The organism is Nonomuraea sp. NPDC050663, assembly GCF_044456985.1.
Classification (GTDB): Bacteria; Actinomycetota; Actinomycetes; order Streptosporangiales; family Streptosporangiaceae; genus Nonomuraea.
Window position 1 is genome coordinate 168,406 of the sequence record NZ_JBITGL010000004.1, and the last position, 55,011, is coordinate 223,416.

Sequence of the window (55,011 nt, forward strand, 5' to 3'; positions counted from 1 at the left end):
CGGGGGGGGGGGGGGGGCGCGGTGGGGGGGGGGGGGGGGGGGGGCGGGGGCGGGGGGCCCCCCCCCCCCCCCCCACGACTGCTACGCCGTATCCGTCGAGAAGGAGGGAGGCTCCTTCTACATCGCGGTCGATCACGGTCAGATACAGGCCAAGCTTCTCGGCCAGTTCTGCCATCGAGGCCACCGGCTCCCGCCCCATGCCAACCTGCTGGCGAATGTGACGGGCGAGATCGCGCGCCTGATGCTCATCACCGATGACAGCTGCGGGCTGCGGGTGCGGCGGCGTGAGCAGATCGCGTTCGATGAGCCAGTTGGTGTCGCGGGCGTGCGTTTCGAGGTCGGCGTCGAGCAGGAACCGCTCTCGAGTCGCAGCGTCGGCATCGTCAGCCAATGATTGCCGCCGTGAAGTGACCGCCGACGGCGAACGAGCGACGAAGTGTCCAAGAGGTAGGTGCAACACGTCAGCGATCCGCATCAGTTCCAATGCGGAGATCTGCCTCTGCCCTGCTTCGATCCGAACCAGGGCTGTGCGGTCCAATCCCACCCGAGTCGAGAAGTCAGTCTGCGTGAGCCCATGGGCCAGCCGAGCCTCGCGCACGCGTTCGCCCAGCTCGCTCCAGCTCTCCACACTACTCACTGTGCGATTTTCGCACACTGCCGTCCGGCGTGCCACCTCAGCCACCGAAACGAGGCGGACCTCTCGGAATATCACGTTCGCCACCCTCCACCATGGGGTGCCCGGGCGCAGCCCGGGCCGAAACCAGAGCGCCCGAGCGCGAAGCGCGAGGACCATAGACTCGGGTGGGATCCAGGCGGGTGACCCCGGAAGCGCGTCACGGGTGGGTGGGGGTGCCGGGGGGCGGAGCCCCCCGTGCGGGGTCTGGGGCGGAGCCCCGGTGTCACAGCCCCGACCGTGCCTGGCGCGGAGCGCCCGGCTTACCGGAAGGGGCCGCGCTGTGGGGGACGCCGACCGTGATCTCGTTGCCGAGCTTGTAGCCCCCCGTCAGCTCCAGGTCGTCGCCGCTCCAGAACCGCCCCGGGTCGTACCAGTTGGCCTTGCGCCCGCCCTCCAGCAGCCCCATCGCCTCGTATGTCACCGCCACCACCTCCGCGCAGTACGCGCTCTCGAGCACCCTCTCCCTCGGGGGGCGGCGGAGCTGGGGGATGCGGCCGCGGGCCCAGCGGGTGGCGAGGCGGGCGGTGGAGGGGAAGGGGGTGCCGTCGAGCCGGGCGACGGTGCGCAGGGCGGCGTCCTCCATCTCGGCCGTGGCGAGTGGCTCGAGTTGCCGCAGCCACGCGCGCTGGCCGTACCTGTTGCCCCATACGAGCACCGCCGAGCGCAGGTCGTGCAGTTGCACGCCGCGGTGGTGGGTGCCCGACCACAGGTCGAGCAGCGACTTGCCGAGTTCCGCGTGCCACATCATGGGCGGCATGTCCTCGACGACGATGGCCATGCCGACGTGGTTGACCGGGCTGTTGGTCATCGTCTGGATGGCGCGGTCGGGCACGGAGCGGCCACGGAAGATCCAAAGATCGCCGGTGCGGGTCTCGTTGACGGCTTCGTCGAGTGTCAGCACACCGCTAGCCTAAGCAGATGCGAGGTCGTTGGTGGAAGATACTCGGGCTGGCGGGGGTCGCGGGCGTGGCGGCGACCGGGGTGGTGATCGCGCGTGCGGAGCGGCGGCGCCGGGCCTACACCCCTGAGGAGATCCGGCTCAAGCTGCGCGAACGCGCCGCCGAGGAGGCGCGGGAGTCAGGCGGAGGGTCGTAGGTCGTAGACGAAGACCACGTCCGGGTAGGCGGGGTTGTCGTGGTAGCCCTGCACTCCTGCCGCGTAGGAGCGGTTGTAGGTGACCACCCATGGCACGACGGCGACGGCTTTCACGTCGAGCAGGAGCCGGGTGAGTTCGGCGTAGGCGCGTTCGGCTGAGGCGGCGTCGACGGCGGTGAGTTCCGGCAGCGAGTCGATGAGCGCGTCGATCTGCGGGTCCTGCAGGTAGGTCAGGTTGAACACGGGCGGGTCGGCGCTGCGGAAGACGGGCCCGAAGTAGGAGTAGGCGTCGGCGTAGTCGGGCCACCAGTACATGACGAAGATGTCCTGGCCGCCCTGCTTGCCCTGTTCCCACTGTTCGAGCCACGGCATGGCGCGCGCGTCGAGGGTGACGTTGAGTTCGCGCAGGGTACGGCGGAGCGAGGTGACGAGCTGCTGCTGGTCCTCGTCGCCTTCCGCGTAGGTGAGCGAGAGCGTGAGGGGTCGCCCGTTCGGCCCGTAGCCTGCGGCGGCGAGCAGCCGGGTGGCGGCCTGGAGGTTCTGGCGCGGCGCTCGGCGTTTGACGTGGCCGGGCAGGCCTTCGGGGATGATGCCGCTGGCCGGGGTGACGGCGCCGGCGAGTTTGCGTGTCAGGCCGGAGTAGTCGATGGCCCGCTGGAGCGCCTTGCGGATCCGCACGTCGGTGAGCGGGCCGATGCGGGTGTTGAACAGCAGCGTGAGCACCTGGTAGGAGGGCATGCGCGAGGTGCGCAGGCCGCCCATGCGGGCGGCTCTGCCGTACCTGAATCTGTTGATGCGCGGCACGAACGTGACTTCGCCGGTGAGCAGCCCGGTCCACTGGTCCTGGGTGCTGGGCACGACGCGGAAGGTGACCTTGCGGTAGTGGGGACGTTCCCAGCCTCCCCAGTAGCCGTCGAAGGCGGTCAGGACGAGTTCGTCGGCGGCGCCCTTGGTCCAGGAGGAGATGGTGTAGGGCCCGGTGCCGCCGTCCTTCTTGCCCGCCGGGTCAATGCCGGCGGGGTCGTAGATGTAGGCGGCGTAGGTGGAGGCGACGACGAGGTCGAACGGCACGGCGTATTTGAGGACGAAGGTGACGGTGAGCGGGTCGTCGACGACGACGGAGGAGACGGCGCCCCAGATGTAGCCGGGTTCGCCGTTGCTCGACATGGTGCGTTCGACGGCTTCCTTGACGGCGGCGGCGTCGAGGGCTCTGCCGGTGTGGAAGCGCACGCCGGAGCGGAGCTTGAAGGACCAGGTCTTGCCGTCGGCGCTGGCCTTCCACGAGGTGGCCAGGCGGGGTGCGGCCTTCTTGGAGACGGGGTTCCAGAGGGTGAGCGTCTCGTAGATGTTCTGGAAGGCCACGATCTCGTTGGAGTAGGCGGTGGCGGGGTCCCAGTCGGTGATCACGTCGACGTTCTCGACGTACACGAAGGCCGGCGTGCGTGCGGTGGGTCGCCGCTGCGGTTCCATGGTGGGGGTGGCGCTGCACCCGGCCATGAGGAGGGCGAGCACGAGGGCGACGAGGCGGGCCTTCATGATGTGCCGCAACCTACCGCACAAGTGCCGAAAAATCGGGACTTCTGGTGATCAACTTGCTATTCTCGTGAGGTCCAAAACTGGGGGTGCCCATGGGCCGTAGCCGAACGATCAGAACGAAGATCGTCGGCTTGCTCTTGGTCCCGATCGTTTCGATGCTCGTCCTGTGGGGTGTCCTGTCAGCGGTGAGCGCGCACGAGAGCCTGGAGCTGAGGGCGTACCAGACGCTCTGGACCAACCTGCGCCTCCCGGCCTACCGGCTGGGGGCCGAGCTCCAGCGTGAGCGCCTGGCCGCCGTCCGCCTCCTGCGCACCGGCCAGCCCGCCGCCCGCCAGGCCTTCCTGCTCCAGCACAGCGCCACCGACGAGGCCCGCGAACGCTTCCGCACCCGCTCGGCCGAGTCCAAGAGCGCGCACGCGCCCGAGGTCGACGAGGTGCTCACCCAGGTCGCCCGGCTCGACGTGCTGCGCGGCGAGGTGTCGGAGAGCCTCATCGGCAGGTACGCGGCGGTCGAGTCCTACAGCGACATGGTCGACGCGCTGTTCGGGCTGCACCGCAGCGTCGCGCTGATCAACGACATCCCCATCTACGAGCAGTCGCGGCTGGTCATCAACCTCGGGTTCGCCAAGGAGCTGCTCACCCGCGAGCAGGCGATCGGGGCGGGCCCGACGAGCGAGCAGGAACGCACCGCCTTCACCCAGATCGTCGGCAACCGGCGGTTCCTCATCGACCAGTCGCTGGCCGAGCTCGACCCGGAGCTGCGCGACATCCAGGTGGGCATCATCGCCTCGCCGGAGTACCTGCGGTTGCGGGTCATGGAGGAGCAGATCATCGACGGGCGGGTGCCCGTCGACTGGCCGGTGGTCAGCAAGGAGCTGGTCGACGCGTTCGGCGAGGCCGAGATGCACGCCAGCTCGCTGCTGGCGGGCCGCGCCGAGCCGGTGGCCGACACCGTGCTGATGCGCGCCTACCTGCTGGGCGGCATCGGGGCCATGCTCGTCATGCTCTCGATCTTCATCTCGCTGCGTCAGGCGAGCCGGCTGTCCAAGGAGCTGGCCGAGCTGCGCAGGGCCGCCCTGGAGGTGGCCGAGGAGCGGCTGCCGCAGGTCGTGGCCAGGCTCCGCGAGGGCGCCGAGGTGGAGGCTCCCGCGATCACGGTGCGCAGCACGACGACGGAGATCAAGGACGTCGGTACGGCTTTCGCCACCGTGCAGAGCACGGCCGTGGAGGCCGCGGTCGGCCAGGCGCAGCTGCGTGAGGGGGTGCGCCAGGTCTTCCGCAACCTGTCGCGCCGCAGCCAGGCGCTGCTGCACCGCCAGCGCATCCAGCTGGAGAGCATGCAGCACCGCGCCACGGAGCCGGGCACGCTCGACGACCTGTTCCGCCTCGACCACCTGACGACGCGGATGCGCAGGCACGCGGAGAGCCTGATCATCCTGTCGGGCGCCACGCCGGGCCGAGGCTGGAGCAAGCCGGTGCGGCTGATCGACGTGGTGCGCGGCGCCGCCGCCGAGGTCGAGGACTACCCGAGGGTCAACGTCGAGGAGATGCCGGGGCTGTGCCTCGACGGCGCGGTCGTGGCCGACGTCATCCATCTCATCGCCGAGCTGATCGAGAACGCCAATGTCTTCTCCCCGCCGACCGCGCCGGTCACCGTCCGGGGCGAGAACGCCGCCCACGGATTCGCCGTCGTGGTCGAGGATCGCGGGCTGGGAATGGGCGAAACGGAACTCGCCCAGCACAACGCCCTGCTGGCCGCGCCGCCGGAGTTCGACGCTCTGCACGACGGCGACCAGCTGGGGCTGTTCGTGGTCGGCCGGTTGGCCGCCAGACACGATATCCGCGTGACGTTGCGCGGTTCACCATATGGAGGGACCACCGCCATCGTGCTGATCCCCGCTGCACATGTGATCATCCCTGTCCCCACCGAGGTCGAGGTGGTGGTCCATGAGTGACGAACGCTGGCTGGACGAGGACGCCGGTCCGATCGTCCCGGCCTACCTGCTGACGCGCGGCCGTACGGTACCGGCCACCGCGGCCATCGACCTCATCGCCGTGATCACGACGGTGGGCGGTTTCGCGCCGCCCGGAGGGCTCGGGCCCGAACACCACATCATCCTGCAGAAGTGCATCAGGCCGACCCGCCTGGTCGACGTGGCCGCCGAGCTCGGCCTGCCCATCGGGGTGGTGCGCGTGCTGGTGGGGGACCTGCACGCCCAGGAACTGGTCAAGGTCGAGCTGCCCACGCCCATGTCCGACCCGCACATCCTGCTCGACGTGATCAGCGGTCTCAGAGCTCTGTAGCGCGGTGGCAGGCGACCCGCCTGTCACCGATCGCCACCGGCTCCGGCCGCTCCTGGCAGGCGGGTACGGCCAGCGGGCAGCGCAGCCGGTAGGCGCATCCCGTGGCGGCGGTCACCGGCTCGGCCCCGGTGGCCACGGGCGGGCTGCCGCCCAGCTCAGGCACGGCCTCGCGCAGCGCCCTGGTGTACGGGTGCATCGGCCGCGCCAGCAGCTCCGCGGTGGGCCCCGACTCCACCACGCGGCCGGCGAACAGCACGTGGGAGGTACGGCACAACCGCGACACCACGGACAGGTTGTGGGTGATCAGCAGCCGCTCGGTCTCCAGCCCGGCCAGCAGCTCCAGGATCCTGGCCTGGACGGTGACGTCGAGGGCGCTGGTCGGCTCGTCGAGGATGAGCAGGCGCGGCTCGACGGCCAGCGCCCTGGCGATCACCACACGCTGCCGCTGCCCTCCCGAGAGCTCGTGGGGGCGGCGGTCGGCCAGGGCGGGGTCGAGCCCGACGGCCTCCATCAGCGAGGCGACCGGCCGGGCCGGGCGGGCCTCGGCGATGCTGCGGCCGACCCGCATGCGGGGGTCGAGCGACTCGGCCTGGAAGACCGGCTGCACCTCACGGCGGAAGGCGCGCAGGTCCGTCAGCGGCCGCCCGCCGTACAGGATCGCGCCCTTGACCGGCTTGAGCAGGCCCAGGAAGGCACGCGCGAGGGTCGTCTTGCCCGAGCCGCTCTCGCCGATGAGCCCGACGCCGCCCGGGGTGATCTCCAGGGTGACGTCGTGGACCACGGGCGTGCGGCCGTAGGCGAGGGTGACGTTCTCAGCCTTGAGCACCGAACACCGCCTCCAGCTCCTCTCGGGCGTAGGGGTGGGCGAGCGTGGAGACGACCCGCCCGTCCTTCATCACCACGATGCGGTCGGCGATCGTGGAGACCAGGGCCAGGTCGTGGGAGACCATCAGCACCGCCAGATCCCGCTCGGCCCGCAGGCGCTGCAGGACGGCGATCACCTCGGCCTGGACGGTCACGTCGAGGGCGCTGGTCGGCTCGTCGGCCAGGATCACCTCGGCGCCGAGCGCGATGGCCAGCGCGATGGCGAACCGCTGCGCCTGGCCGCCGGAGATCTCGTGCGGGTAGCGCCTGAGCAGCGCCGGGTCCAGGAGTACGGCACGCATGGCCTCCTCCATGGACGCCCGCACGCCGTGCAGCTTGAGCGCGCGGCGCATGAAGGCGCCCAGGCGGGTGGTGGGAGGCAGGGCGGCCTGGGGCGACTGCATGACGAGGGCGGCCTTGGAGCCCCTGAGCCGCCGCAGCTCCCCGGGACCCGCCCTGAGCACGTCGACGCCGCAGATCGTGACGTTCCCCGACGCCTCGGCCAGGCCGAGCAGCGCCATGAGGGTGGAGCTCTTGCCCGAGCCGCTCTCCCCCACGATCGCCACGCATTCGCCCGGCCGTACGGTCAGGTCGGGCACGATGGCGGCCACGTGCGTGCCGTACCTGACCTCCAGGTCGCTGACCTCGATCATCTGATCACCGTCCTGCGCGGGTCGAGGGCGTTGCGCAGGCCTTCGCCCAACACGTTGAAGGCGAAGGCGGTCAGCACGATCGCCAGGCCGGGGAAGGTGACCACCCACCAGTTCGTGGAGATGAGCGACTGGCCCTGCTCGACCATCAGGCCCCATTCCGCGATCGGGTCCTGGGCGCCCAGGCCCAGGTACGACAGGGCGGCGGCGGTCAGGATGACGCCTCCGGCGTCGAGCGAGAGCTGGACGAGGACGGGGGTGAGCGAGTTGGGCAGGACGTGCCGTACGACGATCAGCGGGGCGGGTACGCCCAGGCAGCGGGCGGCGTCGACGTACGGGCGGGTGGACACCGAGGCGGCCACCGACATGGAGAGCCGGGCGTACCAGGGCCACCAGGTCGCGGCGATGGCCACGATCACCGTGGTCACGGTGGGATCGAGCACGACCGCGAGCGCGACCGACAGCAGCAGGGCGGGGAAGGCGAGGAAGACGTCGGTGACGCGCATGATCACGTCGCGCAGCCAGCCGCCCGCGTATCCGGCGGTCATGCCCAGCGCGACGCCGACCAGGGCGGAGCTGCCCAGGACGGCGACGGCGATCAGCAGGGAGGTCTGCCCGCCGTACAGCACGCGCGAGAAGATGTCGCGCCCAGCCTGGTCGGTGCCGAACCAGTGTTCGGGGCTGGGCGGCAGGAGGCTGCTGAGCGGGTCGACGGCGTCCTCGGGATAGGGCGCCAGCCAGGGCGCGGCCAGGGACGCCAGCACGATCAGGGCGAGCAGGAACGCTCCGAGCCGCCTCATCGCGCACGCGCCCGGGGGTCGACGACGCCTTGCAGGAGGTCCACGACCAGGTTGGCCAGCACGTAGACGACGGCGACCAGCAGCGTGACCCCCGCGATGGCCGGGGTGTCGTGGGAGCGGATGGAGGCGGTGGCGTAGCGGCCGAGGCCCGGCCAGTTGAAGATCGCCTCGACCAGGAAGCCGTTGACGATCGAGTAGGCGAAGACCAGGGCGACCAGCGCGAGCACCGGGTTGAGCGCGGCGCGCAGGGAGAAGCGCGTCAGGATCGTGCTCTCGCGGAAGCCCAGCGCGCGGGCGAGCCTGGCGTGGTCCTGCGTCGACTCCTCGATGAGCGCGGCCCTGGTCAGCTGGGCGATCACGCCGGCGGGGTAGGCGGCGACCACGAGGGCGGGCAGGACGAGGTGCCACAGGGTGCTGGTGAGGATCGGCCAGTTCCCGGTGATCAGCGCGTCGACGACGGTGATGTTGGTCCAGAGGGTGAGCGGGCTGGTGGTGTCCAGGTCGCCGTCGTACTCCCCCGCCACGGGGAACCAGCCGAGGCCGGTCGCGAAGATCGTCTGGACGGCCAGGGCGAGCCAGAAGACGGGGAAGGAGACGGCGAGCATAGAGCCGACCCGCACCACGAAGTCAGGAAATTTCGTCTTGAAGCGGGCGGCGAGCACGCCCACGGGCAACCCCACCGCCACGGCGATCACCAGCGCGGACCCGACCAGTTCGAGCGAGGCGGGAAAGGCCAGCGCGAGGTCGTCGAGCACCGGCCGCCGCGAGTGCAGGCTGGTCCCCCAGTCGCCGGTCAGCAGGTCGCGCAGATAGGCGACCAGCTGGACGGCCAGCGGATCGTCCAGCCCGAACCGCTCGCGGGCGGCCGCGAGCTGCTCGGGCGTGGCCTTGGGCCCGGCGTAGGCGACCGCGGGGTCGCCCGGCACCAGCCTCATGATCACGAAGGTGAGCGTGACCACGCCGGCCACGACCAGGAGAGCCTGGCCGAGCCGGCGGATCAGGTAACCGACCATCAGGGGGAGGTCACGTCGTGGAAGAACACCACGTTCGGATAAGCCGGGTTGTCCACGTACCCCTTCACGTCCGCGCCCAGCGCCCGCTGGTAGGTCTGCACGTACGGCACGGCAGCGGCGGCCTGCTCGTCGAGGATCCTGCGCTGCAGGTCGGCATACGACTCGTGCGCCTTGACCTGGTCGACCGCGGTCAGCGCAGGCAGCCCCGCGATGAGCTTGTCGATCTCCTTGTCCTGCAGGTAGGAGAGGTTGAAGCTGGTCTCCTTCTCCGTCCTGAACATGTTGTAGAACCACGAGTAGGCGTCGGCGTAGTCGGGATACCAGTACATGACGAAGATGTCCTGGCCGCCCTTCTTGCCCTGGTCCCACTGGGCGCTCCACTGCATCGGCTTGGCCTTCACGGTCACGTTGACCTTCTTGAGCGCCGACGTCAGCAGGGTGACCAGCAGCTTCTGGTCGTCGTCGCCCTGGGCGTAGGTGAGGCTGAGCTCCAGCTCGGTGCCGTCGACGCCGAAGCCGCGCTGCTGCAGCAGCTCGTGCGCCTTGGCCATGTCGTACACCGGCTCCTTGCCCGGCGTGTGGCCCAGCAGGCCGGGCGGCACCAGGCCGCTGGCCTTGACCCCGGCGCCCTTCAGCGCCGCGACCAGGCCGTCGTAGTCGATGGCGTGCTGGAGCGCCTGCCGCACCTCCGGGTCGAGCTTCTCGGTGTTGAACAGCAGGAGCAGGTTCTGGAACGACGGCGTCGAGGAGGTCTGCACCCCCTGCGTGCCGGCCGCCTGCTGGAACAGCTGCGGGTTCAGGCGCGGCACGAAGCTGACCTCGCCGCTCTGCAGCAGCTGCCAGGCGGTGTTGACCTGCTCGGTGACCCGGAAGGCGACCTTCCTGTACTGCTCGGGCTTCCAGCCGCCCCAGTAGCCGTCGTAGGCCTTGAGGGTGAGCTCGGTCTCCTTGCCCTTGGCCCACTGGTCGATCGTGTAGGGGCCGCTGCCGCCGTCCTTGTCGCCGTCGGGCGAGACGCCGTCGGGGTCGTAGATGTAGGAGGCGTAGCCGGAGGAGGCGACCAGGTCCAGCGGGGCCGCGTACTTCAGGGAGAAGGTGAGGGTGAGCGGGTCGGGAGCGGCGATCGTCTTGACCGGCGCCCAGATGTAGGCGGCGCCGCCGTTGAGCTTGATCGTGCGCTCGATGGCCTGCTTGGCGACCTCGGCGGTCAGCGGCTTGCCGGTGTGGAACGTCACGCCCTCGCGGAGCTTGAAGGTCCACTCCTTGCCGTCGGCCGACGCGGTCCACTCCGTCGCGAGCTTCGGCTCGGCCTTCTGGGTCTGGGCGTTGTACCTGGTCAGGCTCTCGTAGATGTTCGCCATGGCGATGATCTCGTTGGAGTACGAGGTCGCCGGGTCCCAGTCGGTGACCACGTCCAGGTTGGGGGCGTAGACGAAGGTCTTGTCATTGGCCGGGGCCGTCTGGGCGCTTTCTGTCGTCTGGGACGTCGGCGCGGTGGTGTCGGCCGCGGGTTGGGGGCTCCGGTCGGCACCGCGCACCTGACCGCCCGCGCACGCGGACAGGGTTAAGGCGACGACGCCGACGAGCAGTCCCTGGTGCCAGCGCATCGGGGGTCCTTTCACCGGTTCGGTTTCAGCGGGCCTGCCGCTTTCACGTGCAGACGCACCGCGGGCTCCGACAGATAGCTGAGCGGGATCTCGTACAGGTCCACGATCTCGACCCCGCCGGGGTCGGCACCCGCCTGCACGGCTCTCGCGGCAGCTTCGGTTTTTGCCGCTTCGATGCGTTCTGCTCTGTTTTGGCCCGCAGGCAAGATCGTATCGACTCTCCCGCTCGCCAGGGCGATCGCCGCTCCGACGGCATTGGCCACTTCGGCGTGCCGCGGGCGGAGCACGCCGCTGACGCCGGGGATCGAGGCGGGCAGCAGGAACGCGCCGCCGCCGACCGCGACCAGCGGCCTGCCGGTACGGCCCAGCGTCATGCGGTCCACGGCGTCCTCGACCATGGCGTCGGAGACCTTGAGCGCCTCGGTCAGGAGGGCTTCGAGCTCCCCTGCCTCCCAGGCCCGGCCCAGTTCCCCTGCCTCCCAGGCCCGCCCCAGCTCCTGGCCGCGCCCTGCCAGGATGCCCGCGTCCGTCAGCGTCGGCACGCCGCCGCCGAAGGCCAGCGCCAGCTCCGCGATCCGGTAGCCCACCGACTCCGGCCCCACGCTCGGACCCGGGCCGATCACGCTGCCGCCGCCCAGGGCGATGGCCAGGATGTCGGGCATGCGGAAGTTGGTGAGCACGCCGCCGATCTCCGTCGCCGCGGTCGACTCGCGCGGGAACCCGCCGACGAGCACGCCCAGGTCGGTCGAGGTGCCGCCCACGTCCGCCACGATCGCGTCCTGCGCACCCGACAGGAACGCCGCGCCGCGCAGGGAGTTGGCGGGGCCCGAGCCGATCGTCGAGACCGGGAGCCTTCTGGCCTGCTCCAGCGTCATCAGCGTGCCGTCGTTCTGCGCCAGGTACGGCAGAGCCGACAGGCCCCTGGACTCCAGCGCGGAGGTCAGGGCGCCGGTCACCCGATCCGCCACGCCGTACAGGGCGGCGTTGAGCACGGTGGCGTTCTCGCGCTCCAGCAGGCCCAGGGAGCCGAGCTCGTGGCTGAGGCTGACCGGCAGGCCGTACTCACGCGTCACGAGCTCGGCCACGGCCCGCTCCTGCTCGGCGCTCGCGGGGCTGAACACGCCCGTCACCGCGACCGCGTCGGCGTCGCGGCCGTCGAGGAAGCGGCGCACCGCGCCGAGGTCGAGCGGGCTGATCGGGTAGCCGTCCACGAAGTGGCCGCCCGGCAGCACCGCCTCCCCCGCCGAGACCGTCGCCCGCAGGTCGCCCGGCCAGTCCGACAGGGGCGGCACCGAGGTGGTCGCCGGGGCGCCCAGCCGGATCACCGCCACCCTGCCCAGGCCGCGGCGCTCCAGGATGGCGTTGGTGGCGTGGGTGGTGCCGAGCATGATCCGGGTGATCGCCGCCGGGTCGACCTCACCCAGGACCGCGTCGAGGGCGGCGAGCAGGCCGCCCGTCACGTCAGGGGTCGTGGGGCGCTTGGCCTTGGCGACCAGGCGGTCGCCGTGGTCGAGCACGACCGCGTCGGTGTTGGTGCCGCCCACGTCCAGGCCGATTCTGAGGCTCATACGCCGGTCCCCACGGGTCGGTACTCCAGGTCGTAGCCGAACGCGCCAGGACCGGCGACCTCCAGGCCGCGTGCCGTACGCCAGATCGGGTCGCACGCCCACGCCAGGACGGTCACCCGCTGTCCGTATCGCAGCGCCTCGGTCTGGATCGCGGCGGCGGTCTCGGTGTCGATCACCGCGATCAGGTCGGGGACCATCGCCCTGACCTCGCCGTCCTCGACGGCCACCAGGTTCTCGTTCTGCAGCTCCAGCACCAGGCTGCGGCCCTTGTCGGCGCCGGTGCCCTCGATCGTGGCCGAGCCGCGCACGAAGCCGCCCGCTGTACGCCGCTCAATGTCGGTCAGCTTGCCGGTGATCAGCCGGACGGCGCCGAGCTCCTCCTGGAGCGCCTCCAGCGTCTGGCGGCGGCCGATCCGCAGTGCCCGGCCGACCGTGCCCTCGATGACCGCGCCGTGCGCCTGCCCGGCCGTGAGCACGTAGTCGGCCATCAGCGCGCTGGACCCGGCGGCCACGCAGACCGCGCGGGCGATGCGTTCCGACCACAGGCCGTCGACGGGGCGGATCGTGGTGACGTTCCCGACCACGTCCGACATGATCACGAGGTCGGCGGGCAGCCCCTTCACGTACATCGACACCATCTGGACCTCGGGAAAGGCCCGGCCCATCGCGTCGGCGTCGAGCAGCGGCAGGCCCAGCTGCGCGGCCCAGGCCACCGGCGCGACCCCGTTGGAGCCGCCGATCTCGCTGGACATGATCGCGGCCGGACGCCTCTGGAAGATCTTCTCGACCTCGTCGAGGATCCGGTGCGCCTCCGCCTCGCCGTGCGGCATCTCGTGGCTGACCGTGGGCGCCCCGATGCCCGACAGCGGCACGATCAGCTCGTCGTCGGCCAGGTCCTGGATTCGCACGACCCGCACCGGCCCGTGGTCGCGGATCGCCCTGGTCGCGGCCAGCGCGCCCACGCGCACATCGCCGCCGCCACCCGTCCCCAGGACGGCGCAACCACGCGCGAGCGCTGGAATATCACTCTCGTTGAGCTCCATATAGCTGCAAAACCAAGCACATCACCCACGCTTTCCGCTAGATCACATTCCCCCACGAACCGCCGTTCCGCTGCCCGGCCCGCGAGCGCTTTGCGATGCTGAAGCGACCATGTCAGATGCTATGGAGGCCTTTCGAGCGGTTGCCGCGCTCGCCACCGAGCACGCCGCCGACCTCGACGCCGCGACCCGAGTCATGGCCGCCAGCGCGTGGGTGGGCGGCGGCGCGCCCCACTTCACCGCCTCGCTCGCCACCCATCGCAGCTCGATCCAGTCCGCCTTCTCGATGGCGCTCGCCGCCCTCGCCGGCGAAGTCGTACGGCGCGGCGAACCCGCACCCGCCGCCCCCTCGATCGCCACCCAGGTCCCCATCGCCTCCGCCACCCACGGGCCCTTCCGCGGCATCGACACCCAGGCCATGCGCGGCCTCGTCACCATGCTCGACCAGGCCGCAGAACGCCTGCCCGCCGCCGGAGCCCGCGTCCGCGCCCTGCTGTCCGCCACCGGCCAGCCCGCCTCCCCCGGCTGGACCATCGCCGCCGCCGGCCAATGGTCCGGCACCCAGGCGCCCGACCTGCGCCGCCGCCTGGCCCGCATCCAGCGCGACTCACCCTGGCTGCCCTCCGACTCCGTCGCCTTCGACCTGTTCGGCGGCTACGCCACCGCCACCGACCCCGACACCCTCCTGGCCAAGGTCGCCTCCGGCGACCCCGCCGCCCTCACCCAGCTCCTGGCCCGCCGCGACCCCGGCCTCGCCGCCCGCGTCCACGCCTGGTGGCACCGCCTGCCCGCCACCGTCCAGGAACGCCTCACCCGCCTGCCCGGATTCGGCTCCCTCAACGGCCTGCCCGCCGCCATCCGCGACCAGGCCAACCGCGCCTTCCTCACCACCGAGAAGCAGCGCCTGCAAGCACAGCTGGACCAGCTCGCCCACGTGATGGAAGACCTGTCCGCCCTCGCCGTCCCCGCCTCCCTCGTCGCCCGCGACCAGATCGGCAAGCTGCTGCGCAACATCGCCATGATCGAGCGGGCACTCGCCGCCGGCGGACGCGACGGCCACCCACCCGCCCTCCTGCTCGCCCTCGACCTCCACGGCACCGGCCGCCTCGTCGTCTCCTGGGGCGACCCCGACGCCGCCGACACTGTCGTCACCTACGTGCCAGGCCTGAACACCGAACTCGCCGGCTTCGCCGGCGACATCGACCGCGCCCGCGTCCTGTGGCAGCAGTCCCAGGCCACCGCCGGCAAGCAGGCGATCGCGTCGATCGCCTGGCTCGGCTACGACGCGCCGCAACTCGAGAACCTGCTCGACGCGCCCGCCTCCGTCGCCTCCGACGCACCCGCGGAACGGGGCGCCGTGGAACTGGCCGCCTTCTCGGACGGCCTCCGGGCCGCCGGAGGCGAGGGGACACGGTACGTGGTGCTGGGGCACTCGTACGGGTCGCTCGTGTCGGGCAAGGCGGCACTGCTGCGGCCGGGGCGGCTGGCGGACGAGTTCGTGTTCGTCGGCAGCCCGGGAGTGGGGGTGGAGCACGCCCGGGAGTTGAAGGTGGGGGCGGAGCGGGTCTGGGTGGGGGAGGATCCCAACGATCCGGTGGCGATGCTAGGGCGGTTCACACGGGACCCGGGGGATGCGGGGTTCGGGGGGAGGGTGTTCTCGGCGGGGAGCCGTCATGTGGTGCAGGCTCATTCGGGGTATTGGGATGCGCACACCCCTTCCCTGCTCAACATGGCGCGCATTGTGAACGGCGAATACGACGGCCTCGTCACCCCTCTTCTCGACATCCAGCCGCAATTGCTCCTACCGCAGCTCCGGAGCTCGCAATGACGAGCCGCCTCCTGCTGCTGACCCTGCTCCTATCGGCGTGCACCCCGGGAATCCAGATGACACAAGAAGAGGCCGTCACTCGCGTCGAGCAACTCGTCAGATCCACAGCCGCCGTGCTGCGCCCCCGGCCTCGACTCGAGCTCATCCCTTACTCCGTCACTCCCAATCCGTGCGACTACGACGATGGCGAACCCTCACGCTTTACTGTCAACCGCGCTTACTGGCTTCGCGGCCTGCCGCAGAAGAGCTCAGCCGACATCTCCCGGCAAATCCGCGCCCATTGGGAGTCAAGCGGCCACACGATCACCGCACAGGGGTCCGCGGACAAGCCCAGCCTCTTCGCCAAATCCCACCCCGACAACTACACCCTCGCCCTCGTCTGGGCCGAAGGCGACGCCCTCTACCTAGCCGCCACCTCCCCCTGCCTGTAACCCAACGCCCGAAACAAGAACGCCCCCCAACTCCGATAAGGCCTCCACCCCTCCATCACCCCCCGATAAACCCCCACTCCCGCATCCTCCCCAATCCCATAAGCCCCCCGAAGCACCCCGAACAACCGCGGCTCCTCCCCCACGAACGCGTCCGGCGCCCCCGCCCCCCGAGTCAAAATCAACCCCGCGGAAAACCCGCCCACCCCCGGCAGCCTCCGCAATTCCGCAAGCGCCTCCTCCGGCTCCACGGACCGCAAATATTCCCCCGTCAAAACCCCGTCCAGCGCCGCCCGAGCGAGCCCCCGCACCCATTCCTCCTTCCGTTCAGGCAGCCCGAACCCTCCCGCGTCCACCAGCGCGGCGGGCGGCGGAAACGCGAAATATCCCCGCCCGTCCACCTCCACCTCGGCCCCGTACCGCTCGGCGATCCGCTGCTTGATCCGCGCCGCGATGTACATGGACGACCGCTGCACGATCACCGCCCAGCACGCCGCCTCCCAGGCACTCCAGAAGCACACCGGCCGAAGCCCCGGCCGCAGCCGCTGCACCTCCCCCAGCACCGGATCCTTCTCCCCCGCGGCCGCGAACCCGCTCCCGTCCACGTCGAGCGAGAGGATGCGCGCGACCTCTCCGCGCCCCACGGCGCGCGTGGTGGTGACCTCCACCCCTCCGGGAGTCCCGGTCACGGTCACCCCGACGGGCCGCCAGTCGGCCTCGGCCGCGTAAGCGAACCGCAGCGTCCGCCCGTCGCTGTGTCCGAGCGCCCCCGTGACCGGCCAGTCCTCGACGAAGCGCAGCGCGGCCTCGAAGTCGTAGGGCCCCTTGGCGTCGAGCGTGAATCTCATGCGTGCATCGTATGAACCGCCGCCTAGGATTGCTCAATGACGGCCGGCTACCTCGACCTGGCATTCCAGGTGATCTCCGGCGCCGCGACGGCCGACACTCTCGTCGCGCTCGCCTGCGTCCTGTCGGATCTGGACCACGACACTCCGGCCGTACGGGAACTGCTCGAACGCCCGACCGCCGACCTGACGCCCGAGGACCTGCACCGTCTCGCGGACGCGCTGACCGCCCCGTACCGCTCGTGGCGGACGGCCATCGACCTGGTAACCCACGACATGCATGCCACCGGCGCGACGGGCGAGGTGACGCTTGCCGTACCGGACTGGGATCCCGACGGCGTCCGCCTCCAGGTCGACGATCACTTCTCTCACGACCGCGTCCCCTTCGGGGGCGACGTTCCCACCTATGTCGCCGATGCCGTACAGGAGGCGGTCATGGAGGCCTCTTTCACCGTCTGGCCCCTCTGCCCCGACCACGACCTGGGCCTGCACGCCGAGAACGGAGCCTGGGCCTGCCGCCGCGGCCACGTCGTCGCCAGGATCGGCCATCTCGGCACACCCTCGGATTAGGGTGCTTTCATGACAGAGGTGTTACTGCGTGGCGGCACCCCGTGGGGCGCCGACGGACCGGCCGACCTTCTCGTGCGCGACGGCCGTATCGCCACCGATCCCGTCGACCCGGACGTCATCGACATCTCCGGCCAGCTCGTCCTGCCCGCCCTGGTCGAGGCGCACTGCCATCTCGACAAGACCCTGTACGGCGGCCCGTGGGTGCCCCACTCGGCCGACGACACGCTGGCCGGCCGTATCGGCAACGACCTGTCGCGGCGCGGCGAGCTGGGCGTGCCGAGCGAGTCCAGGATCGCCGCGCTCCTGCGCACGATGCGCTCGTACGGCACAGCGCACGTCAGGTCGCACACCGACATCGACCCGGCGGTCGGCCTGCGGGGCGTCGAAGCGGTCAGCGCGGCGGCGGCCGAGGTGGGCATGCCCGTGCAGCAGGTCGCCTTCCCGCAGCACGGCATCCTGACCAACCCGGGCACCCTCGACCTCCTGGAGGAGGCGCTGAAGAGCGGCGTCGCGGCGATCGGCGGGCTGGATCCCGCGGGCATCGACCGCGACCCGGTGCGCCACCTCGACCTGATCTTCGCGCTCGCGGACCGCTACGGCGCCTTCCTCGACATCCACCTGCACGACGGCGGCACCCTGGGCGCCTGGGAACTGGAGCTGATCGCCGAACGCACCCGCGCCCTCGGCCTGGGCGGCAGGGTGACGGTCAGCCACGCGTACGCGCTGGGCCAGATCGACGACGCCCATCAGGACCGCCTGGCCAGGGCTCTCGCCGACGCCGGGGTCGCGCTGGCCACGGCCGCCGTCTACAGCTTCCCCGTCCCGCCGCTGAAGCGGGTGCTCGACGCGGGCGTGGTCGTGGCCTGCGGCCATGACGGCATCCGCGACCTGTGGGGTCCGTACGGCAGCGGCGACATGCTGGAGCGGGCGATGCACCTGGCCTACCGCAGCACCTTCCGCCGCGACGAGGACATCTCGCTCGCGCTCCGGGCTGCCACGTACGGCGGAGCCAAGGTGCTGGGCCTGGCCGATTACGGACTTTCCGTGGGCTGCCGCGCCGATCTTGTGGTCGTGCCCGTGAGCAGCGCGGCCGAGGCCGTGGTCACCCGTCCGCCGCGCACACTGGTCATGATCAGCGGGAAGGTTGTCCACAGCCTGGTCTCGGAGGGCGGCGGGGTCCTGCACAATTGACCGGGCAGGACCGTCGGGAGACCGTCGGGGGTCCTTCGAAGTCCTTCGAAAGGCGGAGTGGTGCTCTCTATCCAGCAGCGGATCGCGGACGAGCTCGGCGTGCGCGAGGGGCAGGTGAGCGCGGCCGTCGACCTGCTCGACGGCGGCTCGACCGTGCCGTTCATCGCCCGTTACCGTAAGGAGGTGACGGGCGCGCTCGACGACACCCAGCTGCGCACCCTGGAGGAGCGGCTGCGCTACCTGCGCGAGATGGAGGAGCGCCGCTCGGCGATCCTCGAGTCCATCGAGTCGCAGGGCAAGCTGACCGACGAGCTGCGCGAGCAGATCCGGGCCGCCGAGACCAAGGCGCGGCTGGAAGACATCTACCTTCCTTACAAGCCCAAGCGCCGCACCAAGGCTCAGATCGCCCGAGAGCTGGGCCTCGAGCCGCTGGCCGACGCCCTGCTGGGCGACCCGTCGCTCGACCCCGTCACGACCGCCGGGCCGTACGTCGTGGAAGGCCTCGCCGACGCGGCCGCGGCCCTCGAAGGCGCCCGCGCGATCCTCATCGAGCGGTTCGCCGAAGACGCCGACCTGATCGGGTCGCTGCGCGAGCGCATGTGGTCCTACGGCCAGGTCTCCTCGCGCGTCAAGGAGGGCAAGGAAGAGGCGGGCGCCAAGTTCAGCGACTACTTCGAGTTCGCCGAGCCGTTCACCAAGCTGCCCTCCCACCGCATCCTGGCCATCTTCCGCGGCGAGAAGGAAGACGTCCTGTCGGTCGCGCTGGAGCCGGAGGAGGGCGACGAGTACGAACTCCGCATCGCCTCCCGGTTCGGCGTCTCAGACCAGGGGCGGCCCGCCGACAAGTGGCTGAACGAGACGGTGCGCTGGGCCTGGCGCACCCGCATCCTCGTGCACCTGGGCATCGACCTGCGCACACGCCTGTGGCAGGCGGCCGAGGACGAGGCCGTGCGCGTGTTCGCCGCCAACCTCAAGGATCTCCTGCTCGCCGCCCCGGCCGGCGCCCGCACCACGATGGGCCTCGACCCGGGCCTGCGCACCGGCGTCAAGGTCGCCGTGGTCGACAAGACCGGCAAGGTCGTCGAGACCGCCACCATCTACCCCCACGAGCCCAAGCGCCAGTGGGACCAGTCGCTGGCCGTCCTCGGCGCCCTGTGCCAGCGCCACGGCGTCGAGCTGATCGCCATCGGCAACGGCACCGCCTCGCGCGAGACCGACAGGCTCGCCGCCGAGCTGGTCAAGCACATGCCGGGCATCACCAAGATCGTGGTCAGCGAGGCGGGCGCCTCCGTCTACTCCGCCTCGGAGTACGCCTCCAAGGAGCTGCCCGAACTCGACGTCTCCCTGCGCGGCGCCGTCTCCATCGCCCGCCGCCTGCAGGACCCCCTGGCCGAACTCGTCAAGATCGACCCCAAGTCGATCGGCGTCGGCCAGTACCAACACGACGTCTCGGAGACCAAGCTCTCCCGCTCACTCGACGCCGTCGTCGAAGACGCCGTCAACGCCGTCGGCGTCGACGTCAACACCGCCTCGGCGCCGCTGCTCACCCGCGTCTCCGGCATCGGCTCCACCCTCGCGGCCAGCATCGTCGCCCACCGCGACGGCAACGGCCCCTTCCGCAGCCGCACCGCGCTCAAGGACGTCCCACGCCTCGGCCCCAAGGCCTTCGAGCAGTGCGCGGGCTTCCTGCGCATCCCGGGCGGCGACGACCCGCTCGACTCCTCCGCCGTCCACCCCGAGGCCTACCCGGTCGTGCGCCGCATCCTCACCTCGGCCTCCACCGACCTCAAGACGCTGATCGGCAACACCGCCGCCCTGCGCTCGCTCAAGCCCGCCGACTACGTCGACGACACCTTCGGCCTGCCCACCGTCACCGACATCCTCGGCGAGCTCGACAAGCCCGGCCGCGACCCGCGTCCCGCCTTCAAGACCGCCACCTTCAAGGAGGGCGTCGAGAAGATCTCCGACCTGGCGCCCGGGATGATCCTCGAAGGCGTCGTCACCAACGTCGCCGCCTTCGGCGCCTTCATCGACATCGGCGTCCACCAGGACGGCCTCGCCCACGTGTCGGCCATGTCCCGCACGTTCGTCAAGGACCCGCGCGACGTGGCCAAGCCGGGCGACATCGTTCGCGTCAAGGTGCTCGACGTCGACATCCCGCGCAAGCGCATCTCCCTCACGATGCGCCTGGAGGACGAAACGGAAACCTCGGGCACGGGCGGCGGCACGGGCGGCGGCACGGGCGGCGGCGCAGGCGGCGGCGCAGGCAGGGGCCAGCGCCAGGGCACCGGCCGCCCAGGCGGCCCCCGCTCGGGCTCCCAGGACAACCGAGGCACCGACACCCGCCCACCACGCACCGGCACAGGCCGAGACGGCGCGGGCCGAGACAGCTCGGCCTCGGGCCGAGACGGCACCACGCGAGACGGCTCCGGCCGCGACGGTTCGGGCCGCGACGGGACCAGCCGCGGAGGCTCGCGTGACAGCTCAGCGCGACAGGGCGCCGGGCGCGACGGCTCAGACCGCGGGGGCGCAGGCAGCGCCTCGGGCCGCGACGGCGCGCGCGGCAACCGCGACAACCGGGGGCAGCGCGGCGACCGCTCCGGCGACCGCGGCAACGACCGTCGCGGCGGCCAGCGCTCGGGCGGCGACCGTCGCCAGGACCGCTCCGCCCCCTCCGGCGCCATGGCCGAAGCCCTCCGCAAGGCAGGCCTCGGCGGCGGCTCGGACGCACGCTGACATCCCGCTGGGCTCCAGCCCTCAGAGCTGGAGCCCAGCCCGTCGCCCGTCGCCCGTCGAAAGGTCTTCACAGCGAGCGCTTCGCGCAACGCGGTTCAGGCTGTCCTCCCAGTCGCGCCACAGGCGCGACCCCTGGCGGCCCTCGCTCCGCGAGGACGCCCTTCTGAGGCGCGGGCGCAGCCCGCGCACCCCATGGTCCTCCGCCTCGCCAGAGGCCTCGCCCAGAGCCTCTCCTCGGAACTTCGCCTCGGAACTTCGCCTCGGGACCTCGCCCCCGATTATTGGCTCGCCCAAGAGCTCCGCTCACCGAACCTGCCCAGGCCCACCAGGGCGCGGCGGGGACTGGCCGCCCGTCACCTCATCGGCCAACGCCAGGCAGCCCACGAAAGCCGGCCGTATCGACAAGGCAAGGCACGAGGAAGGCGCCCGTCTTCGCCGGTGCGAGCCTCGAGCCCGACGACGCTGGAGACTTACCCGCGACAGCCTGCACGCCACAACCCGCCTCTCACCCCTTCAGCGTGACTCTCTTCCTCGATGCACCCGGGAACACCACGACCAGGTGTTCCTCCTCCCCCGCCTTGTTGACCCGCACGTACACGCGGAGCCGGTAGCGGCCTTTGCCGGCGATCGCCAGGTTCGGCATCGGGGCGCCTGCGCCCACGTCTCCGCCCTCGCCCATGTACGGGACGGTCAGTTCGCCGCTGCGGCTGAGGATCGGCACCTCGTGGACCTGGTCCCAGCCGGAGGTCCGGGGCGGGGGCGCGGTGCGGAAGGCCTTTACGGTGAGGCATACGTCGCTGACGTCCGCGACGTGCCCGATGAGCGCGGCGCTGGCGCCCAGCCCGATGCCGGCGCGATCCTTGAAGAGCTTGTCCATCAGCTCCTCATCCGACCTGGTGGTGATCTCGTCCCTGGGGTCGTGGACCAGGTAGCCGGGGTCGCCGTCGACGAACAGGAAGTAGTTCGCCGTGGCCTGGCGGACGCCCCTGGTGCGTGGCCAGGGGTCGCGGCATCTGGCGTTCTGCTCGGCGATGTAGTCGGCCTCCGCGGCTTGCGATTCGGCGGTGGATCGCAGCAGTTCGGGGTGGGTCGCGCCGACGATCTCGGGGCAGATGTAGACGAGGTCCCATGGGTCGGCGCCCCAGGCGGAGCGCTCGCTTCCGGCGCGGGTGAGGATCGCCTTCTGTTCTTCGCGGTCTTTCGCCCGGCACAACGCCTGGCCGTACGAGAGGACCTGCTGGTCCGGCAGGGTGTCCGGGAACATGGGCGGGACACCGTCGAAGGTGCGCCGCGCGAGGCACAGGAAGACGGCCTCCCGCTCCTCGGGTTTCAGGTCGCCGAAGCCGGACCGGTCGTAGCAGTCCGTGGACCAGCCGGTGAAGGTGAGGTGCGGGGTGTGCTCCGGCTCGATCAGCCCGATGATCGGCAGGATGACCATCGCCGCCACGGTGACGCGGATCGCGCGCCGGGGTGGGCGTGGGGGGTAGGCCGGGTGGCCTCGGCCGGGCGACAGTTCACGGGCGGTCGCCGCGAGCCAGACGGTGCCGGTGAGCCCGAGCGCGTCCATGACGATCACCGGCAGCGGGTCGTCGAATCCCACCAGGGTGACGACATATTGGTACGGGATCACCATCAGGAAGACGCTGATCGACAACCACCCCGCGATCAGTGTGCCCCGGCTCCATCGGCCGTCGCGTCGTTGGCCGACGATCGTGAGGATGGTCGCGGCCAGGCCGCAGAGCGCCAGACCGATGGCGAGGATCTCGCCCACGGGGAGTTCCAGGAGGTCGAGCTCGTCGAGCAGATCGTTGGCCATGGTGACCAGCTCGATCGCGAACATCGCTCCGGCCGCGGCACGCAGCACGCGGGACCGCCAGCGGATGACGATCAGGTAGAGGGCGTAGATGGCGGCCCACAACACGAGGTTGAAGGCGCTGTCGACGGCGTCGCCAGCGTCGACCGCGTCGAGAAGAAGCGCGATCGGGATCCACAGCACCAGGGCGTATGCCACTGCGAGATACAGGAGCCGTCGCAGGATCTTCGTCGTGCGGTCCAGGGCTCCTGACGCGGGGGGACGCAGGATCAGCCACAGGAGCGCGGTCTTGACCAGGGCGGCTGCGATAAGGGCCGCGGTGGTCAGGGTGGTGAACCCGTGCTCGGCGTAGAAGCTTCCGTAGGCGGGCGGGGACCATTCGACGGCTGCCCATAGCCAGGCGTCGCCGAGTACCAGGCCCGCGACGGTTGCGGCGAGGACGAGGCTTACCGATGCGATCCTGAAAAGTCGCCATAAGGTGTCCGCGGGCATGGGTCGCGATCTTAGCGCGCCGCTGTCGGAGGAGGGCGGGGTGAGATGTGGCGGCTCGCCCTACCCCGACGACGGACGGGCGGTGCGGTGCGCACACCGGGGACCGGTGGCGGCGTGATGGGAACCGGTCGCGGCCACGGCCCCCAAAGACTCGTGCGCAAGGACGCGGCCGCACCCAGGAATACGCCTGCCCGCCGTACGACAAGGACGAGGGCACGGGCGCGCCTCTGCGCAAGAGCTCAGGCGTGCAAGGTGGGCCGGTAGGTGAGCTCCTGGATGTGGCCGTCGAGGGTCCGGCTCTCGATCAGCTCCAGGTCGAAGTCGGCCGCACCCCGGAAGATCGGATCCGCCCCCGTCCGCCCGCTGATGACCGGGAAGACCGTCAGCTGAACCCTGTCCACCAGCCCGGCGGCCATCAGGGCCCGGTTCATCGCCAGGCTGCCGTGAGAGCGCAACGGCACCGGGGACTCCTGCTTGAGTCGGGCCACGGCGTCAACGGCGTCGCCGCTGACGAGGGTGCCGTCGGGCCAGGTGAGGGGGGCGTGGAGGGTCGTCGACACGACTGTGGTCGGCAGGTTTCTGAGCCGGGTGTTCACGGGGTCGTTGACCTGCGACTCCTCGTCGCTGGGGCCGAGGACCTCGACGAACTGGCGGAAGGTGTTGGCGCCGAGGACGAGGCGCTGCTTCTCGCTGTACAGGGCCAGGCGGCGGGCGAGGAACTCCGGTCCCTGCTTGCCCCAGTAGCCGCCCCAGTCACCGTCGCTGGTGTACGAGCCGTAGCCGTCGAGGGTGGAGAAGACGTCGAAGGTGTAGGTGGCGGTCATGGTGATCTCCTGGAGTGCGGTGGAGCGCCGGTCGGAGGGACAGACCGGCGGGCACGGTGGAAATCATCGCGGTGCGCGCCCCTAGTTCGGAAGTGCCCGGCGGCGAGGACCAGCGTGCTTGGCTTCACGGCGATGGATCAGCACGCGCGGCTCCACAACGATGGCCCGGCGGGCGCGGCTCCACAACGATGGTCCGGCGGGCGCGGCTCCACAACGATGGCCCGGCGGGCGCGGCTCCACAACGATGGCCCGGCGGGCGCGGGCCGCCTGTTGGCGAGGGCCGCCCGTTGGCGATGGCCGCCCGAAAGCTGGGCGGGCAGCATGGAGGCGTGGCGTTCGGCCAGGCCGACCGATTCCAGCAGTTCCGCCGCCGCGAGTGGCGGCAAGGGGGTGAGTGGTGGGTACGGCGCGAGCGCGTAGGCAAGGGCGCGCGTGGGGGCTTAGGCTTCTGGGCCCGAGAGGGGCGCAGACCGTTGCCACCTGCCCGCCGTATGACGCGTCCTCCCTCGAGATCCTGGCGGTGTCTGCGCCGAACGAGCGTCCTCTCGGAACGCACCAGCGACCGCAGCCTGGCCTGCGATGCTACAAAGGGATCGAGGGGGGCACCGATGCACCAAGGCACCCGCGGCGAGCTCATCAGCCAGTTGGCCGAGGTGATCGCGTCCGTTACGACCGCGCATCCGCTGCGGGTCGCCATCGACGGGCCGCCCGCCGCCGGCAAGACCACGCTGGCCGACGAACTCGCCGCCGTCCTGCGCGCGCAGGAACGCGACGTCATCCGTGCGACCGTCGACGACTTCCTCTTCCCCCGCGCGCGGCGCTATCGACGAGGCCGGTATTCAGCCGAAAGCTGCTACTTCGACGCCCATGACCGCGGCGCGCTGTGCAGGGTCCTGCTCGATCCGCTGGGCCCGGGCGGGGACCGGAGGATCCGGGAGACGGTCTACGACCGAGACACCGACGCCCGCTCGGCTGTGTCGCCCACGACCGCGTCCGAAGACGCGGTGCTCCTGTTCGATGGGGTCTTCCTTCTGCGCCCGGAGCTCGTCGACAGGTGGGACCTGCGCGTCTTCGTCTCCGTTCCCTTCGAGGAGACGATAGATCGCGCCCGAGGACGTAGCGCAGCAGTGGCGAGATCCGCCGAGGACCTCGCCGAGGTCGAGCGGTCCTGGCGCATGCGCTACATCCCCTCCCAACGGCTCTACTTCGCCGAGGCCCGCCCGATCGACCACGCCGACATCGTCGTGTACAACGATCAGCTCGAAAGGCCGACCTGGGATGTGCGAGCGCACATGTCGAGGCGCAGGATGTGACGAGTGCGCCACGTCCGCTCGACGAACCACTCAAGGCAACTGCGTCCGGCGCTCGGTCACTCGCCAGGCGTGTGTTCACGCGAATGCCGTCAGCGGGAGCCGAGTGCCGCTCCCCGGTTCGGACGACAGCAGGGCCACACACCGCCGATCGCTACGCTCCCGAGTCATGATCCGCCCCAAGCGGCGCCTCGAAAAAGGAGAACCGACCTACGATCGGCGCCTTGACGTGAAGGCTCATCGCAGCGGCCTTCGCCGCGCGGATCTCCGGACGTACCCTTGCGCCATGGAGCTCGTGGCGCTTCTCCTCGCTCTCGCGGGCCTGGCCGCCGGGGTCGTCGGGGGCTTGGGCCTGGCGGGGCGGCTGCCGCGTAACAGCGTCGCCGGAGTGCGCACCCGCTCTACGATGCGCAGCGACGCGGCGTTCCGGGTCGCCAACCGAGCGGCAGGGTGGCCCACGGTGGCCGGTGGCGGCGTGGCGCTGGCCGGAGCGGTCGCGGCCGTGCTGCTGCCCTCCGAGGAGGACGTGACAACAGCGGTCACCGTGGCCTTGGCCGGCATGCTGGCGCTGACGGTTCTTGGCGGGGTGATGGGTGTCCGTGCCGTCAAGGCCCTTCGGGACCGGTGAGGCTCGGCAGCATGGCCCCGTGCCGGATGAGCGTCCTAGCCGGCACGGCGCGACGGCTTCCATCCGGGCCGCGGCACCGCCGCCAGCAGTGCCTTCGTGTACTCCTCCTTCGGCTCCCGCAGCAGGTCGGCGGTGCGCCCGCGTTCCACGACCCGGCCCTGGTGCATGACGATCGCGGTGTCGCTGATCTGGTTGACCACGGCCAGGTCGTGCGAGATGAACACGTAGCTCATCCCCGTCCGCTCCCGCAGGTCGGCCAGCAGGTTGAGGATCTGCGCCTGGATCGACACGTCCAGCGCCGCGACGGCCTCGTCGAGGACCAGCACGCGTGGCTCCACGGCGATGGCCCGGGCGATGGCCACCCGCTGGCGCTGGCCACCCGACAGCTGGGAGGGGAGCATGGAGGCGTGGCGTTCGGCCAGGCCGACCGATTCCAGCAGCTCCAGGGTCCGGGTGCGCAGGGCCGTACCGGTCAGGGGGAAGTGCAGGGACAGGCTGGTGGAGATCACCTCGCCGACCTTCTGCAGGCGGTCCAGGGAGGAGTAGGGGTCCTGGAAGACGATCTGGATCTCCCTGGCTCGCCGGCGGCGCTCGGATGAGGAGGGCCGTCCGGCGGGTCTGGCCCGGCCGCAGACGGCGATGGTGCCGCTGGTCGGTGTCTCGAGCCCGAGGAGCATGCGGGCCACGGTGGTCTTGCCGGATCCGGATTCGCCGACCACGGCGAAGGACTCGCCCTCGCAGACGGTGAAGGAGACGCCGTCGACGGCGACGGCCGGGCCGAAGGTCTTGCGCAGGTCGGTGACGTCGATGACGGGGGTCATGGGCTCTCCTTCTGCCGGGGTGTCCGCGCGGTCATGCCAGTTCCTCGACGCGCACGCAGGCCACGTCGCCGGCCAGGGCGGGGCGTGCTTCCGAGCAGAGCGGCCGGGCGTGCGGGCAGCGCGGCGCGAAGGCGCAGCCCTCGCCCGCCTCGAAGGCGGCGACCGGGCGTCCCGGGATGACGTGGAGGCGCTCGGGCCGCTCGAACAGGTCGGGGCGCGACTTCAGCAGTCCCGTCGTGTACGGGTGGCGGGGCGTGTCGGTGTAGTGCTCGACGATCCGGCCCGCGTACATGACGGCCAGGCGGTCGCAGGTGGCGGCGGCCAGTTCGAGGTCGTGGGTGATCAGGAGCATGGCGGTGCCGCGCTCGCGTCTCGCCTCGTCGAGGATGGCCATGACCTCCGACTGGGTGGTGACGTCGAGGGCGGTGGTGGGTTCGTCGGCGAGGATGAGCTCGGGCTCGACGGTGAGCACCGAGGCGATCATGACGCGTTGCAGGAGGCCGCCGGAGAGTTCGTGCGGGTACTGCCGCATGCGGCGTTCGCCGTCGCCGATGCCGACCTGCTTGAGGAGTTGTACGGCACGCGCCGCGGCCGCCTTGGACGGCATGCCGAGGTTGGCCCTCATGGCTTCGGTGAGGAAGTCGCCGATGCTGCGGACCGGGTTGATGTGGGCGCGCGGGTCCTGGAAGATCATCGCCACCCGTCGGGCGCGGAGCTCTCGCAGGGGTCTGCCGCGCAGGCCGAGGATCTCGGCGCCGGCGAAGCGGACGGAGCCGGTGAGGCGGGCGCCGGGCGGGGTGAGGCCGATGACGGCTCGGGCGGTCATGGACTTGCCGGAGCCCGACTCCCCGACGAGGCCGACGGCTTCGCCGGGGGCGATGGTCAGGCCCACCTGCTCGACGAGCGTGCGCCACTGTCCGCCGCCGTGGGGGATCGAGAGTCCGAGGTCGGTGATCGTGAGCAGCGTCATGACCGCCTCCCCAGCCGGTCTCCCAGCACGTTGACCGAGGCCACCACCAGCGCGATGAGAACCCCCGCCCCCAACGCCTCCATCGGGTTCCCCCTCATCGCGCTGTCCAGTCCGCTCTTCACCATCAACCCCCAGTCCGCCTCCGGCGGCTGCACGCCGAGCCCGAGGAACGAGATCGCCGCGAGGTCCACCATGGCGAACCCGAGCCCTGACACCGACTGCGCGACGATCAGCGGCCGCAGGTTGGGCAGCAGGTGCCGCGTGCAGATCGCCCACCCCGACCGCCCCTGCACCCACGCGGCGGCGATGTACGGCAGGTTGCGTTCCCGCAGGGCCGCTCCCCTGACGACTCGGGCGACGTAGGGCGTGTACGCGACGGCCAGTCCGGTGACCACGCCGGGGATGCCGGGCCCGAGGACGGCCACGGTGACCAGGGCGAACACGATGCCGGGCACCGAGAAGAGCACTTCCAGCACGCGCGAGACGACGGCGTCGACCTTCCCGCCCCACCAGGCGGCGGTGATCGCCAGGGCGGTGCCGAGCACGGTGGACACGGCGATGATCAGGACGGGCCCGATCAGGGTCGTGCGCCCGCCGTACAGGAGTCTGGACAGCACGTCGCGGCCGAGGGCGTCGCCGCCGAGCGGGTGCGAGGCCGAGCTGCCGCCGAGGGCGTTGAACAGGTCGGGCAGGTCCGGGTCGTGGGGCGCGACGACGGGGGCCAGGACGGTCACGGTGACCAGCGCCAGCAGGAAGGCCGCGGCGAGAGTCCCGGCCCTGCCGCCGAACACGCCGGTCAGCCCGCTCAGAGCGGGAGGCGCGGGTCGAGAGCTTTGCAGCACAGGTCCACCAGGAGGTTGACGAGGACGAAGGCGGTCACGAGGACCAGGACCACGCCCTGGACGATCGCGAAGTCGCGCTGGAGGATGGCGCGGACGAACAGGGAGCCCAGGCCGTCGAGCGCGAAGATGTTCTCCACCACCACCGAGGAGGCGATGAGCCCGGCGACGTTGACGCCGGTCACGGTGACCACGGGGATGGCGGCGTTGCGCAGCACGTGGCGCCGGATGATCGGGCCCTCGCGCAGGCCGCGGCTGCGCGCGGTCTCGACGTGTTCGCTGCGCAGTTCGCCGCCGACCGAGGTCCGGGTGATGCGTGCGAGGTAGCCGCCGATGCCGAGGGCGAGGGTGATCGCGGGCAGGGTGAGGTGGTGGATCCGGTCGCCGAAGCCGTCTCCGGGACCGAAGACGGGGAACCAGCCGAGGGTGAGCGCGAAGACGATCACCAGCACCACGCCGACGACGAAGGCGGGTACGGCCAGCACCGCGGAGGAGAGCGCCGAGATCAGGGTGTCGACCCAGCCTCCACGCAGCGCGGCCAGTGTCCCGAAGAGCACGCCTCCGAGCACGATCAGGGTGATCGCGTAGAGGACGAGCAGGGCGGTGGTGGTGGCGCGGGAGCCGATGAGCGAGGCCACCTCGCTCTTGTAGACGATCGATCGCCCCAGGTCGCCGCCGAGCGCGTCGGTCAGCCACAGCCAGTAGCGCACCAGGAAGGGCTCGTCGAGCCGCCACTCCCGCTTGACCGCCGCCACCACTTCGGGGCTGGGGGTGCGGGGGCCGAGCAGCACCCCCAGGGGGCCGCCTGGCACCAGGTAGAGCAGCCCGTAGACGGAGAAGGAGGCGACCAGCAGGACTGTCGCCAGCCCTGCCAGCCGTTTGGCCAGGAACCTCACTTGGCGCCCAGGTCGATCGCCCACGGGGTGTACAGGAAGGCGAAGGAGGGGATCGCGCCGGTGACGCGGTCGTTCATGTAGAGCACGACGGACAGGTTGGTCATGGTCGTCCAGGCGACGCCGCGGGTGACCTTGTCCTGGATGCCGGTGATCAGCGCGGCGCGAGCCGCGTCGTCGTACTCCGCGCGGGCCTTGGCCAGGTCGGCGTCGACGCCCTGGAAGCCGTTGAAGTTGGTGCGGGCGCCGTCGGCGAAGACCGAGTAGACGTCGAGCGGGTCGGGCAGGTTGCCGTACCAGGTGGAGAAGAAGGCGTCGATGCCCTCGCGGGCCTTGGGGTCGGAGCCGTAGAGGTTGCCGTACTGGTCGACGGGGACGACCTTGAGCTCGATCTTGAGCCCGAGCGCCTCGCCGGAGGCCTTGATCAGGTTGGCGGTCTGCTCGTGGACGGCGGAGCTGCCCTGCACGCCGATGGTGATCGGCTCGGTGGGCGAGCCCGCCTCGGCGAGGAGCTGCTTGGCGCGGGCCAGGTCCTGCTTCTCGGCCGGGGGGCGCCTCGTAGGCCTGCTTGAAGGAGTCCTGGGCGTAGGTCCAGTAGGCGGGGCCGACCATGGCGCGCTGCGGCTGGGAGGTGTTCTGCAGCACGACCTTGGCGATGGCGGCGCGGTCGAGGGCGAGCGAGAGCGCCTCGCGCACGCGCGGGTCGGCGTAGGGGCCTTCCTTGGCCGCGCCGAGCAGGGCCCAGAACACCAGCGACTGGCCGAGCGTGACCGAGCCGGTGGGCGAGTCGATGAGCTGGCCGACGGCGGCGGGCGGCAGGTAGAAGTACTGCCCGTCGACCTCGCCGGCGCGCAGGGCGTTGACGGCGGTGGTCTCGTCGGCGATGAAGCTGAAACGCAGCTTGGCGGACTTGGCCTTGGCGCCCCAGTAGTCGTCGTTGCGCACGAGCGTCATCGACTCGCCGCTCTTCCAGCTCTCCAGCTTGAACGGGCCGGTGCACATGACGCCCTTGGCCGCGGTGCCGACGTCCTTGCCCGCGCCGTCGAGGAAGGCCTTCTCCATGACGACGCCGGCCGGGGTGGCCATGGCCTGGTTGAACAGCACGTCGGGCTGCTTGAGCTTGACCGTGACCTGCATCGGCGCGGTCGCCTTGATCGTGTCGACGTGGGCGTAGTAGGTGCCCCACAGCGTGCCGTTCTCGGGCACGAGGTTGCGGTTGAGGCTGGCGGCCACGTCCTCGGCGGTGACCTCCTTGCCGTTCCAGAACTTCACGCCTGGGCGGATCGTGTAGACCCAGGTGGTCGGGTCGGGGTTCTCGGCCTTCTCGGCCAGGCCCGGCTCCGATGTCATCTCCGGGGTCATCTTGAGCAGGCTCTCGCACTGGTTGGCCAGCGCGGTGTTCTCGGCGTAGTTGGAGGCTTTGACGGCGTCGAGGGTGGCCGGCTCGTAGGGCAGGTTCCACTTGATCTCGTCCAGGCCCTTGGTCGCGGCCTGGGTGGTGTACTTCAGGTCGAGGGTCGCGGGGGCGGCGGACTGCCCGGCGGTGGCGGACGGCTGCTGGGGCGCTCCCGCGCAGGCGGTCAGCGCCAGGGCCAGGCCCGCGAGCGGGAGGGTACAGCGGATCATCGGGGGGTCCTTTCGAGGAGGTGTCCGTCGCGGGCGACCACGCGGCCGCCGCGTACGACATGGCTGGGGACCGGGCGGTCCACGACGACCTGCGCGACGGAGTCGCCGGGCACCACGACGAAGTCCGCCGGGTCGCCCGGCCGCAGGAGGGAACGTTCCAGGCCGAGGAGGTCGGCGCCCCCGTGCGCCGCGGTGGCCCAGCAGGCCGCCAGTTCCTCGTCGGTCCTGGCATCGGTGCGGTAGGCCAGCAGGTGGGTTCTGGTGATCATGTCGCCGTCGCCGAACGGGGTCCAGGGGTCGCGGACGCCGTCGGAGCCGAGCCCGACCAGCACGCCGCGGGCGGCCAGTTCGGCCACCGGCAGCACCGGGTCGGCGCCCAGCGCGCAGGTGGTGAGGGAGACGCCCGACTCGGCGAGCAGGTCGCCGAGGTCGCCGCGCTCCTCCAGGCAGAAGACGTGGCTGACGGTGACCGTCAGCCCGCTGTCCTTCGTACGGCGGGCGATCTCCTTGAGCTGGTCGAGGCCGGGTGCGCCCCGATCGTGCAGGTGGATGTCGAGCGGCACCCCCTTGCTCCGCGCCAGCCCGAAGAGCAGGTCGAGGTGCCCGTGCAGGTCGCCGTCGACGCCGACGGGGTCGAGGCCGCCGAGGATGTCGGCGCCCTCGTCGAGTGCCTGCTCCAGCAGGGCCGCGGTGCCGGGGCGGCTGAGCAGGCCGAGCTGGGGGAAGGCGACGATCTGCACGTCGAGCAGCCCGAGCCGTTCGTCGGCGGCCTGCCGTACGCCGTGGACGTTGTCGAGGCCGTAGACCGGGGCGACGTCCACGTGGGCGCGCCAGGCGCGGGCGCCGCCGGCGACGGCGCGGTCCATGAGCGCGCCGGCCCGCTGCGCCACGGGCGCCTTCATGTGGGCCCGGGCGTTGACGTCGCCGTCGATGAGCTCGCGCAGGGTGGTCGCGGGCTCGCGGCTGAGCCAGGGCTGGCCCCAGGTGGTCTTGTCCGGGTGGATGTGGGCGTCGACCAACGAGGGCAGGGCGAGCCCGCCGCCGCAGTCGACCGTCTCGGCCCCCTGGCGTGCCTCGCGCGGGTCGGCGATGCGACCATTTTCGACGAGGAGGTCGTGAGGCCGGACGTTCTTGAAGAGCACCTGTGTCACGCGGCAAGAATTATCAGACATCAGATGTTTGGGAAAGGGATCGATGCGAAGCGTTGCGAAGCCGTCGATTGTGGACAGCGTGCTCGCGGAGCTGCGCGCGGAGATCCACAGCGGTGCCTGGCGGGTCGGCGACAAGATCCCCTCGGAGCTGCAGCTCGCCGCCACCCTGGGCGTGAGCAGGCTCTCCGTGCGCGAGGCCGTCAGGGTGCTGGTGCACTCGGGGCTGCTGTCGACGCGGCAGGGCGACGGCACCTACGTCATGGCCACCGACGAGTCGGAGGTGGCGCTCAGCCGGCGGCTGGAACGGGCCGCCCAGCTCGACATCATCGACGTACGGCGGGGCCTGGACCTGGTGGCCGCGCGGCTGGCGGCGGCCAAGCGCACCGAGGCCGACCTGGAAGGGCTGCGCGAGGCGAGCTCGCGGCGCACGGACGCCTCCAGGGCGGGCGAGCTCGACGCGTTCGCCGACGCCGACGTCGACTTCCACGTGCGCGTCGCGCACGCCGCGCACAACCCGGTGCTGGGAGACCTCTACCGCGGCCTCAGCCAGTCGATCAGGCAGAGCGTGCGCGACGACCACTGCCTGCAGCGGGCGGTCCGGCCGGGCGAGAACAGCCACGAGGACCTGCTGGCCGCGATCGAGCGCCGCGACCAGGCGGCCGCGGTCGCCGCCGCCCTGGCCATCCTCGACCAGCAGGAGAGCGACCTCTGAGGCGCGTCAGCGGGTGAGCGGCGCCGGCATGCCGTCGGCGAACAACGACGCGTCGACGTGGTCGAGCGCGACCCGCAACGCCCCCAGCGCGACGCTGTCGGCCCCCAGCGTCGACGCCCTGATCTCCGGCACGCGCAGGCACAGCCGGCCGAGCTCGTGCTCGAGCGGGTGGACGATGAGGTCCGCCGACCGGGAGAAGCCTCCGCCGAGGACGACGACCTGCGGGTCGAGGGCCAGGACGAGCGCGGCGGCGCCGATCGCGAGATCCTTGACGTAGCGGCGCAGCGCCGCCCTGGCCTCGGGGTTGCCCTCGCGAGCCTGCTCGAACACCCAGGCCGCCCGGTCGTCGGGATGCACCCCTGCGGGCACTCCCGGGCAGTTCTCCAGGTGGGAGGGCGCGCGCAGCCACCGCACCTCCTTGAGGGCGCCGATCTCGCCCGCCGCCCCGCCGTACCCTCGGCGCAGCGTGCCGTCGAGGATGAGGCCCGCGCCGTTGCGCATGCCGGCGAGCAGGTAGACGATGTCGTCGGCGTCCTGCGCGACGCCCTTCCAGCGCTCGGCGACGGCGGCGAGCTTGCAGTCGTTCTCGACGAGGATCGGGCAGGAGAACCTGGCCGACAGGTATTCGGCGAGCGACACGCTCGCCCAGCCCGGCAGCGGGGTGAACAGCGTGGTGCGCCCGGTGGCGTCGACCGGTCCCGTCACGCCGACGCTCACGGCCCAGATCCGGTCGGGCCGCATGCCCGCCGCGTCGAGGCACTCGGTGATGGCGGTGTCGATGGCGGCGAGCCGTACGGCCGGGTCGGCCTCGGGCTCGACGGGCACCCGATGGCTGCGCACGACCTCGCCCTCGAGGTCGGCGAGCAGGACGAGGATCTTGTGCGCGCCGATGTCGACGCCGATCACGTGGCCCGCGTCGGCGTTGAAGCGGTAGCGGCGGGCCGGGCGACCGACGGTGCTGCCGTCGGGCTCGACGACCTTGACCCACCCGTCGGTGACCAGGCCGCGCACGACGACGTCGGTGCCGGGCCGCGACAGGCCAGTACGGCCGGCGAGTTCGGTGACGGTGGCGGGAGGCTGACCCCGCATCGCCCTGACGACGCTGAGGGAGTTGTGCTCCCGGAGCTTGCTGACGTCCGCTCCAGCCCCATCCATGGCCACGCATCATATCCAAGCACTACGAGCCAGCCACTATGCTGCACTCTGACACCCGTGCGCCCTGAGGGAGTATTCGACGATGTACAAGGAATTCGCCGCCGAGGCCGTGGTCTGGCTGCTTCCCGTGGTGGTCCTCATCGGCCTGGCCCTGATGATCACTGCCTGATCGTCGAATGGGCGGCCCCCGCGGGAGAGCCGCCCATCATCGATGGCCCGTCAGCTGTAGTAGGTGTAGCTCACCACCGTGCGCACATCGGTGTACCAACGGCTGAGGTCCCCGTACTCCCAGCGGTCCCAGTAGCCGTCGAGCTTGTCCGTGCGGATCGTGCACCCGCCCCACTTCACGCGGCGCGCCCGGATGTCGCCGATGGTGTCGCGGCAGGTTCCCATCTTGTGGCCGTTGACCCGCAGCGTGACGGTGAGCCTGGCCCGGTAGATGTTCGTGCGGGAGATGTTGGTGACGCGGACCCTGACCTTGCAGGTGTCCTTGCACCGGCCGATGTAGATCTTCTGACGAAGGTGCTTGGGCGCCGACACCTCGGCGCTCTCGGAAACGGTTGCGGACGACGGCTGGCCTGCCAGCCCTAACGAGGTCGCCGCGCTGAGCGCGACGAGGACGCCGGCGAGACGTCGGTTCATACGACATTGCCCCCAGATATGTGTGGCCCCCACCCTCGATTGACCTCCACAGCCGGGGCGAAGTCAACCGGTTACGACGCCCATGCGAGCAAATCGCGGCGCTCGCGTAACCGCTTCAACGCCTGCTTCTCCAGTTGCCTGATCCGCTCGCGGGTCAGCCCCAGATGCTCGCCGATCTCGCGGTAGGTCTGGACCGGCCGGCCCGCCAGGCCGAAGCGGGCGTTGACGATGTAGGCCTCCCGGTACGGCAGGCGTTCGACCCAGCCGCGGATGGAGTCGCCGAGCACCCGCTGCTCCATGAAGTCCTGCACGTGCAGCCCGTCCTCCTCGACGATGAGGTCGCCGATGCTGCCCTCGCCGTCGGCGCCCACCGCGATGTCGAGGCTGACGGTGTCCTGGCCGAAGCGCCGCAGCTCCGCGATCTGCTCCGCCGTACGCCCCACGGCCTCGGCGAGCTCCTCCGGCCTCGGCTCGCGGCCGAGGTCCACCAGCAGCCTGCGCTCGGCGCGCAGCAGCCGGGTCAGCTCCTCCCCCACGTGCACGGGCAGCCGGACGGTGCGGGACTTGTCGTTGAGCCCGCGCTCGATCGCCTGGCGGATCCACCACATGGCGTAGGTGGAGAACTTGTAGCCGCGCGCGTAGTCGAACTTCTCGACGGCGCGGATCAGCCCGAGGTTGCCCTCCTGGATGACGTCGAGCAGGGGAAGACCCCGGTTGGCGAACCGTTTGGCCGCCGAGACGACCAGCCGGAGGTTGGAGCGGATCAGCCTCTCGCGGGCGAGCAGCCCGTCGAGCCTGACGGCCTCCAGCGACGGATCGGGAGGGCCGTCCTCGATCAGGTGCGCGGCGTAGAGCCCGGCCTCGATGCGCCGGGCCAGCTCGACCTCCTCATCGGCGGTGAGCAGACGGGTGCGGCCTATCTCCGCCAGATAGGCGCCCAGCGAGTCCGACATGCATCGCCGACTACCCCGCAAAAGGCGGCGAATGCCCTGATTCGCCAAGTTCTGCGATGGCCAGCTCGGCGGTCGGCCTGAGGTCGAAGAACTTGTCGAGCGCGGTCAGCTCGAACAGGTGCTTGACCCGGCCGTGCAGCCCGGTGAGCAGCAGCCGACCGCCGGAGGCGGTCACCGCCTTGTGGAGGTAGACCAGCACCGACAGGCCGGAGCTGTCGCAGACGTCGACCGCCTGCAGGTCGATGACGAGCAGCGGCGGCTGGGTGAGGTCGAGGGCCTTGGTGACCCGTTCGCGCACCTCGGCGGCGGAGGCGAAGTCGAAGTCTCCGGAGAGCCTGGCGATGACGCTCGGCCCTTGCAGGCCAAGGCTGATCGACAGAGCTTGCTGCTCCGAATTCACCGACTCTCCTCCAGGGTTCTAGGAGAAATAGCTCCGCGGGGTGTGCACCAGCATCTGCTCTATTTGCCCATCGCTCACGCCCGCGACACGCAGAGCAGGCAAGACGTCGTCGTGAATGTGATCGTAGCGCCAGTTCGGTGCCGCTGTCTGGAGGGCTTCGTCCCAGGCGCCGCCGAAGTAATCCATGAAACAGGCGCTGTCATGACTTAGCACCATACGGTCCGAGTACCCGCGGGCGCAAAGGGCCGCGATGGTCTCGACCCGCTGCGAGGTGGGGTTGTAGAGGTCGAGCCCGAACCGGTCCATGCCCAGGATCGCCCCCTGGTCGGCCAGTTTCATCAGATAGTCGAGATCGTTGCTGTCACCGGCGTGTCCCACGACCACCTTGGTCAGATCGACGCCCTCCTTGGCGAACAGGTCGAGGGCGAGCAACCCGCTCTGGGTGAAGGAGTTGGTGTGCACGGTGATCGGCGCGCCGGTGCGCACGTGCGCCTGGGCTGCCGCCCGGCAGATGCGCTCGACGCCCGGAGTGAGCCCCTTCTGCTCCACCACGCACTTGATGAAGGCGGCCTTGACCCCGGTGTCGGCGATGCCCACGGTCAGGTCGCGCACGAAGTCGTCGATCATCGGGTCGGGGATGTCGAACAGCAGCCCCGGCCCCCGGTGCTCGTACTGGTGCGGGATCTCGTCGTAGCTGTAGAGCCCCGTCGCCGGGATGATGATGAGCTCGGGCACCTGCTCGTTGATGCGCTGGATGCGCGGGATGTAGCGCCCGAGCCCCCACACCGTGGGGTCGGCGATCGTGGTGACCCCCTTGGCGACGAGGCCCCTCAGCTTGGTGACGGCGTCGGCGACCCGGAACTCCTCATCCCACCAGGAGCCCTGGCCGTAGTTGTCGAGATGCTCGGTGGCCACCACGAACACGTGCTCGTGCATGAGCGTCTGCCCCAGCGAGGCGACGTCGACGGGTCCGCGGACGGAGTTGACGAAAGGCATGGCGAGTCCTCCATACCGGCTGGTCGGTGTGCCACACCGTACGTCACCGTCCCAGGCGAGGGAAGAGGGGCTGCGGCGTCAGCACCTCCAGCTGGGCCGCCACCCGCGCCGCCGCCCGGGGCAGGAACGGCTCCAGCTGTACGGCAAGCGTGCGCAGGGCGTGCAGCAGCGTGCCCAGGCAGGCCGTGGGATCGGCGAGCTTCCACGGCTGCTCCCGCTCGATGAAGGCGTTGGCCTCGTCGACGATCGCCCACACGGCCGCGGCCGCCTGGCGGAAGTCGAAGTCCTCCAGGGCGGCGTGCACCCGCTCCCCCACGACCAGGCACGACTCCAGAGGCGCGGCCCCTTCGGCGAAGCCGTACTTCTCGATCAAGGTGAGCACCCGGTTGACCAGGTTGCCGAGCCCGTTGGCCAGGTCGACGTCGTGCCGGGCGACGAGCCTCTCCTCGGTGAAGTCGACGTCGCCCACCCTCGGCACCTCGCGCAGCAGCCACCAGCGCAGCGCGTCAGCGCCGTACCGGTCGACCACCTCGGCGGGGTCGGCGGTGAGGCCGGCCGACTTGCTGATCTTCCTGCCGCCGAAGGTCAGGTAGTCGTGGACGAAGATCTCCGTGGGCAGCGGCAGCCCAGCCGACAGCAGCATGGCCGGCCAGTAGACCGCGTGGAAGCGGATGACACCCTTGCCGACCAGGTGCGTCTTGCGCGGCTCGCGCACCCACCAGCGCTCGTAATCTTCCAGCGCGGTCACGTAGTTGGCCAGGGCGTCCCACCACACGTAGACGACCTGGCTCGGGTCGCCGGGCACCGGGATGCCCCAGCCGCGCGCCCGCTCGGCCGAGCGGGAGATCGAGATGTCCTCGACCCCGCCGCGCAGGAACGACAGCACCTCGTTGCGCCTGGCGACCGGCTCGATCCGCAACCCGCCGCCCTCGATCAGCTCGATGAGCCGGTCCTGGTAGCGAGAGAGCCGGAAGAACCAGTTGTGCTCCGACACGTGCTGGAGCGGCGCGCTGTGCTCGGCGCACTGCCCTTCCGGGTAGAACTGCTCGCACCCCACGCAGTACAGGCCCTCGTAGTGCTTCTGGTAGAGATCATGCGTGGTCGCCTCCCACAGGCGCTCCACCCCCTCGCGGTGCCGGGGGTCGGCGCTCGTCCTGATGAAGGAGTCGAACGACAGGTCGAGGACGGATCGCAGCTCGGCGAAGGCCGCGGCGTTGCGGTCCACCAGCTCGCGCACCGGCACTCCCGCGGCCTCGGCCGCCAGCACGTTCTTCAGCGAGTTGTCGTCGGTGCCGGTCTGGAACCTGACCTGCTCGCCGCGCGCCCGGTGATGTCGTGCGAGCACGTCGGCCTGCACGATCTCCAGCGCGAAGCCCAGGTGGGGCCGGGCGTTGACGTAGGGGATCGTCGTGGTGATGTACATCGGGTGCCTCCCAGTGGGGCCCCGGCACGATGAGAGGCCCCGGTTCGCAGGGCCTCGTCGTCTAAGACGCGTCAGTGGAAGCCCCCTAGGGGGCCATCATCACCTGATACGTCGTCATGCCTCCATGCTAGCGCGCGTCAGGCGAAAGACCCGCATCTCGCGCTCCACCTGGGGTTCGTACTTCTCGTAGACCTTGTTGCCCGCCTTGAGCGCGGGCCAGACGGCCGCCCGCTCCTCGCCGGAGAGCAGCTCGGCGGCCACCGGGAACCGGTCGCCGGCGAAGCGCACCTGCGCGCTGGGGTTCTTCAGCAGGTTCGCGCTCCAGTCGGGGTGCTTGTCCTTGCCGAAGTTGCTGCCCACGACGAGCAGGCTGCCGCCCGCCTCCTCGTGGACGGCGAGCACCGTGGAGCGCGGCAGCCCGCTGCGCGCTCCCGTGCTGGTGAGCTCGGCTACCCGACGGGTCCACCCGGCCCCTATCAGGCGGCGGGCCACCCAGTCCATCGCCCTCATGATCATGGCGGGACTTTAGCGTGCCGGGCCGCTCAACTGAACCCCGCGAGCTTGTAGAGAACCAGCGATCCCGCGACGGCCACGTTGAGACTGGCCCCCGTGCCGATCATCGGGATCTCGACGACGCCGTCGAGCAGGTCGAGCGCCTCCGGCGGGATGCCCTGCGCCTCGTTGCCGAGCACGACGACGGTCGGCTGCCTGGCCATGGGCAGGTCGGCCAGCCGTACCGACTCCTCGGCCAGCTCCACGCCCAGCACCCGATGCCCGGAGGCACGGCACTCGGCCAGCCAGCGCAGCGGGCGCACCCAGTGCACGCAGGCGCCCGCGGGCAGGGTGTTGCCCTTGGCCAGCGCCTCGGGCACCCAGGGCAGGCGGGGTACGGCCAGGCAGGCGCCGACCGCGTCGCAGGTGCGCAGGAGCGTGCCGAGGTTGACGCCGTGCATCGGCCACAGCGGGGCGGCTATCAGGTGGCCCAGGCAGCGCGGCGGGCGGCGGCGCCTGGCGGAACGCAGATCTCGGCGAGTGCGGACCGTGATCCCGCTCATCGGCGGGGGCGGATTCCTTCCGCGGAAGTCTTCATGCGAGGTGACGCTTCGCGGTGCGTCAGGACCATCGTCGAAGGGACGCTCCCATCATACGCAGCAGGATGCCGACCGCGAAGACCACGAGGCCGGCGACCACCGACCGCCACGGCAGGGTGGCCGCCAGGACCAGGCAGAGCACGAACCCGGCGACCGGCACGGCCTTGACCGGGCCGCCCTCCTCGCGGCTCATCGTGAAGGCCGCGGCGTTGGCGACCGCGTAGTAGACCAGCACGCCGAAGGAGGAGAACCCGATCGCGCCGCGCAGGTCGGCGACGAGGGTGAGCACGATCACCGTGGCGCCCACCGCCAGCTCCGCCCGGTACGGCACCTGCCGTACCGGATGGACCGCGGCCAGGACGGACGGCAGGTCGCGCTCGCGCGCCATGGCCAGGACGGTGCGCGAGACGCCGAGGATGAGGGCGAGCAGCGCGCCCAGCGACGCCACGGCGGCGCCGGCGACCACGACGGGCACCAGCCAACCGGCCTGGGCCGCGCGCGCGACGTCGGCCAGCGGCATCGCGGAGCCGGCCAGCACGACCGGGCCGAGCGTCGTCAGGGCGGCGGCCGCGACGAGGGCGTAGAGGGTCAGCGTGACGGCCAGCGAGATGTTGATCGCGCGCGGGATCGCCTGGGGCTCGCGCACCTCCTCGCCGAGGGTGGCGATGCGGGCGTATCCGGCGAAGGCGAAGAACAGCAGGCCCGCGCCCTGCAGGACGCCGGTGAGCCCGGGATCGGAGCCCGGTTGCGCCTCCGTCGCCGCCGGGGCTGCGAGGAAGGCGGCGGTGACCACGACGGCCAGGACGGCCAGCACGAAGGCGACCAGCACCCGCGCGACCCGCGCCGACCGCTCGACGCCGAACAGGTTCAGCACGGTCAGGGCGACCACCGCGCCCACCGCCAGCGGCCGGGCCAGCGCCGGCGCGACGTAGGCGCCGAAGGTCAGGGCCATGGCCGCGCAGGACGCGGTCTTGCCCACGACGAAGCCCCACCCGGCCAGGTAGCCCCAGAAGTCGCCCAGCCGCTTCCTGCCGTACACGTAGGTGCCGCCGGAGGCCGGGTAGAGCGCGGCCAGCCTGGCCGAGGAGGTGGCGTTGCAGTAGGCCACGACCGCCGCCAGGGCCAGCGCCGCCGGCAACCAGGAGCCGGCCGCGCCCGCCGCCGGAGCGAACGCGGCGAACACGCCGGCCCCGATCATGGCGGACAGGCCGACGGTCACCGCGTCGGAAGTGCTCAGGCGGCGGGCGAGGGCGTCAGACATGGGGTGATTGTGACGGAGGAAGATGAACGGCCGGCGTCAGCCGTCCGTCTCAGCCGCGGGCACCACCAGCACCGGGCGCTTGGCGTGGTGCAGCACCCGGTCGGAGGTGCTGCCCAGCAGGAGCGAACGCACTCCGCCCAGGCCGCGGGTGCCGGTCACGATCATGGTCGCGTCGATCTCGTCGGCGACGTCGACGATCGCCGACCAGACCGCCAGCGAGTCGCCCTCGTAGCGGGGCGTGGCCTCGAGACCGGCCTGCCTGGCCAGCTCGGCGCCCCGCTCGGCCAGTTCCTTCATGGCCTGCCGCATCGCCTCGTCCTCGGCGGAGGTGTCGGCGATCGGCATCATCCCGATCGTGGTGCGCATGGAGACGGTGGACAAGCGCTCCCAGACCGTAAGAACCACGGCCGACTGGCCCTTGAGCAGCGTACCGGTGAACGCGATGGCCGCCTTGGAGTCGTCGGAGCCGTCATAGGCAATCAGAATGCTCATAGTGCCCACCTACCCGGGTAGGGGCACGAAATGACAGTTACCCGATTCCAAGATCTGCCCATGGCCGATCGTGACCGCGAGTGGGACGCCGAGGCGGCCGACAAGCGTGTCCGCAAGTGGGCGGGGGCCGAGGACGGGCCGAACGCCCGCTACCGCGAGGCGCACGTCTGGTACAACGCCGACGAGGCCGACGAATGGGGCTCCTACAAGCTGCCCATCGCCGACATCGTCAACGGCGAACTCAAGGTGGTGCCCAGGGCCGTGATGGCCGCCGGCGGCGTCATGCAGGGCGCCCGCGGCGGGGTCGACATCCCCAAGGGCGACGTCGACCGGGTCAAGTCGCACCTGGCCAAGTACTACGCCAAGATCGGCGACACCGCTCCCTGGGAGCGCTGACGCAGCAGCGACAACCCGGCCAGGGCGAGCACGGCCACCTCGGTCACCACGACCACCCGCTGGGTGACCCCCGCGGGGATGTCGTCGTTGGTGAGATCGAAGCCGAACATCCTGATCACGTACGGCACGACCACGGCCAGGAGCGCGGCCAGCGCCACCCCGCTCAGGACCCGCAACGCCCGCGCGTAGCGGGTCCTGGCCCTGGCCAGCAGCAGTCCCGCCACCGGCATGACCAGGAAGGCCACGAACGCCGCGTAGCGGTGGATGCCTCCTGACAACGACAGCGGCACACCCGGCCGATCGGTCGGGAAGGCGCCGATCAGGAACATCGAGACGCCCCACGCCACCATCAGCAACACCACGCGCCGGTCCGCCCCGGCCCGCGCCAATGCCCCGGCGATCAGCGCGGAGCCGACGGCGAACAACGTCAGGGAGAGCGGCAGCAGCCAGCCGATCGACTGGAACGCGTACTCGCTGATCACGCTGTGCACAGGGTCGAGCCCCGCCCCCGCGTGCAAGGTGAGCATGGAACCCGTTCCGGCGGCGATGGCCGTGAACCCGCTGATCAGCAATCCCTTCATGCTTCAACGGTGTCGAAATCGCCGCTTGAGCAGTATCGGAGATCGACCCTGGAAGTTCCTTATCCGACCCTTACTCCCAAAGTCGGACCGCCCGCGCTGACCTGCACGGAGACAGACCCTGGTAGGGCTGACCCCATCAGGGTCGGGTGGTCGACGCCACCAGGCCGATCATGACGACGCCGATGACGAGCGACTGGAACTGCGTGGGAAGCGGGGCCGTCGCCAGGACGAGCACCGCGGCGACGGGGAAGGCGATCGTGCCGTAGCCGTGCGGCCTGACCTGGACCACCCAGATCGACAACACCGCCAGGGCCACCGGGACGGCCAGTGCCAGCCCGGCGGTCAGCAGCGAGATGTGCGCGTGGCCGCTCTCGTAGCTGACGGCCGCCTCCAGACCGGCGCCGATCGCGGCGATCGAGGCCAGGACCACGTAATGCCCGTATCCCCAGACGAAGGCGCTGCGCCGGTTCTCCAGCGCGTGCGCGGTGTCGGGGCGGAAGTACAGCCACCAGATCGAGAACACGATCACCAGCCCGCCCGCGGCCAGCCACAGCGGCCCCGAGTGCAGCTCGTGCTCGGCCGTGCCCTCCCGCACGGCGTTGACCACGGCCAGGGCGTTCTCGCCCATGACGATGATGGTGAACAGGCCGTGGCGCTCGGCGATGTGGTGCGGGTGCCACGGCGTGCGACCGGCCCGCTCGGCGAAGGCGGGCACCGCCATGTCGGCGACGATGCCCACGACCAGCCACGGCAGCTTCAGCGGCTCGGGCACGAACAGGAAACTCACCCACACGCACTGCGCCAGCGTGGTGCCGACGGCGTACCTGATCGCCGTCGGCCGCCGCTCGGGATCGCTGCGCGCCACCCGCACCCAGAAGGCCACCAGGGCCAGGCGCATCACCACGTACCCCGTGACGCCGAGGGTGAAGTCCTGCTCGAACATGCGCGGGATGCCGGCGGCCAGGATCACCACCCCGGCCATGACGACCAGGGTCAGCAGCTTGAAGACGATGTCGCCGGTGTCGTAGGCCGAGGCGAACCAGGTGTACTGCAGCCAGGCCAGGAAGATCGCGTAGAAGACCAGCGCGTACCCCAGCACCCCGGCCAGGACGTGGTTCTCGACGATGCGCTCGTGCAGCTGCACTCCGGCCGCGGCGACCGCGACGACGAAGAACAGGTCGAAGAAGAGCTCCAGCGTCGTGGCCACCCGATGGGACTCGGCGACGTCGCGTGGCCGCATCGGGCGCAACCAGGTCATGCCGACAGGATGCCCGAGGGAACCTCAAAATAGGCGCGGATGGTGGTCAAACCCTCACGGGTGTGCACCCTGACCAGGTCGCTCAGCAGGTTGACGATCAGCAGCCCGCGCGAGCCCGCGGTGCGGGGGTCGACGGGACGGCGGCCGACCAGCGGGTCGACGATGTGGCCGCTGTCGGCGACCTCGCACACCATGCGGTCGTCGTCGGTCCACAACCGCAGCTCGCCCCCGCCGCCGCCGTGGTCGAGGCTGTTGGCGCCGAGCTCGGCGATCACCAGGCGGATGTCGTGGAGCCGGGTTTCCGGGAAGCCCAGCCGTACGGCCAGCTCGGCGGCCAGGTGCCGGGCCTCGCTCAGATTCGAGCGGTCGAAGCGCAGCCTGGTCGCGCCGTCGGGCACCGGGAGCGGCCGGTTGTGGCGGGCGACGACCTCGTCGGGAGCGTAGGGAGCGGTGCGCTCGCGCCCCCACAGCACCGGGTGGTTGCGCTCGGCGTCGGCGAGCATCTCGGGGGTGAGCACGTCGGCGTCGTACGGGCACAGGATCGTGGCGCGCCTGCCCGCGAAGGCGCGGTTGATCAGCGCCTCGTGCTGGGCGCAGGCGGGATACTCGCTGTCGCTGCGCCCCGCCCACACCGGCTCGCCGATGATGCGCACGCGCATGCCCCGGTGGCGGTCGGCGAAGTCGCGCAGCACTGCGGGGATGATCCGGCCCGGATTGCGGCCCGCGACGGTCATGTCGATCAGCTCGATCCGCGCGGCCTCGGCGCCCAGCTCGTGTTCGAGCAGCTTGAGATTGGCCGGAGGCACCGCGACGGCCACCGGCTCGCCGGCTGTCAGCCCGGCGCGGACGAACGGCACCGTGACAGCGGTGTACTCCCGGCCGCCTCGGTAGAAGAACGCCGGGTGCACGAAAGGGTCGGCCAGCATCACTGCCCACGTTACCTTTCCTACGGCGTGTCGAGACCGGTGACATTCATCTGTCGTGTCCGGGTATACAGGAGGCAATCCCTCAAACGGAGGTCCCCGGTGAAGAGAGTCCAGGTCATCCAGCGGCCCCGGCCCCCGCGGCGCCCCCCGCCCATCGACCTTCGCACACCTTCAGGGCGTGTGCTGCCGTATTAGTCTGAAAGTGTGCGCGCCTCCGATCACGACCGAGATCTGACCGTCGAGCGCCTGCAGGTGGCCTTCACCGAGGGGCGGCTCACCCCGGTCGAGATGGATCAGCGCCTGGAGCGGGCACTGTCGGCCCGGACGCACGACGAGTTGGAGGGACTGCTCGCCGATCTCCCGGCGCCGGCCAAACTGGTCCATCTGGAGTCCAAGAACGGCTCCCTGCAGCGTGCCGGAGACTGGGAGGTGCCCAGGACGCTGCGGGTCGTCTCCAAGTACGGCAGCGCGGACCTGGACCTGTCCGAGGCCCGCTGCCTCCATCCCCTCGTCGAGGTGCGGTTCGAGCTCGCGTACGGCTCGGCGAAGATCATCCTTCCGATGGGCGCCTCCGCCGACACCGACGAGTTGCGCACCGGATGGGGCTCGGTCTCGCTGGACGTCTCCCAGCATTCCGGGATGCCGCACGTGCACGTGACCGGGGAGTTGTCATACGGGAACCTGACCGTGCGCTATCCCCGCAAGCGTTGGTTCACCCAGTCATGAAATTTCTGGATGTGGTGCTCGCTCGGCACGAGCACGCCGCCGTCGCGGTAGGCCCGTGACGACATGCCGGGCTGGGTCTGTTCGCAGGCCTCGAAATCCTGCTCGTTGACGCGATGGAAGAGCTCCACCGACTTGTCAAGATTTTTACCGACAACGTCGGGGTGGTAAAGCCAGTCGCACTCCACGATCGTGCGGTCGGCCTCCAGCGGGAACATGCGGTGCAGGATCACGTGGTCGGGCACCAGGTTGATGAAGACCTGCGGCTTGACGGTGATGGCGTAGTAGCGGCGGTCCTGCTCCTCGCTCACGTCGGGGAGCTTGGCGAAGCCCCGGGAGCCGTCGATCGTGAAGCCCTCGGCCTTCTCGGCGAACAGGGCGCCGTGGCCCACGTAGTACTGCGCCGCGAAACCGCCCGCGAACTCCGGCAGCACCGCCGTCAGCTCGGGATGGATCGTGGCGCAGTGGTAGCACTCCATGAAGTTCTCGACGATCAGCTTCCAGTTGGCCTTCACGTCGTAGACGATGCGCCTGCCCAGGGCGAGCTTGTCGACGTGGTAGCGGTCGATGGCCGCCGGGTCGCCCAGGCGCTCGGTGGCCGCGCCCTTGACGTTCTCCTCGAAGTCCGGCGGCTCGTCGGCCAGGCAGAGCCAGGCGTAGCCGAGCCACTCGCGCAGGTGCACGGGGAGCATGCCGTACCTGACCCGGTCGACGTCGGGCATCTTGACGAGGTTGGGCGCGGCGACCAGGGTGCCGTCGAGGTCGTAGGCCCAGGCGTGGTAGCTGCACCTGATGGTCCGCTTGACCTCGCCCGACTCCTCAGGGCACAGGCGGGCGCCGCGGTGGCGGCAGACGTTGAGGAAGGCGCGTAAACGATCGTCGCGGCCCCTGACGACGATCACGCTCTCGCGGCCGATTCTGACGGTCTTGAAGGCTCCTGGCCTGGTCAGCTCGTCGGATCTGACGGCGCAGTGCCAGAGGGATTCGAAGATCCTGCGCTGTTCCTCGGCGAAGATCTCGGGGTCGGTGTAGGAGCGGCCGGGCAGGGTGGGGATCAGACTCGACACAGATGGCTCCACAGTTTGTTGCGTAATACGCACTGCGTTGCTCAATATGCGTCTTTACCGGGGAGTGGTCAAGAGGTAGGTGCTCGACCTGCGCAGGAACGTGGTGAACATCGAGCTCATCACGGCGTCGGGCATGGGAGGGGTGGGATAGTTCGACATCTCCAGGCCCGCCATGACCGCGGGCAGGCGCACCACCCTGGTGCGCTCGCGCTCGTAGCGGCGCAGATCGCCGATGCCGAGGGCCAGGGCCCAGGCGTCCTCCAGCGCCTGGTTGGCGCCCATCGCCATCGCCGGGGGCATGCTGTGCGCGGCATCACCGGCCAGCGTCGTCGGGCCCCTCCCCCAGACCCTCGGCACGCGATGCTTGACGTGCGCGAACGACGGCGGCGCCGAGACCAGGCCCAGCAGCGTGGAGACCGGGTCCGCCCAGCCGCCGAACAGGCCCTTCAACGCGGGCAGCGGGTCGCTCTCGTCGGTCCAGAGCGGGCGGCCGGGCTTGGAGCGCACGTCGAACCACCACAGCAGGCGGCCGGAGCCGGCGGGCGCCAAGCCGAACAGTCCGGCGCGGCCGACCATCATGGTGACCGTGTGCTGGACACCCCCGCCGAGCCGGCCCCTGAGCTTCGGGCCCGCCACACCGTCGAGGAAGCGCCACATCGGCTCTCCCTGCAGGTAGCCCTGCCAGGTCACCCAGCCGCTGGGACGCGCGGGATCCTCGTTCCACAACGCCTGCCGTACGACCGAGCGGCGGCCGTCGGCGCCCACCAGCACGTCGCCGCCGACCGTCGTGCCGTCGGCGAGCCGGACCTCGGCCCTGTCGGGGTCGGCCGAGGCGATGGTGGCGCCGTAGGTGACCTCCATGTCCTCGGCGAGCAGCTCGACGAGGTCCTGACGGGCGATGTGCCAGGAGGGGGCGCCGAGGCGACGCTCGGCGACGGCCAGGTCGACGCCGGCGCGACGGGGGCCACGCGGCGACAGGGTCTGCATCTCGCGCAGCCTGCTGCCCTTGCGGCCGGGGTCGACGCCCAGGCGCTCCAGGATCGTGCTCGCTCCCGGCCAGATGCTGATCGACCCGCCCGTGGCGCGGGGCTCCGGGGCCTCCTCGAGGACCTCGACGTGGTGGCCTTGCGCTCTTAAGGCCCTGGCCGTGGCGAGTCCCGCGACGCCGGCGCCGATGACGACTACTCTCTTTGTTTTGATACCCACAGTATCTGATACTAGGAGTCTCACTATGCCTCGTCAACCCGACCCGGACGTGGACCAGCGGATCCGGCGCGCGGCCGTGGGGATGTTGTTGTCGCGCGGGCTCGACTTCACCATGGACGAGGTGGCGCTGGCCGCCGGGGTCGGCAGGGCCAGCGTCTTCCGGCGTTACGCCACCAAGCGCGACCTGCTGCTGGAGGCGATGCGGGGGCTGACGGACTCCTCCGTCGCCACTCCCGACACCGGCTCGTTCCGCGGCGACCTGCTGGCCATCGTGCGCGAGACCATGAGCGCATGGAGCGCCATGGGGCCGGTCTCCCTCCAGATGTACGGCGCGGCCGGACAGGATCCGGAGGTGGCCGAGATCATGCGCACGATGATGCGCGACCGGCTGCGCGACGACTGGGGCATCTTCGACCGCGCCCTGGCCAGGGGCGAGCTACGGCCCGACGTCGACCCGTGGCTGCTGACCGACATGAGCGTCGGGTTCATCACCTATCGGGGCATGCTGCGCATCGACTTCCCGACCCCCGAGGAGGTCGTCGACGTGCTGATCGCCGGATTCGGGGTGCGCTAGTCAGGTCACTCGGTGATCTTCGTCGGGTCGATCTCCTTGACCCGGCCGACGAACAGCCAGTTGATCACCCAGAGCACCACACCCACGCCGACCAGCACGGCCGCGCGCAGGTAGACGTCGCCGGCGCGGCCGGTGACGGGCAGCGCCAGGAACAGGCACACCACCGCGCCCAGCACCGGCGCCCAGGTCGGCGCCCGGTAGTGCTGGTGCTCCACGTCCTCACGACGCAGGACCAGCACGCACACGTTCACCAGCGCGAACACGCACAGCAGCAGGAGCACCGTCGTGTCGGCCAGCGGGGTGATGTCACTGGCCGAGGCGACCAGGATGGCCGCGAGGCCGATCGTGAACACGATCGCCACCCACGGCGTGCTCCGCGTCGGATGCACCGACCCGAAGAACGGCGGAATGATCTTCTGTCTCGCCATGCCGTACACCAGCCTGGAGGCCATCAGCATGTTGATCAGCGCCGTGTTGCCCACCGCGAGCAGCGCGATCGCGGCGAACAACTTCGGCGGGAACGCCAGGCCCGCCACCTTGACCACCTCGAGCAGCGGCCCCGACGACGCCACCAGCGTCTTGGTGTCGACCAGCATCGTCGCCGTGAAGGCCACCGCCATGTAGATCAGAGCCGCCGCCACCAGACCCCCGAACAGCGCGCGCGGGAAGTCACGCTGCGGATCCTTCGCCTCCTCGGCCAGGTTCACCGAGTCCTCGAAGCCCAGCAGCGCGTAGAAGGCCAGGGCCGTACCGCCCAGAACCCCGAGGAACGCCCCGTTCGCGGGATGGAACTCGATCGCCCGCGCCGGCTCCCCGTCACCCGTGATCAGGGCCCACACGCCGATCGCGACGATCACCAGCAGGCCGAACGCCTCGATGATCGTCAGCACCACGTTGACCTTGACCGACTCCGAGATGCCCGCGAAGTTCACCAGCGCCACCAGGGCCAGGAAGATGAACGCGCCCACGAGCACCGGCACGGTCACGAACTCCGCCAGATACCGCCCCCCGAACGCCCGCGCGGCGGCGCTCGCCGAGGTGATGCCGCTCATCATGACGGTGAACGCGACAATAAAGGTCAGGAACGGGATGCCGAACGCTTTGTTCGTGTACAGCGCCGCACCGGCCGCGTGAGGGTACTTCCCGACAAGCTCCGCATAGGAGGTCGCGGTCAGCGCGGCGAGGACGAACGCCACGATGAACGGCAGCCAGAGCGCCCCGCCGACATGCCCGGCCACCTTCCCGACCAGCGCGTAGATGCCCGCGCCGAGGATGTCGCCGATCACGAAGAGCAGCAGCACCTTGCGGCCGATGACCCGCTTCAACGACGGCTGTTGGGCAGCCTCACCAGTGACCATAACGATCCCCTACCCGATGTTGGCGAAGTGAAAGCGGGCCTCAAGCGGTGGTCCATAATGTCCGCTTGTCGCAAATCCGAATCGAAGGAACGCACCCCATGAAGACCAAGATCGGAGTCGGCCTCGCCGGACTCGTTCTGATCGGCCTGACCACCTCGTGTGGCGCCGTCGGCCAGGCAGTCGACTGCAACGCCGCCGTCACCGAGGCCAACAAGATCGTCACCACGTGGAGCGGCAGCGTCGCCAGCATCGCCACGGACCCGACCGCCTTCGAGAAGTCCACGAAGGACGCGGCTTCGCAGCTGAAGACCCTCGCCGGGAAGTACGACGGCGACCTGGCCGGCGGCATCAACGACCTGGCCTCGATCGTCGAGAGCGTCGACGCCTCCAACCCCGCGGGGATGGCCGACCTCGCGACCAAGGCTCAGAGCGCCCAGACCAAGCTCGCCGCGGCCTGCTCCTGACCCTGTGACCTGCGGCCGCCGTACCGCCTGTGGGGGGCAGAGCGGTGCGGCGGTCGCACCCGCGCATGAAGGCCCGCGCGTCCTCCTAGAGGACCGCGGGCCTTTCGCCGCGTCCACGGCCAAGGCTCCCCCTCCCCGCTTGTCCACAACCCACCGCGCGGCCAGTCCCACAGCTGGACACCCCCATATACCCTTCTCCCCGTGGCAACCGACACCCTGGTCCGCGCGACCCCGAAGCTCAGCCTCAAGCACCGGCACCCGATCTGGCTCGGGGCCATCAGCGTGCTGGCAGCGGCGATCTACGCGGTCCTCGGCCTGGTCAAGCTCGGCATCTTCCGCGCCACCACCTTCGACCTGGTCATCGTCGACCAGGCGGTGCGCAACTACGCCAAGTTCCTGCCCGGCTACATCCCGTCGATCGGCATCTGGCACGGCAGAGGTCTCGACTATCCCCAGATAGCCGACCACTTCTCCCCCATCTACGCCGTGCTGGCGCCCTTCTACTGGATCCACGACGGCCCCACGACGCTGATCATCGCCCAGGCGGTGCTGTTCGCCTCGGCCGTGCCGTTCATCTGGATGTTCACCCGCCGCCTGCTCGGCACCACCCCCGCCTACCTGGTGTCGGTGGCCTACGCCCTGTCGTGGCCGGTCGCCCAGGCGGTCAACTTCGACGTGCACGAGGTGATGTTCGTCCCGCTCCTGACGGCCATCGTCATCGAGCGCTACCAGGCGGGCCGCCTCGTCCCCTGCTACCTCGCCCTCTTCGGCCTGCTCCTGGTCAAGGAGGACATGGGGCTGATGGTGGCGGGCTTCGGCCTCTACGTCCTGACCCGGCGCGAGTGGGCCCACGGCACCATCATGATCCTCTCGGGCTTCACCGCGGCGGTCCTCACGCGGGGCGTCATCATGCCCGCGGTCGGCGGGCAACTGAGCGACTTCTGGGCCTACAGCCAGTTCGGCCCCACTCCCGGCAGCGCCGCCGTCGGCATGATCACCCACCCGTTCCAGGTGCTCGACACCCTGTTCGCCACCGAGGGCAAGACCGGCACGATCTTCTTCCTGCTGTGGCCGACCCTCCTGCTGTGCCTGCTGTCGCCGCTGACGCTGATGGCGCTCCCCCACCTGCTGGAGCGCTTCCTCGGCAGCTGGGTCCAGTGGCACGCGGCCGACTACCAGTACAACGCCTTCACCGTGGTCGTCCTGCTGCTCGCCGGCGTCGACGGGTTCGCCCGGCTGCTGCGCTGGCTCAAGCGCAGCGACGACCGAGCCTGGAAGCTGGCCTGGTCTCTCGGCGTCCTCGCCGTCGCCCTCACCCTTGTACCCCGCTTCGCCTTCGGCCAGCTGTTGTCCCCGGCCTTCTACCGCGGCGACCCCGTCAAGATCGCCGCCGCCGAGGAGGCGGCGAGCCGCGTCCCCGACGGCGTGACGGTGGCCACGGTCAACTACATGGGCCCGGCCCTCACCGACCGCACCACCGTGCTCTTGCTGCGCCCGGGCTTCAGCTACCCGGCGCCGTGGATCGTGGCCGACACCCAGCGCTGGGAGTTCCCGTACGGCTCCGCGGCCCAACAGGCGGCGCAGGTGGAGGAGCTGGTGGCCGGCGGGTATGAGCGCGTCTTCGAGCGCAATGGTGTGGTGGTGCTCCGACGGCCGTGAGGTGCCGTGAGGGGCGCGGCATGATCAGGCGCCGGGCGGTTGCGGGCCCATGCGGGCGACATCCGCGCGCCCAGCTCCATGCGCGGCGCCTGGTCCCGGGCAGCAGGGGGGCGGAGTTGGCGAGCAAGGACCTGTTGTTGTCATGCAGCGGCCAGCTGGCGCCATAAGCCACCGAAAGCCGCGTGAACTGACATAGGGTGCTCGGCACCTGCAAATCCCTCCGAACCCCCTCCCTATACATGCCACTACCTCGCCTCTTACCCTTGTCCGCCGTGCGTCTGGTCAGAAAACACCACACATGGGTGGCCCTGCTCGCCCTGCTCTCGTGCTGCCTGTACTCCTTTCTGGGGCTGGTCAGGCTGGCCACCTATCGGGCCACGACCTTCGACCTGGTGATCTTCGATCAGACCGTGCGCGCCTACGCGAACTTCTCCGCCCCGTATGCGCCCGCCGTCGGGGCCTTTCGCGATCGCGGCTTGGAGTATCTCCAGCTCGCCGATCATTTCTCGCCCATCTGGGCGTTGCTGGCGCCGTTCTACTGGATGCATGACAGTCCGGCGACTTTGATCGTCGCGCAAGCCATGTTGCTGGCGGCGGCGATCCCGTTCATCTGGGTGTTCACGCGGCGGCAGCTCGGGCGGGCCGCCGCGTATTTCGTCAGCGTGGCTTATGCGGTGTCCTGGCCCGTCGCGCAAATGGTGAACTTCGACGTGCACGAGGTCATGTTCGTGCCCGTGTTGTCGGCGATCGCCATCGAGCGCTATCAGGCGCGCAGTTATCTCGGGTTCTATGCGGCGATCTTCGGGCTGCTCCTGGTCAAGGAGGACATGGGCCTGATCGTCGTGGGGTTCGGGCTGTATCTGCTGACCCGGCGCGACTGGTTCCACGCGTGCAACACGATCGGGTTGGGGCTGCTGCATTTCGGGCTCGTACGGGCGGTGCTGATTCCGGCCGCCGGTGGGGATCCGACGGATTACTGGGCCTACGGACACCTCGGGGAAGGGGTGTCGGAGATGGTGGCCGCGGTGTTCTCCGATCCGTTCTCGGCGCTGTTCGGGAACGGGGCCGAGGCCAAGGTCGACACCATGGTGTTGCTGGTGTGGCCGACATTGTTGTTGTGCCTGCTCTCGCCATTGACTCTGGCCGCCTTGCCCAATCTGTTCGAGCGGCTGCTGTCCGATCGGGAGCCTTGGTGGCAGGCGGATTTCCATTACAACGCGTTCATCGTCGTCATTCTGCTGTGCGCGGGCGTCGACGGGCTGGTGCGGTTGTTGCGGTGGGTCAAGCGGCCCGGCGATCGGTCACTACAGCTGTTGTGGGCGGGGGCGGTGGCCGTGGTGGCGTTGACGCTTGTGCCTCGGTTCGCCTTCGACCAGCTTGTCTCGCCCGACTTCTACAAGGGGGACGAAGGTCGGGCCGCGGCATTGGAGCCGGCGTTGGCGCAGGTGCCGGACGGGGTGGTGGTGGAGGCCGTCAACTATGCGGGGCCGGCGCTGACGGACCGGACCACGGTGCTGTTGTGGCGGCCCGAGCCGAGTGGGGCGCCTTGGATCGTGGCTGACACTCAGCGATGGGATTTCCCGTTCGGGTCGCTTGAGGATCAGGCGGGGACGGTGGCCAAGCTGGAGGGCGAGGGGTATCGGAGGGTGTTCGAGAAGGACGGGGTGGTGGTGCTGCACCGGCCGTGAGCGTGGGCGGCGCAGGACTGGGCGGAGCGGGTCAGCGGGGGCCGGCCTGGGCGGCCGTAACGCTGTCGGAGACGCGGGCGAGCGGGAGCCCGCCGGGGCGGCGTAGCGCTGATCGGAGCGGTCAGCGGGAGCGGGCCTGGGTGTAGCACTGGTCGAAGCCGTCGAGGACGATCGGCCAGGAGCCGGCCACCGGGTCCACGGCGCGGTTGTGGGCGGCGATCGCGGTGCGCAGCGACGGGTCGGTGCTGAGGCGGACGACCGCGTCCACCAGTTCGTCGAAGGTGCGGCCGAGCATGCCCTCCTTGCCGTGCCGTACGAAATCGGCCACGCCGCTCTGGGCGCGGGCGACGACGGGGAGGCCGGCGGCGCGGGCCTCGAGGGCGGCGATGCCGAAGGACTCCCGGGGGGCGGGGGCGATGAAGAGATCGGCCGAGGTGAGGGTCTTGGCGATCTGCTCCCGGGAGTAGCGGCCGGGCAGGGATACCCAGGAGGTCATGCCGTGCTTGGACAGGTAGCGCTCCATGGAGGCACGGGCCGGTCCGTCGCCGATGACCGTGGCGCGGAGGGGGATGCCGGCGGGGATGCGGGCGCGGGCCTGGTGGAGGAGGCGGAGGAGGCGGACGGGTTGTTTGCGGGGCGCCAGGCGGCCCACGGCGACGATGTGGATCTCGCCCAGGTTCTCGGGAGTGATCTGGTCAGGGCCGGGCTGGGCGCGCCAGCCTGACAGGTCGAGGCCGTTCGACACCACGTGCACCGGCACCCCCCGCCCCGCCACCGCCCTGATGGGCACCGCCGCCGCCGTGCTGACCGTGGTCGCGACCAGCCCCCACCTCTGCCACTCGAACAGCAGCCGGAGCGCCCGATACAGCCCGCGGGTCACCGGGTCCCACATCGAGTGCACCGTGACGACCACCGGCAGCCCGACTCGTACGGCGGCGCGGACGCCCTGCCAGGCGAACGGGGAGACGGCGCCGGTGTGGACGTGCACCACGTCGGGGCGGCGTGAGGTCATGAGGCGGGTGAGATGCTTCACGCCGGACGGGTGTACGGGCAGGTCGAAGGGCATGCGGGCGACGATGCGCCGGACCCCGGGCATGGGCTCGCCGCGGGTGGCGGTGGCCACCTCGACCTCGTGCCCGGCTTCGCGCTGCTTGCCGACCAGATCGGCCACCTGCACCTCGATGCCGCCGAGCCTGGGCAGGTAACAGTCACTCACGTGAAGGATCCGCACTCGTCCCACACTAATCTGGGGCTTGTGCCTCCACGTACAGCCGTGTTCTTCCATGCTCATCCCGACGACGAGGCCCTGCTGACGGCGGGAACGATGGCGATGCTCGCCGCCGAGGGTCATCGGGTCGTCCTGGTCGTGGCCACCGCTGGTGAGCGCGGCCTGTCCGATCTGGAGCCCGGCGACGAGCTGGGCATGACCCGGTTGAAGGAGCTCTACGAGTCGGCGGCGGTGCTGGGGTGTGCCCGGGTGGAGTGCCTGGGGTACGGCGATTCCGGGTTGAGCCCGTCGGGTGGGATCGCGGCGGACCGGCCTGACAACGCGTTCATCGACGCCGATTCCGAGGAGGCCGCGGAGAAGCTGGCGGCGATCCTGCGGGAGGAGCGGGCCGATCTGGTGGCGATCTACGATCCGGCGGGCGGGTACGGCCATCCCGACCATGTGCAGGTGCACCGGGTGGGGCGGCGGGCGGCGGAGCTGGCGGGCACGCCGATCGTGCTGGAGGCGACGGTCAACCGGGATCCGCTGGTGAAGCTGCTGCGGATGGCGGGGAAGGTGTATCGCTTCCCGCCGGAGTTCGATCCGCGGACGTTCGAGAGCGCGTATACGGCGGGGGCGGACATCACGCATCGGGTGAATG

55 protein-coding genes and 2 pseudogenes (1 of these 57 only partly in view) are annotated in these 55,011 nt (G+C 70.6%); 19 read left to right on the forward strand and 38 right to left on the reverse strand.

The features are described 5' to 3' along the window. The first annotated feature begins 217 nt into the window (after positions 1 to 217). Positions 218 to 394: a hypothetical protein gene (locus tag ACIBH1_RS14045; RefSeq protein ID WP_397314100.1), complete on the forward strand. Its 177-nt coding sequence runs from the start codon at positions 218 to 220 to the stop codon at positions 392 to 394. Between the two features lie 57 nt (positions 395 to 451). Here the strand turns inward: ACIBH1_RS14045 and ACIBH1_RS14050 are convergent. Next, positions 452 to 793, reverse strand: a pseudogene (locus ACIBH1_RS14050) (helix-turn-helix domain-containing protein); the annotation flags it as partial. Between the two features lie 106 nt (positions 794 to 899). Continuing rightward, on the reverse strand, positions 900 to 1,574 hold the full coding sequence (locus ACIBH1_RS14055) for a hypothetical protein (protein ID WP_397314666.1): 675 nt from the start codon (positions 1,572 to 1,574) through the stop codon (positions 900 to 902). Between the two features lie 20 nt (positions 1,575 to 1,594). Between ACIBH1_RS14055 and ACIBH1_RS14060 the strand changes: the two genes are divergently transcribed. Then, a complete protein-coding gene (locus tag ACIBH1_RS14060) occupies positions 1,595 to 1,771 on the forward strand; it encodes a hypothetical protein (protein WP_397314684.1) in 177 nt (58 codons plus the stop codon). Here the strand turns inward: ACIBH1_RS14060 and ACIBH1_RS14065 are convergent. Further along, a complete protein-coding gene (locus tag ACIBH1_RS14065) occupies positions 1,754 to 3,307 on the reverse strand; it encodes an ABC transporter substrate-binding protein (RefSeq protein ID WP_397314101.1) in 1,554 nt (517 codons plus the stop codon). The two genes, ACIBH1_RS14060 and ACIBH1_RS14065, sit on opposite strands and share 18 nt — an antisense overlap. 131 nt (positions 3,308 to 3,438) lie before the next feature. Here ACIBH1_RS14065 and ACIBH1_RS14070 point away from each other — a divergent pair, with 131 nt between their 5' ends. Together ACIBH1_RS14070 and ACIBH1_RS14075 are read left to right on the forward strand one after the other, a co-directional pair. Then, a complete protein-coding gene (locus ACIBH1_RS14070; protein ID WP_397314102.1) occupies positions 3,439 to 5,262 on the forward strand; it encodes a nitrate- and nitrite sensing domain-containing protein in 1,824 nt (607 codons plus the stop codon). Continuing rightward, a complete protein-coding gene (locus ACIBH1_RS14075) occupies positions 5,255 to 5,611 on the forward strand; it encodes a DUF742 domain-containing protein (protein ID WP_397314103.1) in 357 nt (118 codons plus the stop codon). The genes ACIBH1_RS14070 and ACIBH1_RS14075 overlap by 8 nt, the downstream gene beginning before the upstream one ends. On the opposite strand, the gene ACIBH1_RS14080 is transcribed toward ACIBH1_RS14075, so the two are convergent. From ACIBH1_RS14080 to ACIBH1_RS14110, 7 genes are read right to left on the reverse strand one after another with little or no spacing between them, the layout of a single operon-like run. Beyond that, positions 5,598 to 6,437 (reverse strand): ABC transporter ATP-binding protein, encoded by an 840-nt coding sequence (locus tag ACIBH1_RS14080; protein WP_397314104.1) that lies wholly within the window; start codon positions 6,435 to 6,437, stop codon positions 5,598 to 5,600. The two genes, ACIBH1_RS14075 and ACIBH1_RS14080, sit on opposite strands and share 14 nt — an antisense overlap. Then, positions 6,424 to 7,128 carry an ATP-binding cassette domain-containing protein gene (locus ACIBH1_RS14085; protein ID WP_397314105.1) on the reverse strand — a complete coding sequence of 235 codons (705 nt, stop codon included), beginning with the start codon at positions 7,126 to 7,128 and terminating at the stop codon, positions 6,424 to 6,426. Before ACIBH1_RS14085 ends, ACIBH1_RS14080 begins: the two co-directional genes overlap by 14 nt. Further along, the gene (locus tag ACIBH1_RS14090; RefSeq protein ID WP_397314106.1) at positions 7,125 to 7,925 is read right to left on the reverse strand and encodes an ABC transporter permease; all 801 of its coding nucleotides are present in this window, start codon (positions 7,923 to 7,925) and stop codon (positions 7,125 to 7,127) included. The genes ACIBH1_RS14085 and ACIBH1_RS14090 overlap by 4 nt, the downstream gene beginning before the upstream one ends. Then, positions 7,922 to 8,938, reverse strand: coding sequence for an ABC transporter permease (locus ACIBH1_RS14095; RefSeq protein ID WP_397314107.1), 1,017 nt, complete (start codon positions 8,936 to 8,938; stop codon positions 7,922 to 7,924). Before ACIBH1_RS14095 ends, ACIBH1_RS14090 begins: the two co-directional genes overlap by 4 nt. Continuing rightward, entirely contained in the window at positions 8,938 to 10,545 is a 1,608-nt protein-coding gene (locus tag ACIBH1_RS14100; protein WP_397314108.1) for an ABC transporter substrate-binding protein, read from the reverse strand. The genes ACIBH1_RS14095 and ACIBH1_RS14100 overlap by 1 nt, the downstream gene beginning before the upstream one ends. 11 nt (positions 10,546 to 10,556) lie before the next feature. Continuing rightward, positions 10,557 to 12,113, reverse strand: a complete 1,557-nt coding sequence (locus tag ACIBH1_RS14105) for a hydantoinase/oxoprolinase N-terminal domain-containing protein (RefSeq protein ID WP_397314109.1) — start codon at positions 12,111 to 12,113, stop codon at positions 10,557 to 10,559. Further along, positions 12,110 to 13,156, reverse strand: a complete 1,047-nt coding sequence (locus ACIBH1_RS14110) for a DUF917 domain-containing protein (protein WP_397314110.1) — start codon at positions 13,154 to 13,156, stop codon at positions 12,110 to 12,112. The genes ACIBH1_RS14105 and ACIBH1_RS14110 overlap by 4 nt, the downstream gene beginning before the upstream one ends. A gap of 121 nt (positions 13,157 to 13,277) precedes the next feature. Between ACIBH1_RS14110 and ACIBH1_RS14115 the strand changes: the two genes are divergently transcribed. After that, complete coding sequence (locus ACIBH1_RS14115) at positions 13,278 to 14,981, forward strand: alpha/beta hydrolase (protein ID WP_397314111.1); 1,704 nt, start codon at positions 13,278 to 13,280, stop codon at positions 14,979 to 14,981. Further along, complete coding sequence (locus tag ACIBH1_RS14120; RefSeq protein ID WP_397314112.1) at positions 14,978 to 15,412, forward strand: hypothetical protein; 435 nt, start codon at positions 14,978 to 14,980, stop codon at positions 15,410 to 15,412. Before ACIBH1_RS14115 ends, ACIBH1_RS14120 begins: the two co-directional genes overlap by 4 nt. Here ACIBH1_RS14120 and ACIBH1_RS14125 read toward each other — a convergent pair. Continuing rightward, on the reverse strand, positions 15,382 to 16,257 hold the full coding sequence (locus tag ACIBH1_RS14125; protein ID WP_397314113.1) for a DNA-3-methyladenine glycosylase family protein: 876 nt from the start codon (positions 16,255 to 16,257) through the stop codon (positions 15,382 to 15,384). The two genes, ACIBH1_RS14120 and ACIBH1_RS14125, sit on opposite strands and share 31 nt — an antisense overlap. 36 nt (positions 16,258 to 16,293) lie before the next feature. Between ACIBH1_RS14125 and ACIBH1_RS14130 the strand changes: the two genes are divergently transcribed. From ACIBH1_RS14130 to ACIBH1_RS14140, 3 genes are read left to right on the forward strand one after another with little or no spacing between them, the layout of a single operon-like run. Next, the gene (locus ACIBH1_RS14130) at positions 16,294 to 16,824 is read left to right on the forward strand and encodes a hypothetical protein (RefSeq protein ID WP_397314114.1); all 531 of its coding nucleotides are present in this window, start codon (positions 16,294 to 16,296) and stop codon (positions 16,822 to 16,824) included. Positions 16,825 to 16,833: 9 nt separating this feature from the next. Further along, positions 16,834 to 18,015 (forward strand): amidohydrolase, encoded by a 1,182-nt coding sequence (locus tag ACIBH1_RS14135; protein ID WP_397314115.1) that lies wholly within the window; start codon positions 16,834 to 16,836, stop codon positions 18,013 to 18,015. 57 nt (positions 18,016 to 18,072) lie between these two features. Beyond that, positions 18,073 to 20,751: a Tex-like N-terminal domain-containing protein gene (locus ACIBH1_RS14140; RefSeq protein WP_397314116.1), complete on the forward strand. Its 2,679-nt coding sequence runs from the start codon at positions 18,073 to 18,075 to the stop codon at positions 20,749 to 20,751. A 505-nt stretch (positions 20,752 to 21,256) separates the two neighbouring features. Here ACIBH1_RS14140 and ACIBH1_RS14145 read toward each other — a convergent pair. The 3 genes from ACIBH1_RS14145 to ACIBH1_RS14155 form a co-directional block, all read right to left on the reverse strand. Next, the gene (locus ACIBH1_RS14145; protein WP_397314117.1) at positions 21,257 to 23,056 is read right to left on the reverse strand and encodes a hypothetical protein; all 1,800 of its coding nucleotides are present in this window, start codon (positions 23,054 to 23,056) and stop codon (positions 21,257 to 21,259) included. Positions 23,057 to 23,295: 239 nt separating this feature from the next. Then, positions 23,296 to 23,880 (reverse strand): dihydrofolate reductase family protein, encoded by a 585-nt coding sequence (locus ACIBH1_RS14150; protein WP_397314118.1) that lies wholly within the window; start codon positions 23,878 to 23,880, stop codon positions 23,296 to 23,298. Positions 23,881 to 24,017: 137 nt separating this feature from the next. Further along, positions 24,018 to 24,266 (reverse strand): hypothetical protein, encoded by a 249-nt coding sequence (locus ACIBH1_RS14155; protein ID WP_397314119.1) that lies wholly within the window; start codon positions 24,264 to 24,266, stop codon positions 24,018 to 24,020. Between the two features lie 222 nt (positions 24,267 to 24,488). On the opposite strand from ACIBH1_RS14155, the gene ACIBH1_RS14160 reads away from it, so the two are divergent. Both ACIBH1_RS14160 and ACIBH1_RS14165 read left to right on the forward strand, forming a co-directional pair. After that, positions 24,489 to 25,193: a cytidylate kinase family protein gene (locus ACIBH1_RS14160; RefSeq protein WP_397314120.1), complete on the forward strand. Its 705-nt coding sequence runs from the start codon at positions 24,489 to 24,491 to the stop codon at positions 25,191 to 25,193. A gap of 283 nt (positions 25,194 to 25,476) precedes the next feature. Next, positions 25,477 to 25,818, forward strand: a complete 342-nt coding sequence (locus tag ACIBH1_RS14165; RefSeq protein WP_397314121.1) for an SdpI family protein — start codon at positions 25,477 to 25,479, stop codon at positions 25,816 to 25,818. A gap of 35 nt (positions 25,819 to 25,853) precedes the next feature. On the opposite strand, the gene ACIBH1_RS14170 is transcribed toward ACIBH1_RS14165, so the two are convergent. The 7 genes and pseudogenes from ACIBH1_RS14170 to ACIBH1_RS14200 all read right to left on the reverse strand — a co-directional run bounded on the left by ACIBH1_RS14170 (position 25,854) and on the right by ACIBH1_RS14200 (position 32,118). Beyond that, complete coding sequence (locus ACIBH1_RS14170; protein ID WP_397314122.1) at positions 25,854 to 26,639, reverse strand: ABC transporter ATP-binding protein; 786 nt, start codon at positions 26,637 to 26,639, stop codon at positions 25,854 to 25,856. 31 nt (positions 26,640 to 26,670) lie between these two features. After that, entirely contained in the window at positions 26,671 to 27,609 is a 939-nt protein-coding gene (locus ACIBH1_RS14175; RefSeq protein WP_397314123.1) for an ABC transporter ATP-binding protein, read from the reverse strand. After that, positions 27,606 to 28,451 (reverse strand): ABC transporter permease, encoded by an 846-nt coding sequence (locus ACIBH1_RS14180; protein WP_397314124.1) that lies wholly within the window; start codon positions 28,449 to 28,451, stop codon positions 27,606 to 27,608. The genes ACIBH1_RS14175 and ACIBH1_RS14180 overlap by 4 nt, the downstream gene beginning before the upstream one ends. Further along, positions 28,415 to 29,368: an ABC transporter permease gene (locus ACIBH1_RS14185; RefSeq protein ID WP_397314667.1), complete on the reverse strand. Its 954-nt coding sequence runs from the start codon at positions 29,366 to 29,368 to the stop codon at positions 28,415 to 28,417. The genes ACIBH1_RS14180 and ACIBH1_RS14185 overlap by 37 nt, the downstream gene beginning before the upstream one ends. Further along, positions 29,341 to 29,871 (reverse strand): ABC transporter substrate-binding protein, encoded by a 531-nt coding sequence (locus ACIBH1_RS14190; protein WP_397314668.1) that lies wholly within the window; start codon positions 29,869 to 29,871, stop codon positions 29,341 to 29,343. Before ACIBH1_RS14190 ends, ACIBH1_RS14185 begins: the two co-directional genes overlap by 28 nt. Before the next feature lie 40 nt (positions 29,872 to 29,911). Then, positions 29,912 to 30,967: pseudogene (locus tag ACIBH1_RS14195) on the reverse strand (ABC transporter substrate-binding protein); the annotation flags it as partial. Then, positions 30,964 to 32,118: an amidohydrolase gene (locus tag ACIBH1_RS14200; RefSeq protein WP_397314125.1), complete on the reverse strand. Its 1,155-nt coding sequence runs from the start codon at positions 32,116 to 32,118 to the stop codon at positions 30,964 to 30,966. The pseudogene ACIBH1_RS14195 and the gene ACIBH1_RS14200, both read right to left, overlap by 4 nt. A gap of 43 nt (positions 32,119 to 32,161) precedes the next feature. On the opposite strand from ACIBH1_RS14200, the gene ACIBH1_RS14205 reads away from it, so the two are divergent. Next, a complete protein-coding gene (locus ACIBH1_RS14205; protein ID WP_397314126.1) occupies positions 32,162 to 32,830 on the forward strand; it encodes a FadR/GntR family transcriptional regulator in 669 nt (222 codons plus the stop codon). Between the two features lie 6 nt (positions 32,831 to 32,836). Here ACIBH1_RS14205 and ACIBH1_RS14210 read toward each other — a convergent pair whose 3' ends face one another. The 10 genes from ACIBH1_RS14210 to ACIBH1_RS14255 form a co-directional block, all read right to left on the reverse strand. Next, the gene (locus ACIBH1_RS14210) at positions 32,837 to 33,985 is read right to left on the reverse strand and encodes an ROK family protein (protein WP_397314127.1); all 1,149 of its coding nucleotides are present in this window, start codon (positions 33,983 to 33,985) and stop codon (positions 32,837 to 32,839) included. Between the two features lie 219 nt (positions 33,986 to 34,204). Next, on the reverse strand, positions 34,205 to 34,627 hold the full coding sequence (locus tag ACIBH1_RS14215; RefSeq protein ID WP_397314128.1) for a hypothetical protein: 423 nt from the start codon (positions 34,625 to 34,627) through the stop codon (positions 34,205 to 34,207). 71 nt (positions 34,628 to 34,698) lie between these two features. Next, the gene (locus ACIBH1_RS14220; protein WP_397314129.1) at positions 34,699 to 35,580 is read right to left on the reverse strand and encodes an RNA polymerase sigma factor RpoD/SigA; all 882 of its coding nucleotides are present in this window, start codon (positions 35,578 to 35,580) and stop codon (positions 34,699 to 34,701) included. 10 nt (positions 35,581 to 35,590) lie between these two features. Then, positions 35,591 to 35,980, reverse strand: a complete 390-nt coding sequence (locus ACIBH1_RS14225; protein WP_181612376.1) for an STAS domain-containing protein — start codon at positions 35,978 to 35,980, stop codon at positions 35,591 to 35,593. 18 nt (positions 35,981 to 35,998) lie between these two features. Next, positions 35,999 to 36,976: a phosphotriesterase gene (locus tag ACIBH1_RS14230; protein WP_397314130.1), complete on the reverse strand. Its 978-nt coding sequence runs from the start codon at positions 36,974 to 36,976 to the stop codon at positions 35,999 to 36,001. 43 nt (positions 36,977 to 37,019) lie between these two features. After that, a complete protein-coding gene (locus ACIBH1_RS14235) occupies positions 37,020 to 38,399 on the reverse strand; it encodes a methionine--tRNA ligase (protein WP_397314131.1) in 1,380 nt (459 codons plus the stop codon). Positions 38,400 to 38,513: 114 nt separating this feature from the next. Continuing rightward, on the reverse strand, positions 38,514 to 38,915 hold the full coding sequence (locus tag ACIBH1_RS14240; RefSeq protein ID WP_397314132.1) for a nitroreductase family deazaflavin-dependent oxidoreductase: 402 nt from the start codon (positions 38,913 to 38,915) through the stop codon (positions 38,514 to 38,516). 26 nt (positions 38,916 to 38,941) lie between these two features. Beyond that, positions 38,942 to 39,454: a TrmH family RNA methyltransferase gene (locus ACIBH1_RS14245; protein WP_397314133.1), complete on the reverse strand. Its 513-nt coding sequence runs from the start codon at positions 39,452 to 39,454 to the stop codon at positions 38,942 to 38,944. 58 nt (positions 39,455 to 39,512) lie between these two features. Beyond that, complete coding sequence (locus ACIBH1_RS14250; protein ID WP_397314134.1) at positions 39,513 to 40,751, reverse strand: APC family permease; 1,239 nt, start codon at positions 40,749 to 40,751, stop codon at positions 39,513 to 39,515. A gap of 36 nt (positions 40,752 to 40,787) precedes the next feature. Further along, complete coding sequence (locus ACIBH1_RS14255; RefSeq protein WP_397314135.1) at positions 40,788 to 41,243, reverse strand: universal stress protein; 456 nt, start codon at positions 41,241 to 41,243, stop codon at positions 40,788 to 40,790. Between the two features lie 60 nt (positions 41,244 to 41,303). On the opposite strand from ACIBH1_RS14255, the gene ACIBH1_RS14260 reads away from it, so the two are divergent. Next, positions 41,304 to 41,639, forward strand: coding sequence for a hypothetical protein (locus tag ACIBH1_RS14260; protein WP_246379141.1), 336 nt, complete (start codon positions 41,304 to 41,306; stop codon positions 41,637 to 41,639). Here ACIBH1_RS14260 and ACIBH1_RS14265 read toward each other — a convergent pair. The 3 genes from ACIBH1_RS14265 to ACIBH1_RS14275 form a co-directional block, all read right to left on the reverse strand. Continuing rightward, positions 41,600 to 42,220, reverse strand: coding sequence for a DUF998 domain-containing protein (locus ACIBH1_RS14265; protein ID WP_397314136.1), 621 nt, complete (start codon positions 42,218 to 42,220; stop codon positions 41,600 to 41,602). The genes ACIBH1_RS14260 and ACIBH1_RS14265 overlap by 40 nt on opposite strands. Positions 42,221 to 42,356: 136 nt before the next feature. Further along, positions 42,357 to 43,478 (reverse strand): low temperature requirement protein A, encoded by a 1,122-nt coding sequence (locus tag ACIBH1_RS14270; RefSeq protein ID WP_397314137.1) that lies wholly within the window; start codon positions 43,476 to 43,478, stop codon positions 42,357 to 42,359. Next, positions 43,475 to 44,404 carry an anti-sigma factor RsbA family regulatory protein gene (locus ACIBH1_RS14275; protein ID WP_397314138.1) on the reverse strand — a complete coding sequence of 310 codons (930 nt, stop codon included), beginning with the start codon at positions 44,402 to 44,404 and terminating at the stop codon, positions 43,475 to 43,477. The genes ACIBH1_RS14270 and ACIBH1_RS14275 overlap by 4 nt, the downstream gene beginning before the upstream one ends. A gap of 204 nt (positions 44,405 to 44,608) precedes the next feature. Here ACIBH1_RS14275 and ACIBH1_RS14280 point away from each other — a divergent pair, with 204 nt between their 5' ends. Continuing rightward, entirely contained in the window at positions 44,609 to 45,130 is a 522-nt protein-coding gene (locus tag ACIBH1_RS14280; RefSeq protein ID WP_397314139.1) for a DUF1707 domain-containing protein, read from the forward strand. Here the strand turns inward: ACIBH1_RS14280 and ACIBH1_RS14285 are convergent. Next, complete coding sequence (locus ACIBH1_RS14285; RefSeq protein WP_397314140.1) at positions 45,097 to 46,194, reverse strand: aromatic ring-hydroxylating dioxygenase subunit alpha; 1,098 nt, start codon at positions 46,192 to 46,194, stop codon at positions 45,097 to 45,099. The genes ACIBH1_RS14280 and ACIBH1_RS14285 overlap by 34 nt on opposite strands. Positions 46,195 to 46,248: 54 nt before the next feature. Then, positions 46,249 to 47,400 (reverse strand): FAD-dependent oxidoreductase, encoded by a 1,152-nt coding sequence (locus ACIBH1_RS14290; RefSeq protein ID WP_397314141.1) that lies wholly within the window; start codon positions 47,398 to 47,400, stop codon positions 46,249 to 46,251. A 25-nt stretch (positions 47,401 to 47,425) separates the two neighbouring features. On the opposite strand from ACIBH1_RS14290, the gene ACIBH1_RS14295 reads away from it, so the two are divergent. Continuing rightward, a complete protein-coding gene (locus ACIBH1_RS14295; protein ID WP_397314142.1) occupies positions 47,426 to 47,974 on the forward strand; it encodes a TetR/AcrR family transcriptional regulator in 549 nt (182 codons plus the stop codon). Between the two features lie 5 nt (positions 47,975 to 47,979). Here the strand turns inward: ACIBH1_RS14295 and ACIBH1_RS14300 are convergent, their stop codons facing one another. Further along, positions 47,980 to 49,299, reverse strand: a complete 1,320-nt coding sequence (locus ACIBH1_RS14300; protein ID WP_397314143.1) for an APC family permease — start codon at positions 49,297 to 49,299, stop codon at positions 47,980 to 47,982. 131 nt (positions 49,300 to 49,430) lie between these two features. On the opposite strand from ACIBH1_RS14300, the gene ACIBH1_RS14305 reads away from it, so the two are divergent. The 3 genes from ACIBH1_RS14305 (at position 49,431) to ACIBH1_RS14315 (ending at position 53,143) form a co-directional block, all read left to right on the forward strand. Then, positions 49,431 to 49,796 carry a hypothetical protein gene (locus ACIBH1_RS14305; protein WP_397314144.1) on the forward strand — a complete coding sequence of 122 codons (366 nt, stop codon included), beginning with the start codon at positions 49,431 to 49,433 and terminating at the stop codon, positions 49,794 to 49,796. 201 nt (positions 49,797 to 49,997) lie between these two features. Beyond that, positions 49,998 to 51,455, forward strand: coding sequence for a DUF2079 domain-containing protein (locus ACIBH1_RS14310; RefSeq protein WP_397314145.1), 1,458 nt, complete (start codon positions 49,998 to 50,000; stop codon positions 51,453 to 51,455). A 272-nt stretch (positions 51,456 to 51,727) separates the two neighbouring features. Next, on the forward strand, positions 51,728 to 53,143 hold the full coding sequence (locus tag ACIBH1_RS14315) for a DUF2079 domain-containing protein (protein ID WP_397314146.1): 1,416 nt from the start codon (positions 51,728 to 51,730) through the stop codon (positions 53,141 to 53,143). A gap of 121 nt (positions 53,144 to 53,264) precedes the next feature. Here ACIBH1_RS14315 and ACIBH1_RS14320 read toward each other — a convergent pair whose 3' ends face one another. Beyond that, positions 53,265 to 54,359: a glycosyltransferase gene (locus ACIBH1_RS14320; protein ID WP_397314147.1), complete on the reverse strand. Its 1,095-nt coding sequence runs from the start codon at positions 54,357 to 54,359 to the stop codon at positions 53,265 to 53,267. Here ACIBH1_RS14320 and ACIBH1_RS14325 point away from each other — a divergent pair, their 5' ends adjacent. Beyond that, positions 54,360 to 55,011: the 5' portion of a PIG-L deacetylase family protein gene (locus ACIBH1_RS14325; protein ID WP_397314148.1), read on the forward strand. Its footprint extends 200 nt past the window's final position; 652 of the gene's 852 nt are visible here — the first part of the coding sequence; it begins with the start codon at positions 54,360 to 54,362; its stop codon lies beyond the right edge, outside the window. It abuts the gene before it with no gap.

What these genes read in the sequence shown, in the direction of transcription:
- ACIBH1_RS14250 (WP_397314134.1), bottom strand. Translation starts at nt 40,751, where the DNA reads ATGTCTGACGCCCTCGCCCGCCGCCTGAGCACTTCCGACGCGGTGACC.
- ACIBH1_RS14065 (WP_397314101.1), bottom strand. Translation starts at nt 3,307, where the DNA reads ATGAAGGCCCGCCTCGTCGCCCTCGTGCTCGCCCTCCTCATGGCCGGG.
- ACIBH1_RS14170 (WP_397314122.1), bottom strand. Translation starts at nt 26,639, where the DNA reads ATGACCCCCGTCATCGACGTCACCGACCTGCGCAAGACCTTCGGCCCG.
- ACIBH1_RS14260 (WP_246379141.1), top strand. Translation starts at nt 41,304, where the DNA reads ATGGCCGATCGTGACCGCGAGTGGGACGCCGAGGCGGCCGACAAGCGT.
- ACIBH1_RS14245 (WP_397314133.1), bottom strand. Translation starts at nt 39,454, where the DNA reads ATGAGCGGGATCACGGTCCGCACTCGCCGAGATCTGCGTTCCGCCAGG.
- ACIBH1_RS14235 (WP_397314131.1), bottom strand. Translation starts at nt 38,399, where the DNA reads ATGTACATCACCACGACGATCCCCTACGTCAACGCCCGGCCCCACCTG.
- ACIBH1_RS14110 (WP_397314110.1), bottom strand. Translation starts at nt 13,156, where the DNA reads ATGGAGCTCAACGAGAGTGATATTCCAGCGCTCGCGCGTGGTTGCGCC.
- ACIBH1_RS14100 (WP_397314108.1), bottom strand. Translation starts at nt 10,545, where the DNA reads ATGCGCTGGCACCAGGGACTGCTCGTCGGCGTCGTCGCCTTAACCCTG.
- ACIBH1_RS14215 (WP_397314128.1), bottom strand. Translation starts at nt 34,627, where the DNA reads ATGAACCGACGTCTCGCCGGCGTCCTCGTCGCGCTCAGCGCGGCGACC.
- ACIBH1_RS14270 (WP_397314137.1), bottom strand. Translation starts at nt 43,478, where the DNA reads ATGACCTGGTTGCGCCCGATGCGGCCACGCGACGTCGCCGAGTCCCAT.
- ACIBH1_RS14135 (WP_397314115.1), top strand. Translation starts at nt 16,834, where the DNA reads ATGACAGAGGTGTTACTGCGTGGCGGCACCCCGTGGGGCGCCGACGGA.
- ACIBH1_RS14115 (WP_397314111.1), top strand. Translation starts at nt 13,278, where the DNA reads ATGGAGGCCTTTCGAGCGGTTGCCGCGCTCGCCACCGAGCACGCCGCC.
- ACIBH1_RS14095 (WP_397314107.1), bottom strand. Translation starts at nt 8,938, where the DNA reads ATGGTCGGTTACCTGATCCGCCGGCTCGGCCAGGCTCTCCTGGTCGTG.
- ACIBH1_RS14240 (WP_397314132.1), bottom strand. Translation starts at nt 38,915, where the DNA reads ATGATCATGAGGGCGATGGACTGGGTGGCCCGCCGCCTGATAGGGGCC.
- ACIBH1_RS14205 (WP_397314126.1), top strand. Translation starts at nt 32,162, where the DNA reads ATGCGAAGCGTTGCGAAGCCGTCGATTGTGGACAGCGTGCTCGCGGAG.
- ACIBH1_RS14220 (WP_397314129.1), bottom strand. Translation starts at nt 35,580, where the DNA reads ATGTCGGACTCGCTGGGCGCCTATCTGGCGGAGATAGGCCGCACCCGT.
- ACIBH1_RS14105 (WP_397314109.1), bottom strand. Translation starts at nt 12,113, where the DNA reads ATGAGCCTCAGAATCGGCCTGGACGTGGGCGGCACCAACACCGACGCG.
- ACIBH1_RS14090 (WP_397314106.1), bottom strand. Translation starts at nt 7,925, where the DNA reads ATGAGGCGGCTCGGAGCGTTCCTGCTCGCCCTGATCGTGCTGGCGTCC.
- ACIBH1_RS14075 (WP_397314103.1), top strand. Translation starts at nt 5,255, where the DNA reads ATGAGTGACGAACGCTGGCTGGACGAGGACGCCGGTCCGATCGTCCCG.
- ACIBH1_RS14165 (WP_397314121.1), top strand. Translation starts at nt 25,477, where the DNA reads ATGGAGCTCGTGGCGCTTCTCCTCGCTCTCGCGGGCCTGGCCGCCGGG.
- ACIBH1_RS14150 (WP_397314118.1), bottom strand. Translation starts at nt 23,880, where the DNA reads ATGACCGCCACCTACACCTTCGACGTCTTCTCCACCCTCGACGGCTAC.
- ACIBH1_RS14145 (WP_397314117.1), bottom strand. Translation starts at nt 23,056, where the DNA reads ATGCCCGCGGACACCTTATGGCGACTTTTCAGGATCGCATCGGTAAGC.
- ACIBH1_RS14125 (WP_397314113.1), bottom strand. Translation starts at nt 16,257, where the DNA reads ATGAGATTCACGCTCGACGCCAAGGGGCCCTACGACTTCGAGGCCGCG.
- ACIBH1_RS14060 (WP_397314684.1), top strand. Translation starts at nt 1,595, where the DNA reads ATGCGAGGTCGTTGGTGGAAGATACTCGGGCTGGCGGGGGTCGCGGGC.
- ACIBH1_RS14085 (WP_397314105.1), bottom strand. Translation starts at nt 7,128, where the DNA reads ATGATCGAGGTCAGCGACCTGGAGGTCAGGTACGGCACGCACGTGGCC.
- ACIBH1_RS14305 (WP_397314144.1), top strand. Translation starts at nt 49,431, where the DNA reads ATGAAGACCAAGATCGGAGTCGGCCTCGCCGGACTCGTTCTGATCGGC.
- ACIBH1_RS14160 (WP_397314120.1), top strand. Translation starts at nt 24,489, where the DNA reads ATGCACCAAGGCACCCGCGGCGAGCTCATCAGCCAGTTGGCCGAGGTG.
- ACIBH1_RS14130 (WP_397314114.1), top strand. Translation starts at nt 16,294, where the DNA reads ATGACGGCCGGCTACCTCGACCTGGCATTCCAGGTGATCTCCGGCGCC.
- ACIBH1_RS14210 (WP_397314127.1), bottom strand. Translation starts at nt 33,985, where the DNA reads ATGGATGGGGCTGGAGCGGACGTCAGCAAGCTCCGGGAGCACAACTCC.
- ACIBH1_RS14255 (WP_397314135.1), bottom strand. Translation starts at nt 41,243, where the DNA reads ATGAGCATTCTGATTGCCTATGACGGCTCCGACGACTCCAAGGCGGCC.
- ACIBH1_RS14275 (WP_397314138.1), bottom strand. Translation starts at nt 44,404, where the DNA reads ATGCTGGCCGACCCTTTCGTGCACCCGGCGTTCTTCTACCGAGGCGGC.
- ACIBH1_RS14175 (WP_397314123.1), bottom strand. Translation starts at nt 27,609, where the DNA reads ATGACGCTGCTCACGATCACCGACCTCGGACTCTCGATCCCCCACGGC.
- ACIBH1_RS14120 (WP_397314112.1), top strand. Translation starts at nt 14,978, where the DNA reads ATGACGAGCCGCCTCCTGCTGCTGACCCTGCTCCTATCGGCGTGCACC.
- ACIBH1_RS14230 (WP_397314130.1), bottom strand. Translation starts at nt 36,976, where the DNA reads ATGCCTTTCGTCAACTCCGTCCGCGGACCCGTCGACGTCGCCTCGCTG.
- ACIBH1_RS14295 (WP_397314142.1), top strand. Translation starts at nt 47,426, where the DNA reads ATGCCTCGTCAACCCGACCCGGACGTGGACCAGCGGATCCGGCGCGCG.
- ACIBH1_RS14265 (WP_397314136.1), bottom strand. Translation starts at nt 42,220, where the DNA reads ATGAAGGGATTGCTGATCAGCGGGTTCACGGCCATCGCCGCCGGAACG.